Below are 56,100 nucleotides of genomic sequence, written 5' to 3' on the forward strand. Positions count from 1 at the left end.
AAAAATCGACGCGGATCGCTCTCAAAGAGTTTGAGGAACATAAGGTCAATTTCACCTTCACCGATCAGGACGAAGAAGCCGCAGCCTGAACGACGGTCAATTCAATTCATGAAAAAGTCCGCTCGAAGCGGACTTTTTTCGTTACATACCCTTATAGTTCGGCCCGCCGCCGCCTTCAGGCGTTACCCAATTGATTATCTGGTACGGATCGGCGATATCGCACGTTTTGCAGTGGACACAGTTTGAGAAGTTCACCTTCAGCTCTCGCCTTCCGGTCGTTGCACTTTCTTCCATTTCATAAACCGCCGCCGGGCAGAACCGCTCACAGGGATTGCCGTACTCCTCCGCGCATCGCGTCGCACATATCTCTGTATCGAGCACATGCAGGTGCGAGGGCTGATCCTCGTCGTGCGAGACCCCGGCATGGAAAACGTCCGTCACCTTATCGAAGGTCAGCTCCTTGTCAAACTTCAGGTTGGCGTATCGCTGCGGATCGCCGTTGCCGTTCAGTCCGTCGAGCTTTGCCATCCGCTCATGGCCTGCAACGTGATGCTCCTTCGGCATAAAGCCCCAGGCGAGCCCCTTGGTCAAATACTGCAGCCCGGAATTGATCAGTGCCGACCAGCGTCCTTTCTGGAACGATGCGTGGAAATTCCTGACGGGATGAAGTTCGTCATAGAGCCAACTGAGATTTACCTTTTCTTCGTAATGCCGGAGCGAGCGTTCGCTGAAGTCCTCATGCTCAAAGGCACCGACGATCGTCTCAGCGGCAAGCATGCCCGACTTCATCGCGGTGTGGATGCCCTTGATCCGCTGTCCGTTGAGGAACGACGCCGAGTCGCCAACAAGAAGCAGCCCATCGGCGAAAAGCTTCGGCATCGTCCAATAGCCACCCGCGTTGATCGTCTTCGCACCGTACTTGATCATCTTTCCGCCGCTCAGAACCGCTGCGACCGCCGGATGCGTCTTGAACTTTTGGAACTCCGCGTGCGGGTCGATGTTCGGGTCAACGTAGTCCAACCCGGTCACGTAACCGATGCTGACTACGTTGTTCTTCATTCCGTAGATCCAACCGCCGCCATAGGTTTGTGTGTCCGAGGGAAAACCGAGCGTATGAACGACCTTTCCTTCGGCAAAATTGCCGGCCGGCACTTCCCAGAGCTCCTTTACGCCGAGCGAAAACACCTGCGGCTCTTTGTCTTCCATCAGTCCAAGCCGCTGCATCGCCTGCTTTGCCAGCGAGCCTCGCGAACCTTCGCCGAGCACGGTGACCTTTGCCAGCAGTTCGACGCCGGCTTCGAAGTTCGGCTTCTTATGGCCTTCTTTGTCGATTCCCTTATCGCCGGTCCTCACGCCGATGACCCGGTCATTTTCATCGTAAAGCAATTCGGCCGCCGGAAATTCCGGGAAGATATTGATCCCGGCTTCCTCACATTTTTCACCAAGCCATTCGCACATCTTCGAGAGGCTCAGGATGTATTTACCTTTGTTCTTAAGAGGCGGTGGGACGATCGGGGCGTTGATCGTTTTCGTCGGCGTCAGATACCACGCCGCATCTTCAGTAACGGCCGTATCTACCGGACATCCCTGCTCAAGAAAATCCGGCATCAGCTCGCGGATCGCGATCGGGTCCATCACGGCCCCGGAGAGGATATGAGCGCCGACGAACGACCCTTTTTCGACGATCGCTATCTCGATCTTGCCGATCTTGCGGCCATGCTTTATGCCGCGGTCGATTAGTTCGTCATGACGCGTTATCTCGGCCTTCAGGTGCAAGGCCGCCGCAAGGTTTGCGGGCCCGGCTCCGACGAAGACCACATCCATTTCTATTTGTTCCCTTTCGATCATATTTTCTCCGGTGAGACGCTTGAGCAAAAATGAATAGCGATTCAGTTTTACCAAGTATAGCAAAACGAACTTAAAGGTAATAAACGGTTTGCGTCGGTAGTGCTAGAATTTCAGGGTGACGCTCCGACCTATATTTGCTTTCGCCCTACTTTCGCTATTCGTTGCCTGCTCAACCGATCCGGCCGTGCGGCTGCCGCGTGCGTCGGACGCTCCGAAGACGATGCTCTGGGCCTGGGAACGCCGCGAGGACCTGAGATTTATCGACCCCGCGACGACCGGTGTTGCGTTTCTAGCGATGACGCTGACGCTCGAGGGCAATGCCGTCCGCCGCGAGTCGCGCCGCCAGCCGCTCGAGGTGCCGGACGGCACTTACCTGATCGCGGTCATCCGCATTGAAACAAGCAAAGCGACCGACCGCCGGCCCGCTCTCAGAGACTCGCAGATCCATGAAACGGTCGAACTTGTCCGCGAGGCCCTGAGTGGCCCGAACGTCCGCGGCGTCCAGATCGACTTTGACGCAACGCTCTCCGAGCGGCCGTTCTACCGCAAGCTGATGTCTGCACTTCGCTCAGGGCTTCCCGCGGAAACACCGCTGACGATGACGGCACTCGCGTCATGGTGCGTAGGCGACCGATGGCTTCAGGAAATGGATGTGGACGAGGCGGTGCCGATGGCGTTCGTAATGGGAGCCGATGCCGACCGCATCCGGTCGTTCATCCGGGCGGAAAACGACTGGACAGAGCCGCTTTGCCGGGCGAGCTATGGGCTTTCGATAAACGAAGCTCCGCTGACGGGGCTTAAACCCGACCGACGTGTTTTTTATTTTAACGATGAAGCGTGGCGGGCGGGCGACCTTCAAAAACTTTACTACCCATAACGCAATACCCGCGAATCGCTCCGCGGGTATTACGTCCTTGAGAAGACCGGATTTCTGCTTGTTTCGTTGAAAAAGCAGAGCGCGAAGCACACACAAAATTCGCGACCATAAGTCTTTTCTTCTGCTGTCACTTCTTTGCCACACCTACGGGGTTAGCTGACGGGCTAGGAACGAAAGTTATCCCCGCAAACCGTTGATGGCCTGCCTCGCCCCTGAGATCGGACAGGTCCGCTCTCGATGGTTCCCCCGTGTCGGGACTTCCCGACTTCGGTGATCAACTTTTCAACAGAACGATGATAGCACCGAGTCCGCGGATTGAGCAAGAAAAACCTGACGAATCCGGCATTTTTTTCTTTTCTTAGCGAGCCGGGTAGAGATGGTAGAGCATTATATAGACGATCACGCCGGTTACGGAGATATAAAGCCAAACGGGAAATACGAATCGGGCGAGCTTTCTATGTTTCTCAAATCGGCCTTTCAATGCCAAAAAGAGGGCCGCAATTATGAACGGAGCTCCGATTGCAGCGAGGATCGTATGCGAAGTCAAGATCGTGAAATATATGGGTCTCGCGAGCCCTTCGCCGGTGAAACGGGTCGGGCCGATACCGAAATAGTACGTCCTGATCGCGTGGTGGGAAAGGTAGCTGACCAAAAACAAGGTTGAGACGGAGAATGCAGTGAGCATGCAGGCCTTGTGCTTCCCGATCGCCTTTTGCCCGATGAAATAGAACCCAAAGACGAGAAAGACCGCCGAGGTTGCGTTCAAGAACGAATTCAAATGGGGAAAGATGCCGAGAAGTTGTTCCATATCAACAAGTTACTTCCAGAACGCGAGCAAAACCACGATTGCGATCCAAAGCCCGCCCATGAAGTGCCAATACCAACCGACCGAGCGGACTAGCTTACGACGGTATTCGCTCTCGTCATAGATCGACGTGCCCCGCCAGTTCCGCAAGACGACCACTCCCAGAGCGACTATACCGCCGAGAACGTGTATTGCGTGGGCCGCGGTCAGGATATAGAAAAAGCCCGCATACGGGTTCCCTTCAAGATACAGACCAGTTCGCCAAAGTGCGACCCATGCGAGAAGTTGCGACGCAATGAAGACGCCGCCGAATACTGTCGTTGTTACGAAACAATTGCGTGACGCCTGCCAGTTGCTCTTATCGACCGCGAGCTTTCCTGCATGAAATACAAAACTACTTAGAATGATCGTTATCGTGCTCACCCAAACCGGAAGAGGCAGGTCGAAGGGCTTCCATTCGAGCACATTGTTGGTCGCGATGACGATGTATGCCCCGAGCAAACCGCCGAAGGTCATCAGAACAACTAGCAGAACTATCCAGGTGATGACGCTCGCCTTATCCGGCCTTTCCTCGTCCTCGTCGTCAAAAAAGTCGTCCGGTCCGGGGTTAGGATCGCGGTATGAACCGCCCGGCCCGCCGCCACCGGCAAGAATATCCTCGACGGTAGTACCCGGAGCATTGTTTGATGGGGCTTTTACACCTTCACCTATCATTAGCGGCTGTCCAAAACTAACGTCCCGAAAACTATCGGCAGATACAAGACCGAGGCCATCAGAAGCCTACGGGCTGCCTTATCGTCCTTCGCCCGCGACATTCGAAAGGATTCGATCAGGAACCAAAGGCCCGCGACCGTGGCTACCCCGAGGTAAATGAATCCGGCGTGTCCGAAAAAGAACGGAGCCAAGCTGACCGGCAGCGTAAGAAACCCGAAGATCAATATCTGCCGGGCGGTGACCACACCGCTGCGATCGACGACCGGTAGCATCTTTATTCCGGCTCGTTCGTATTGTTCGCGGTAAAGCCAGGCGATGGCTAAAAAATGCGGAAACTGCCAAAGAAAAAGAAGAGCAAAGAGGGCCCAGGCTCCGAGCGAGATCTCATTCGCAGCCGAGGTCCAGCCCATTAGCGGCGGCATAGCTCCCGGGACCGCTCCGACCGCTGTGCAAAGCGTGCTGCGGGTCTTGAGCGGTGTGTACATAAGCACATAGCCGACGATCACCACGACGCCCAAAATTGCAGTTAGCGGGTTAACGAGAAAGTAAAAGACAAGCTGGGCCGCAATCGTAAGAGCCGCTCCGAAAATGAAAGCCTCCGCTGAAGTGACCTTCCCGGCCGGAAGCGGCCTCTTCGCGGTTCGCTCCATAAGCGAATCGGTTGCCCGCTCAAACCATTGGTTCAATGCCGCGACTCCGAGAGCGAGCAGCAAAATGCCCGTCATCGACCAGCCGAAAAGGCCATAGTCGATCGGGGTTGCCGAACCGACGTAATATCCGGCCGCCGCCGTCAGCACCAACATGAACGCTATACGCGGTTTGGTTAAAACAATGTATGCATTCAGGCGGTCTCGAAGGCTTATAGGCTCGACGGCCTCGCCGATCTCTGCAACTGACATGCTCATAGGCTTACTGCTCTGCAATGGTAAAGAATAGCTTTCCCTGCCGGTTTTTCAAAGCTATGTCGGCAAGTTGGAAATGTTCATATTTAGAAGCAGAGCTAATATGCCGGAAGGTGACAATGCTCACATTCTGTTCTAACATCAAATAGTTTAATAATCTAAATGTCTGTCAACGAAGAAAGTATAAAATCTGGTCCGCCGAACGCTCCGGCGAAAGCTGCGTCCGGCTTTAAGTTGATGAGCTATGTTGAATCGGTTCTCAAGTTCATGAGCGCCGTTCGGTTCGGCGTCGTTTTGCTGGTAATTCTCGTAATTCTTTCGATCATCGGGATGCTAGTGATTCAGCAGAACGTCGATGGTTTCGATTCTTACTATGCCTCGCTGACACCGGCTGAAAAAACTGTTTACGGGGCCCTCGGCATCTTCGACATCTACCACGCGTGGTATTACAACCTTCTACTGCTTGTACTCTCGCTCAATATCGTACTTGCATCGATCGAGCGGTTTCCGTCGGCGTGGAGCTATATTCGCTCACCAAAAAAGACCGCGACAGTAGAATGGCTTAAGCAGCAACCGGTCAGTTCGGAATATGTGGTTTCGGGAGCAACCTCGGAAAGCGTCACGGACAAACTCCGTGGGCTTTTTGACCGTGGCGGTTTCGAACCAGCGGTCACCGAGACGGTCACGAAATCATATGCGGTAGATGCGAATGGCAAGAAAGATTTCTCGCGGACAATTGAGAGTAAACAAGCCGTGCTTTTCGGCGAACGCGGAAAATACAATCGGCTCGGGGCATACATTGTCCACGTCACCCTGTTGACGCTCTTCCTCGGTCACGCTCTCGCCTTGATGACCGGCTTCGATGCGGATGTGCGAATGATCCCGGGCGATTCAAGCGACCAGATCGAGATGATCCGTTTCGAACTCGACAAGCGCGAAAGGTTCGCCGTCCAACTTCCCTTCACAGTCACCTGCACCGACGTGCAGCAAAAGCTTATCGACCCGAGTGCGGCAATCGATGTCACCAACACGCTCGACTGGCGAACACAGATCAGGATCGATGACCCTGACTACGGAGCGACCATCGCTGACGTCAGCATGAACAAGCCGTTCCACTACCGCGGCTTCCGCTTTTTCCAGGCACAAACCGTCCCGATCGGAAACGCCCGCGAGATAATGATACAGGCCGTCCCGGTCAACGGCGGCGAGCCCCAATCGGTAAGCATCATGCGACTCGGGAGCACGACCCTTGCCGATGGCACAGTCATCGAATACGACCAGTTTTTGCCGGACTTTACCTTTAATCAGAACGGCGAACCGGACACACGCTCCGGCGACTATAACAATCCCGCGGCAGTTTTGAGCGTAACGCCGCCCGGCGGAGAGCGGCAGCGAGTTTATGCATTCGGCTCGACCGTTCCCGATAACATTCCGATCAGCGCTCCGAAGGCCGGATACAAATGGCGGCTGAATGATTTCGAAAAGGCTCCCTTTGCCCACATACTATCGATCAAGTACGACCCTTATAATGGCGCATTTATCGCCTGGTATTTTGGCGGTATCGGGCTGATGGGAGCTTTGGTCTATGTTTTCTTCTTTTCCCACAGACGCATTTGGGCAAATGTTGAGGAGCAAGCCGATGGCACCGTCAAGGTAGTGCTCGGCGGGCACACGAATCGTAACCACAAGGCATTTGAAGATGTCTTTAATAGATTGGATGCCGAGGTCGCCCGCGACCTTGGCGGAGAGCGGCGGGAAGCAAAAGACCCCGAATAAATTACAGATATGGCACAGGAAATTTACGAAAGAGAGATTGGCACCGGCTGGACCTCATACCTCCCGGCGATCCTTGCGATCGGCGGATCATTTGTGATGCTAGGCCTTCGGATCCAGATCGGCGAATCATTTATGTCTGACGGAGCGCTGATGATGATCGCGCTCGCCTCCTATATCCTTGCGGCGCTGTTCCAATTAACGAACCTTTATGCGCCTTCCGAGATGGCCCGCAAGATATCGCTCTGGACCGCGACGCTCGGCGTTTTCTTCAACCTCTCGAGTTGGCTTGTGCGGTGGGTAACGGCGTACGAGCTCGAGACCGCGATCCTCAAGCAGAGCGGCTATGCAGAAATGCCATGGGTCTTTCGGTATATCCCGTTCGCCAATCTTTACGATCTGAGTATCGCCTTCGCGTTTGGTGCGGGCATAGCAACTCTTATCCTCGTTCGCCGAAGGTCTTATCAGATCCTTACAGCGTTCACGCTGCCGCTCGCCGCGATCATCCTTGTGCTCGCGAGATTCATCGGCGATGAGTTCATCAACCTTCCGCCGGTGCTCGATTCATACTGGCGGCCGATCCACGTTGGCGTCGCTTCGCTGAGCTACGGCGTCGCACTCGTCTGCTTCGCCATCGCCGTCATTTATTTGCTCAAGGATCGCGTCAAGGTCGAGGCAATGGCCATTTGGTCGAGCGTTTTCGCTCTGATGGTCATTGGCACGGTGAGCAAGTTCTCGGTCTTTACCGAGTTCGTGTACCGAACCGGCCTTTTCATGCCGAACACGCAAGGAGGTAAGCCGTTTTCGGCACCTTTCCGCCTTGAGCTGCCGTGGGTTGGCGAGACGCTGGCGATCGCCGGGCTGCTTTATCTTGGCGTGATCATCGCGTTTCTTTTTTACCTTTACGGCAATAGCGAACCCGCGAAAAAGGTCGGCCACGCCCTCTTGAAAATTGCCCTATTGGTGAACATCGTTTCGGTCGGCTTTCTCGTGAATGGCGTTCGCAGCGTTGAGTCTCCATTGCCGCGGCTCGAGCAACAGCTCAAGGAAAATCCTAACCAGTACGTAGTGGCAGGACGTGCCATCGCCGAACGACAGGACCTTACAGCTAAAGAATATGCCGCGTTGACGCCCTTACAGATGGAGCAGATGTCCCGCTCATATCTCCAGACCTACGGGCCGCAGCTTTATTCATCACTCAATACAAATCCGGTCGAGCTTTCGGGCTTGATCACAGCACTCGCGGGCACGTTCTTCGTACTGCTCTTTGCCTTCCGGACGGAGAAGTTGATCGAGCGTCTTCCAAGTCTCGAATCGCTCGACGTTCTGATGTACCAGACCGCCTGCCTTGCCTTTGCGGGGCTCGCGATGCTGCTCATCACGGGGGCAATATGGGCAAATGAGAGTTGGGGCAGGCCTTGGGGCTTTGATTCAAAAGAGACGGGAGCTTTGGTCGCCTGGCTGACCTACGCCGCCTTCTTGCACACGCGCATCTCGCGTGGCTGGACCGGACGCTCGTCGGCCTATTTCGCTATCATCGGATTTCTCTTGGTCATCTTCACTTATCTTGGAGTAAGTTACTTGCTGCCGGGGCTTCACAGTTACGCGTGAGCCCGGTAGGCAAATATTTGTAGTAATGCAGAAAGCGATCGTCTTTGGCCTGTTCGGCCTCTTGTTGGGCCTCGGGCTCGGATTTTGGGGAGCCAACCGGCTCAATAAAGATATTGCGGCAGAGGCTCCGCTTGTCGGCGCGAATATCGATCCGGCTTCGGTCGGCCTCACGGGCCAGAACCCGGCGGATATACAGGAGCTTCTCGATCAGGCGGCCGCCAAACCGCAGGACTTCGTCACCCAGATGAAGACCGGCGACCTCTACGCCCAGATCGGCCGTTTTAACGAAGCGATCGAATACTACAAGCGCGGTGTCGAGCTCAAGCCGAATGATTACCTCGCAAATCTCGTTCTCGCAAACGCCTATTTTGACGGAAAGCAATTCGAGAATGCGGCGAAGCATTATGCAAAGGTCCTCGAGTTGAAAGATGACGATCTGAACGCACGGTCAGATTACGGTGCGACGTTCGTCGAAAGGCCCGAGCCGGATCTCGATAAGGCACTTGCTGAATTTGCAAAGGTACTTGAAAAAGACCCGAACCACACCGCGGCTTTGTATTACTCGGCCGTCGCGAACCACCGGAAAGAGCAGAAAGATAAGGCGTTCGAGTTCCTTGCCAAGCTCGACGGCACGACCGCCGATCCGCAGTTGAAGCAGCGTTTACGGGAAATTCTTGAAGGAAAGGCTACTACTCAATAGCGACGCGGTTAACGGTGGCCATTGAGTATCGCCTAACCGCTCCGCCCTTGGGAACAACGACCAACGTGTCGCCCTCGACCGAAAATCTATTTACTTCGGTCATCGGACGCTCGATCCGCGAGCCGTCCATAAATTCGATAACAAGCTTAAAGATCCTTGCGGGCGGAGTTGCCGGCCTGGCCGTTTCCCTTTCGGCGGTTCGCCGTTGGGCAGCCTCGCTTCTTGGCACGGCAGGAGTTCGGGTTTCAGGAGCGGCCTCGCTTCTTGGCGTTTCCGGCGTCCTGGTCTCGGGAACGGGCGTATCGTCCCTGCCCGAAATTGGACTTTTTTCCTCGGCTCGAGCCACGGTCGCCGAACGCTTTTCGCCGGACGCGACCTCTGTTCGGCTTGGTTCCGGTTCAGCCCTTCGAGTTTGGGGCCGGGCTTCCACTGTCTCGGGCCGAACGGTTCTCGCCGGTTCGGCTCGGGTAATGGTCGGGAGTGCCGGAGCATTCGGAAAATCGGCAGCATTGACCGCAAGAAAGCTGCCTGCAAACTTAATGAGGTAAGTGGCCGGGTCGTCATTCGGCGTCCTTCCTTGCACCCGCAGGAGTATCCGTTCCCGCTTTCGCAAGTAGATCACGCGCCCGGTTTCGTTGTTCTGATAATCGGCGTAGAAAACGATCTTCGAGAGCGGGCTCAAGCCCTCCTGGATAAAGATATCGATATCGCCGGTGAAATTTTCGGCAACGATATTGACGAAGATATCGCCCTGCTCGCCGTCAAAAACGTAATAGTGCTGCGTCAGCCGCGAATCGCCGATCGGCCTCGCTTGGATGCGTCCGCGGATCTCGTTGCGGGTCACCGGCGTCGGAAAGGCCTGGTCGTTCGATTGGGCCGCGGCAATCGCCGGGCTCAGCGCGAACATCGCTGCGGCTAGAGAAATATAAAGCAACGAATTCAAGTAACGCATTCGTAACGGGTGAGGCATCTATAGATCCTTCCGAAAATGGACCAGCCGAGAGGTCTCCTCGTAACCGACCTTTCCATGGGCCTCGATGCCGAGGTCATTGCCGATCTCTGCGTCCGACGCCATCTCGGTGCAGCCGAGGCTTCGGGCCCACTCTTCGGCCGCCCTTACGAGTCCAGCACCGACGCCGCCGTGGCGATAATCGGGCTCCACGTACCAGCCCTCGAGATAACCGACCTGATCGGTCATGCAATCTTCCACGAAGGGCCGAATGCCCGCCTCAACGAACCCGACCAGAATATTCGGCCCGGCCTCGGCAACAAAGACCTGCTGCGACTCCGGGTCGGAAAGGATCTCGAGCATCTCGCTTCGGTGGTCGTCCTCGGAATTTGCGTCCCAGAGCGTCACGCGAAGGCGCATCCATTCGTCGAGGTCAGACTCCGAGATCGGGCGTATCGTGATCGGTCCGTTGTCCATTACCCTGCGATTCTATCAGTCTTACCACTTTGCAACAATCAAAAAATAAAAAAGCCGGGCTCGTGTGTCCCGGCTATCTTACTGCGAATGATCTCGACCGTTTAGCCGGCCTTCGCGGCCTGTGCCTTGTCCTGCAATACCTCGATCGCACGCTTAAGCTGAATGTCCTCGACCGCAGGCTTTGCAGCCGGCTTCGGGGATGCCGTCGGTTGCGGCTGCTGCGGTGCCGGTTCGTCCTGCTGCTCGATCAATTCTTGAACCTCGGCCACCTCAGGCGTCTCGGGCCGTTTGACCTCGATCGAAGGCTTTACGCCCATCGAGTCGCGATCGTCACCAAGGAATGGCACACCATTTGGCGACGCCCATTTCGAAGTTGTAAGAAAAAGCCCGTCGCCGCCACGGAGCGTGAAGAGCTGCTGCTCGGCCCCGGCTCCAAAGCTCCGCTCACCGACCACCTCGCCGCGCTTGCGGTCAAGCACAGCCGCCGCAATGGCTTCGGCCGCACCGGCAGAGCTGAAGTCGATCAGCACCGCGAGCTTGCCGTCAAAAAGATGCTTCGCAGGTTCGGCCGAGAAGGTGCTGATGACCTTATTGTCCCGGCCCATGACCTTTGCGATCTCGCCCTCGCGAATGAAAAGATTCGCGACCGCAACCGCTTCCTGAAGCTTGCCGGCCGCGACACCGCGAAGGTCGAGCACGATCTTCTCAACTCCCTGCTTCTTTAGCGATTCGACCTGGCCGCGGATGTCCTCGGCCTCGCCGTCCTCGAGGCTAAACACTTTGATAACGCCCGTCTTGCCTTCGGCGATCGTCGATTCGGCCTTCGGCACCTGGTAAGTTCCGCGTGCGATCTTGATAACCTGCGGACGCTCACCTGCCCGAAGCACACGCATCGAAACCTCGGTCCCCGGCTCTCCCATTACCATTTGCCTTGCGTCGTAAAGAGAAATATCGCGGGTCGCTTTGTTCTCGATATATTCGATCACATCGCCGGCCTTAAGCCCCGCCTTTTCGGCGTTCGATCCCTTGACGACCGAGATGACGTAAAGATACTGCGAGACCTGCGAAAGTTCCGCTCCGATGCCGACCTTTTTGCCGTTCTGCGGCGAACCGACTTCCTTGACCTGCTCGGGCGTTAGATAAGACGAATAGGGGTCGAGCCCGGCGACCAATCCGCGGAGTGCACCGGCACGAACCTTTGCGAGGTCCGGCTCGTCAACATAGTCGTTCTGAATATGCTGAAGCACTGATTCAAAGATCCTGAGCTGTGCACCGGGGTCGTTGATCGGCTGCTGGGCCTGCGTCTGGAGCATTGTCCCGACGAACGGCAACCCGCCGACCAAAACATACCCCGCAATGACCGATGAGATCAGCAGCGTCCACATTTTTCCGCGAAATGACATATAATTACCTCAAAAATACCCCGGGCGGCCTTATTTAATACGCTCCGAAGGGACGGAAGTTTCTAAAGCCGCAAACTCTGCAATTATCGAATATCAAGACCTTTGACGCAAGACTTATATACAACCAATACTTCCCGCGTTACAGATATCTCCGAACTGCCGCGTCAGGGGCGGCTCGTCGCTCTTGACCCCGGCACGAAGCGCGTCGGCGTCGCGATCTGCGATGAAACGCAAACGGTCGCCCGTCCGCTCGAACGCATCGAACGGAGTTCCTGGAAAAAGCTGCTTGAAAAGGTCCGGGCCATCGTCTCGGAGTTTGATGCCGTCGGGCTGGTCATCGGTTTGCCGCTAGAATCGGACGGCAGCGAAAGCCCGATGTCCGCCCAGGCACGCGAAATGGCCCGCAAATTCTCGCTCTCGCTCCAGATCCCGATCGCGATGGAAGACGAACGCATGACAAGCTATGCCGCCAAGGCACGGCTCTGGGAACGCGGCCTCTCGATAGAAGAAAGCCGCAGCCTCGTCGATAGCGAAGCCGCGGCGATCATTTTATCCGACGTCCTCGAACGCCTCAGGGCTGATAGGCCGTAACCTTTGCAGCCGCTTTTGCCACCGCATCTTTGCTGAAGACAAAGACCGGAGCCTTGCCGCCGCTCCACGCCTCGAACTGATCCTTAAAATGAGGCGAACGCGGGTCGCCGCTTTGGCCGAGCGGTATGACGAACCGTTTCGTGTCCCAGTTGCCGGGGCTGACGATATGCCGCATCGAAACCGCCGAAGCGACGTTTGGCGTCTGGCCGCTGCCGCGGATCGGGATGTTCGGCGTCGCGAACTGCGCTCCTATCAGCGGTGCCGCCGCGAGCGGATGCGGAAAGCGTGCCGCGGCAATTCGGCCCCAGGTCCACTTCGTAGCGTCCGCACCGTAGTCCTTCGCGAATCTAGCCTTCGCTTCGGCATCGCATGCCTTGAACAGGTCGCTGTAGTTCGACACCTCTTTAGGCAGCCAACGCTCCGTCCGTTCGCGGACCGCCCAGAAGAGCACGCGTTCGCGAATCGCCGCCGCCGAAACAGGCTGATTGGAAGCCGCGATCTTGTTTGCGGCACAATTGCGAAGCTCATTTACGAGCAGTGCCGCGTACGAATCCGGCACCATTCGGCCGTCCCATTCTTTCAGGGCCTTGGCATCCGACTCGCCGACCGCACCGAGATCGGTGATATCCTTTGCCAGCATCGCAAGCGGAATGTTGTAGGCATCGAACTGCGCAGCCTCGGACGACTCTAGCGTCGCTTTCGTGTCCTTCGAAAGCAGGTCGTAGAGCCGGCGGGCACGCCACGGCGTCGCGAAGTCGCGGATTATCTGCTGATGCTTGTAGTCGGTTCCGGCGATGCGTTGATTTGCCGTCATTATGAAACCCTCGGGCGGATTGTAGAGGTTCGGAAGCTCGGCAAACGGCACCGTGCCGACCCAGTCGCCGTCGGTTGTTGCACCGTCATATGGCAGCGAGCCGTCGCCCTTTCGGCGGATCGGAATTTTGCTCGCCGCGTACCAACCGATGTTGCCCTTTGTATCGGCAAAGATGAAGTTCTGCATCGCACCGGCGTATTTGCTGAGTGCGAGCTTGAAGCCATTCCAATCCTTTGCTTTGTTGAGTTCAAAAAACGCCGACAGATCGTCGTTCTTCGGGTCAAGAGCGGTCCAGCGGAGCGCGTAGCTCTTGCCACCGCGTTCGACGATGACAGGGCCGTTACGGGTCTCGGTAACTAGAAGTTCCTCGCTCGAAAGCTCGGGATTGAGCGGGCTCGCCCGAAACTTGATCACCTCTTTGCGGACCGTCGGCTCAGCCCAGCCATCGGGCGTGGCGATCTTGCCGTCCCTCATTGTCACGAGATAAAGATCCTGCACATCGGGCCCGACGTTTGTCGCTCCCCAGGCGAAATGCTCATTATGGCCGAGCACCACGCCCGGAACTCCCGGGAACGTAACGCCCGCGACCCGCATTCCCGGTGCCGCGAGATGAACCAGATACCAGATGCCCGGAGCCGCCGGCATCAGGTGCGGATCGTTGGCCAGGATCGGCTTCCCGTCCGCCGTCCGCTTGCCGGAAATGACCCAATTGTTGCTCGCTGCCAGGTCCTCCGCATAAAGCCCAACCCGCTCCAGCGACCTCTGGCGGATCTCAAGATCATCTGCGACCGAGGGCACGGAAAGTTCTGCCACAGAGATCACAGAGGCCACTGAGTTGTTTTTCGCAGCTGAATTTCCCAAGGTCCTCGCATCGCCCAGATCGCCGCGTCCCCGAGTCTCCTTGTCTCCTCTTCTCCTCTTCTCCCCTACTCTGTCCTTCGCGTCGCTCCCAAAAAGGATCACGTCATACGGCGTCGTCTTCCCGTAAAGGTCTCCGTATTTTTGTTTGTCGAAGCCCTGCAAAGCGAGCCGCTGGAGGTCGCCCTGCCATGTATTGCTGAGCGCGTCGGCGAGGATCTTCCCGATCACGATCGTATCCGCGGGCGTCCATTCCCGCGGCTTGTATCGCAGAATGCGGAACTCCATCGGAGTCGTCTCTTCGGTCAGCGAGGCGATGTAGGCATTGACGCCGCGGGCATAATTCTCAAGCGCCGCACGGGCATCGGCCGGCAGGTTCGGCAGCGTCGCCTCGGCGATCGCCGCAAAACCGTATCGACGCCAACGCTTGTCCTCCTCGATGGTCGCCCGGCCAAAGATCTCGGCCGTCTCGCCGCGGGCCACCCGCCGCAGCAGGTCCATCTGCCAGAGCCGGTCGCTCGCCACCGTATAGCCCTGCATGAAATAAAGATCGGCCTCGTTCGCCGCCTCGATATACGGGATCGATCGGCCGTCTCGCGTGACCGTCACCTCTTTCTGCAGGCCCGCAAGCCTCGCCTCGCTCCTCGCCGGCTGCCCAAACGCCGCCACCGCAAACGCCGCCCAAAAAACAAAAAGAACCTCTTCCAAAAAGACCTTCAGCATTCCCAATAGCCATGAATGGTGAATCGCAAATCCTAAATAGTCAATGAAGACGATGCTCAAGCCCGCCACGTCGATAGCCGAACGTGGGAGGGAACCGAACGGTGAAGCTGAGGCTGGGAACCGCACGAAGAAGGGCGGTTCATCAATCGCATGAATGATGAATCTGGAATACGAGATCATCCGCGGTCGTCGTCGTTCGGCGTCAGGCTTATCATCCCGGACTTCGATTCGTACCGCTCTTCCTCCTCTATATCGCGGCCGCGGGCCTTCCGCCAATCAAGCAACCGTCGATTGAGCGGCGTCAGGACCGTGGTTAAAATACCCGCCGCAACAAACGATGCAAGCCCCGTTGTCACAAGTGAAAATCTCGAAAAACTTCCAACCCCGAAAAACTCGGCCATCGCCGGCAAAAAATAAATTGCGGGAAAAACAATTATCCACGCCACTGCCGCCAACGTTCCTTTTCGCATAGTCGTTCTCCTTTTATAGTGGGCTAGTGCTAAACCTATTCGACCTCGCCGATGATCCTTCCGACCGGCGTCCGGCCATTTGCATCGAAATGTTCCGGTTCCGGCTTTGGGTCGAGGTTGTTGCGTGTCAGCCGGCCCTCAAAATGGGCCAGGAATCGTTCGACACTTCTTTTGTTGTTGCCCCAGTCGAATACTTGGAAAAAAAGACATCTGCTCTCGACCAATACGCAACTGGGCTCCAAAAGCGAAACCGTGAATCGTTCGCCCCAAGAATTCAAGCTTATACCAGTCCTGACCACGAAATCACCAGGCGATGTCTCGACATACTCCCAGCCAAGAATATCAAATGCATACGCCGCCGCGTTGCGTACCGCATCTCGTGACGCGCCGGGAAATTCGACGGTCTGTGCTGTATTTTGCCGGAAATCCAAACGCCATGCCGAGCATTATACATGCGTTCGAATGCAACGCGGAGTCGATTTCTCTCGACTCGAACGATCGCCCCGCGAGTGTAATTCTTTTGTGACAGCGCAAGAAAAGTCTTGTCAAAATCCGAGCTACGGCATAAGGTTAAGTATCATGAAAGTTCTGCTTGTGTACCCTGAGTTTCCGGACACCTACTGGAGTTTCCGGCACGCGCTCAAGTTCGAAGGCAAGCAGGCAGCCTTTCCCCCGCTCGGCCTGCTTACGGTTTCCGCTATGCTGCCAAAGGATTGGGAGCGTCGGCTCGTCGATATGAATGTCGAGGAGCTCTGGCCCGATGCGGTCGAATGGGCAGACATCGTTTTCGTCAGCGCGATGATCGTCCAGAACGTCTCGCTCGAGGCGGTCGTTAAGCTCTGCCGCAGCATGGGCAAAAAGGTAGTTGTCGGCGGGCCGTATGTTTCGACCGCGTCCGAGCGGCTGCCGGATGCCGACCATATCTTCATCGGCGAGGCGGAAACGACATTGCCCGAATTCATCAACGACCTCGAACTCGGCATCGCCCGCAAGATCTACGAGGCCGACGAGCGCCCGTCGCTTGCCGCAACGCCCGTGCCCGACCTCTCGCTGCTCGATATGCGGCATTACAGCGCGATGAATCTGCAATATTCCCGCGGCTGCCCGTTCAACTGCGAGTTTTGCGACATCATCGAGATATATGGCCGCGTGCCCCGCACCAAAACCAACGAGCAAATGCTCGCCGAGCTCGACGCTCTAAAGGCGGCCGGTTGGCGCGGCCTGGTCTTTATCGTTGACGACAATTTCATTGGGAACAAGAAGAACGTCCGCCTGCTGATGCCCGACCTGATCGAATGGTCGCGGGCGAACGAGCACCCATTTTCATTCATCACCGAGGCCAGTGTGAACCTCGCCGAGGACGACGCCTTGCTGCAGCAGATGAAAGATGCCGGCTTCCGCCGCGTCTTTCTCGGCATTGAGACGCCGGTCGAAGAAAGCCTAAAGGAAGCTCAGAAGGGCCAGAATACCCGCCGCGACCTGCTCGGCTCGATCCACAAGATCCAGAGCTACGGAATGGAAGTGATGGCGGGCTTCATCGTCGGCTTTGACAGCGACCCCGACGACATCTTTGACCTCCAGGTCAATTTTATCCGCGAGAGCGGCATACCGCTGGCGATGGTCGGCCTGCTCACTGCATTGCCGGACACACAGCTCTGGCGGCGGCTTGAAAAGGAAGGCAGATTGCTCGACGTAAGCACCGGCAACAACACCGACTGCACGATGAATTTCGTCCCAAAGATCGAGATGGCTACGCTAATCGAAGGATATAAAAACATCTTGCGGAACATCTACAGCCCGCGGGAATTCTATCGCCGGTCGCTCGATTGCCTCTCGCGTTTTCACAAGGACCGGATCGAACCGCGGTCTTCCACCATCGGCGAGGACCTTCGCGCCTTTTCAAAGCTAATTCTAACGCTCGGAGTCCGCGACCGCGCCCGGCTCCAGTTCTGGGATTATTTCCTCAAGCTCTTTCTCCACCACCGGTCAAACATCGCCCACGGCCTGACCCTCGCCGCAATGGGCTACCACTTCCGCCAGATCACCGAAAAATACTCCAACCAAACCTGACCGGGTTTTGGAGAAATTCTATAGGCCCTTGTCCGAGATATTTGCAAACCCAGCGGCCAGAGTTTAAACTTCTCCCTGCGTGCACCCGTAGCTCAGCTGGATAGAGTATCTGACTTCGAATCAGAGGGTCGCAAGTTCGAATCTTGCCGGGTGTACCAACATATCTCTCTTAATTACAAATAGTTATCGAGGCGAAGAGACGGTTCGGTTGCCGGTTCTTTTGTAAATAGGACTCAAAGTAGGACTCATGCCGTTCATTTGCTCTGATTATTGTAGAGTTTTTGAAGCGGTTACTGAAAATGAAATTGCGGCACGTGACGACACGAGTTCGGCCGCTTCCCGACGGAGACAACAAGACCGATTTCACCGTTTTCCGCGGCGGAAACTGGTATATTCTGCAAAGCAGCAACGGCGGTTTCACGGCGACCGGTTGGGGTCTTGCGACCGATAAGCCCGTTGTCGGAAAAATCGACGCCGATAACAAATCGGACGTCGCAGTCTTCCGCAACGGAAACTGGTACATTCTCCAGAGCAGCAACGGCGCCTTTTCAGCAGTCGGCTTCGGCACGACGGGCGACAGACCAATCCCGGCGCAATTGCAGTAAGGCGCAGATGAAGTTTACCGCATACTGAGGAGGCATCTTTGCACTCGGTGACTCTCTAAGTATGCACTTGGTTGCTACATTTCTCGCTACACTGTGACTCTAATGGTGTGAATGGCCGTCCTTGCTCACCAATTACGACACGCTTATTCTAATTCGCTACTCTGCTATTCTTCTCGACCTTATGTCTTGTTAAGAAGGATCTTTAGGGTCTATACTCTCTGCAAACCAACATTTCGGGATCAATCAGGTAGGAAACACAACAATGAAAAAGCTAATAATTGCAACAATTTTGATAAACCTATTTGCCGTCTGCTCACTCGCACAGACCACAGAGTTTAGTTATCAGGGAATCCTGAAAACTTCGAGCGCACCGGCAAACGGCAATTTCGATTTCGAATTCCGGCTGTTTGACGCCGCGAGCGGAGGGACTCAGCAAGGCTCGACGGTCATCAAGCCAAATATCGCGGTTGTGAACGGCGTGTACGCTGTCACGCTCGATTTCGGAGCGGCACCGTTAACGGGAGCCAATCGATTCCTCAGTATTGCCGTTCGCAGCGCGGGCGGCGCCGCTTACACAACACTAGAACCGCGACAGGCGATCACGAGTTCGCCGTATGCGGTGCGCAGCCTGAACGCGACAACGGCCGACACGGCGACAAACGCAACGAATGCGACAACGGCGAATAATGCCCTAAACCTGGGCGGAGTCGCGGCGAATCAATATGTCGTCACCACCGACCCGCGAATGACAGACGCACGGACACCTACGGCGGGGAGCGCAAATTACATTCAAAACGGCACATCAACGCAGTCGGCGAGTAATTTCAACATCAGCGGCAACGGTACGGCGAGCGGCACGCTATCGAGCAACATTATCAATGCCACGACCCAATACAACCTAGGCGGCAGCCGAATTTTAAGAAGCCCTGGAACCGGCAACCTTTTTGCAGGATTTTCTGCCGGCGTTGCAACGACCGGACTCTCCAATTCATTTTTTGGAACCTCAGCTGGCCAATCAACCACAACCGGCGAGCAGAATTCTTTTTTTGGTAATGCCACAGGCTTATTGAATGTTACAGGCAGTTTCAACTCATATTTCGGTCGTTCAGCGGGGTTAAATTCAACGGCAAGCAACAATTCGTTTTTCGGGTACAACGCAGGTGCACTAAACACGGGTGGCAACAGCAATTCCTTCTTTGGCCGCTCCGCAGGCGAAGCAAACACAGGCGGCAACAGTAACGCATTCTTCGGAAGAGGCGCGGGCATAGCGAACACCGACGGCAGCCTCAACGCATTCTTTGGGACGTTTGCTGGCTCCTCGAACACAACGGGAAGCAACAATACGGCCATCGGCGACGGCGCCAATTTCTCTGTCGGCAACCTGACATTTGCAACCGCAATCGGCGCTGGTGCCTTAGTCACAGCAAGCAACACCATTGTGCTTGGCCGCCCGGTCCTAGACGATGTTTACGTCGGGGGCTTTCTGTCAGTCGGAAATTCTATCGGAGCGGGTAATAGTGCCGCTTGCTTCGCCCCAACCCCAAACCCGGGGAGCTTTATTGTTATCTGTGCGTCCAGTATCCGTTACAAAACAAACGTGGCTCCGCTGCTCAGCGGCTTGAAGCTGATCCAGAGACTGCGTCCGGTGACGTTTGATTGGAAAGAACGGTTTGAAACTGATCTTGGCCTGATCGCCGAAGAAGTCGCCGAAGTCGAGCCGCTGTTGGTCACCTACACCGAAAAGGGTGAAATCCAAGGTGTTAAATACAAACAAATAGCCGTCGTCCTGATAAACGCCGTCAAAGAACAGCAAGCTCAGATAGAGGTTCAGCAGAAGCTGATCGAGCAGCAGCAAAGGCAGATCGATGCGCTTAAGAAGCTGGTCTGTGCGCAGAACCCAACAGCGGATGTTTGTAAGGAGGAGAAATGAAACGCATGTTAAAACTGAAAACGGAAGATTATTGTTGACGGCTCTCCTAGCCTTTTCCGTTTTCCCCTTTCCGCTTTCCGTTGTCGCGCAGTCAGGCGGCGTGTATCAGATCGAGAAGTCTGCCGCGACGGTTGTAGGCAGACGCATAATCCGGCTTGAGCCTGATGGCCTGGGTGTAATCGGCAATGGCTGAGTTGTAATCGGCTTTATTATAGTGAGCAGTGCCGCGATTAAAATACTCCTCGGCGGTTTGCGGTGTTTGAGCGATTAGGAAGGCCGAAAAAAGCAGTATTAAGATAATGGGGTAAAGGCACTTCATCTTTCCCTCCTTGTGTCGAACACACTCTCAGTCTCTGCATACTCCTTATTCGGTACTGGTGCTGTGACCAAAGTCACTTACTCGCGCGAAGTAAGAGGTTAGGTCGACTCGTCGGCGATGAAGGGAAAGCGAAGCAGGCTAAAGTCTGATGCCGCACATAGGTGCCCATTTTTCACAATATTAAGACTCTTGTTTCGGCGAAGGTTTTTTACGAAGACATCGGTTAAATATCCGGCACCCAGAATGTGCGGCCGGAATCGGTGACCTTCTTGAGCCCGAGCGAGGGGAGTTCGGCTTCTTTTGCGCCGAGGTAGGTGAAGTGCGGCAGGTCGGAGGCGACGGTTTGGAACCAGCCGTTCTCGTTGAGAATGCTGCGGACTTGCGGGTTGTCAAATTCTTTTACGTCAAAGGCCAGCAGCGAAAGGTGCTGCGAGGTTCCGGGCGGGGCCACCGAGTAGATGATCGATTTCGAAAGGTCCTTGGCGAAATAGATGCCCTGCTCTTCGAGGCGGAGTACTTCCTTGACCTGTTCAAATGTCGAAAGCCCTTTAAGCCGGTCGGCGTCCGCCTTTGTCATTCGGCCTTGCTTTACCCAATGAACAAGTGCCGGGTCGACGCGGCTTTTCCAGAGCCCGACCGTTTCGTTATAGGTCCGCTTTGCCGAGTCGGCCCCTCGCGGGCTGATGGTCAGCCCCTTAGCCTTTGCCTGCTCGATGGCGGAGCGGAGCGCGTCCATCGCCGCGGCCTGGAGTGTAAGCTGAAAGCCGCCGATCGAAGCGGTCGAGGTCCGCATTGTTCCCTGAAATGCCGCGACCTCCGGTTCATCGCGGAAGACGACCTTGAGCGGCACGGCGGCCCCGCCGCGGGCAACGAAGACCGAGCCGTATTCGCGAAGCAGCTTTCGCCCTACGTCGTCGGACGGCTGTTCAAAATCGGCCGGCAAGTTTGCTGCAAATCCCTTTTTCTCAACCATTTCGGTGTTACTGTTTGCCGATGGGGTGCGGTTCGCGTTTGCCATGTTCGCCGTGTTCGAGTTTGAAACATTGATCGGCCGATTGTCGCGATTCAGCGGGCCCTCCGGACTCCGAGCGGTCGGGCTTGTCCAGCAACCAACCGCCACCGCGGCCACCGCGACGATACTCAAACGCAAATAGTGCATTGCCATCATCTCTCAAAATTCGGGATCCAGAACTTGAAGCCTTCCTTCTCAGCGGCGATCAACCCGCGCTTCGGAAGTTCGCTTTCATCGAGCCCAAGATATGTGAAATGCGGCGTGTCGTCAATGATGGTCTGGAACCAGCCGTGTTGGTTGAGTATCGCCCGGACGTCTTTATTCGCAAACTCAGCGACATCTAACGCTAGCATCGAAAGATGCTGCGAGGTGCCCGGAGCAGCGACCGATGAGAATATCGAGCGGTTGAAGCCGGTCGAGAACCAGATCGAGTCCTTCTCCCATTCGATCACCTGAGCCACCTGATCGGTCGTTTCCATCTTCGCGGCGAGCTCGGCATCCTCAGGCTTAATCTTGCCGCGGGCGGTCCAGTGCTTAAGTGCCGGGTCGAACCGCGATTTCCAGATCCGGAAGGTGTCCGCATAGCTCCGCTTGGCCGCCGAGGCACCGCGGGGCGTTATCGTAAGCTTGCGCTTTGCGGCTGCGGCCCGGGCCTTGTCGAGTGCATCCATCGCGGCAGACTGTAGCTCGATGGTTCGCCCGCCGATCGTCGCCGTTCTTGAGGCGACCGTTCCCTGAAACGCCGACACTTCTTCTTCACTGGCAAAGACGCAGTTGCTCGGGAACCGCACCTCCGATGCCGCGATGAACATCGCCCCGTAGTCCTTAAAAACACGACGGGCGACAATGCTGGTATCGATCGGGCAGATATTCTCAAGCTTCAGCTTCTTTGCCCCGAGCCGCTTCTCGACCACCGGCCGGAAGTCGATCGGCCCGTTCTTCTGGGCCAAAGCCGAGCCCCAGAGCAGCGAAAAAGCGAACAATGCGATGAGTGATGTTTTCGTAATCTTCATTTCAGATCAATCTTTTGTGCGGGTAATAAATTCGCGAACCACGGCCAGGACCTCGTCCATATGGCCCTTCATATACTCGTCCTTTCGGATGAAAGGCACTCGCCGCCGGATGCCTTCATAGATCTCCCGCGTGCCGTTGCCGAGCCGCTTTTCTTCACCGATCCGTGCCTTGCGGAGGTCAACGCCCTGTGCCGCGCAGAAAAGCTCGATAGAAAGAATGTTCGCCAGATTCTCGGCAACCTGCCGCAATTTCAAAGCCGCCGTCGCTCCCATCGAAACGTGGTCCTCTACGTTCGCCGAGCTCGGTATCGTATCGACGCTCGCCGGATGAGCCAGCACTTTGTTCTCGGTGCAAAGTGCCGCGGCCGTGTATTGCACGATCATAAAGCCCGAATTCAGCCCGCCGTTCTCGGTCAGAAATGCAGGCAACACGTGGGCGTTTGAAGATTCATCCGTCAGCCGCATCACCCGCCGCTCGGAGATATTGCCAAGCTCCGCAAGCGCGATGGTCAGGTAATCGAACGCGAGCGCCAGCGGCTCGCCGTGGAAGTTCCCGCCGCTGATCACCTCTATCGACGCGCCGACGCCCGGACGCGGAGCCGCGGCGAGTTGATCTTCTGTTCCCTCGTCCCCGCGTCCCGCATTCTCCGCGTCGCGAACAAATATCAATGGATTATCCGTCACCGAATTAAGCTCGATCTTGAGCAGCCATTCGGCATAGGCGACAGCATCGCGGCATGCTCCGTGGACTTGCGGGATGCAGCGGAGCGTGTAGGCGTCCTGCACATTCGCCGGGTCAAAATCGCGGACAAACTCGCTTCCCTCCAGATGCTTGCGGAGGCTGCGGGCCGTATCTATCTGCCGCGGATGCGGGCGAAGTGCGTGGATCCGCTCATCAAATGCCGAGACCGTCCCATGCAAAGCCTCAAGGCTCAGGCAGCCCGCGACGTCGGCGAGGTCCGCGAGGCGGATCGCCTTTGCGGTCTCAAGCACGCCGAGGGCGGTCATCACGGTCGTGCCGTTGGTCAGGGCAAGCCCCTCTTTTGCTTTTAGCGAGACCGGCGAAAGCCCGGCTTTGCTCAAAGCCTCGGCACCGGACATCACCTCGCCGCCAAATTCCGCACGCCCCTCGCCGATCAATACGCACGCAAAATGAGCCAGCGGCGCAAGGTCACCGCTCGCACCCAAGCTTCCCTTTTCCGGGATCACCGGATGCACGCCGCGATTGAGGCACTCAAGAATAAGCTCAAGCGTCTCAAGCCGAATGCCCGAAAAACCGCGAGCCAGCGTGTTCGCCCGGATGAGCATTATCGCCCGGACCGTCGGCACGTCAAACGCATCGCCGACGCCGACCGCGTGGCTCAGGACGATATTCCGCTGCAGCTCCTCGACCTGTTCGCGGCCGATGATCTTGTCCTTAAAAGCCCCGAAACCGGTCGTGATACCATATGCAACCTCGCCGCGTTCGAGCAATTCATCGACCGCCGCCGCCGCCCGGTTCACATTCACCTGCGCCCGCTCGTCAAGCACAACACGCGGCTGGCCCGGCCGCCCATAGACAACCGCCAGCACCTGCTCAAAGGTAAGGCTTTCGCCATCGATATAGATCGATTCTCTTATCATTTGAAGACTGCGAGCGTTTCTATTTCGAAGAGGCCTTTCGTGAGATCAGAACCGCCCCTACGACGCCAACTATTACGCCGATCCCCCCTGTTCTCACGGTTGTAGAAAGTCCGAACACTTCTCCCAGCAGTCCCAAAATTAGACCGCTCAACAGGCCCACAACCAAAAGCACGAGAATAATTGACCCCCAACTATTTAGTTTCATCGGTTCCTCCGTCAAATTATCTAATTAGTTCCACAACTTCACCGTCTTTAAGTGCCGTCCTGATCATCTGTCCGCCAAATTCGTACGAAACTAGCCGGTAGTCATTCGAATTGATGATGAGTAGATCTGCACATTTTCCGACCTCTATCGAACCATGCATCTCACCGAGTCCGATGGCGTGGGCGGCGTTTATGGTTGCCGCGTTCAGCGCTTCGGCGGGGAGAAGTTTCTGGTAGCGGCAGGCGATCGCCATCGCCATTGGCTGCGATGGGCACGGTGCCGAGCCGGGGTTGTAGTCGGTCGTCAGGGCCACGGCACAGCCCGCGTCTATCATTTTCCTCGCCGGGGCGAATTGCGTTTTGCCGCCGTTGAAATTCTCTGTCGGGATGACGACACCGACCGTTTCGCTTGCGGTAAGCAAGGCGATCTCGTCATCGGAGATCGCATCGAGGTGATCGATCGAGACCGCGTTGCTCTCGACCCCGAGCCGCGACCCGCCGAGGTTTGTGAACTGATCAACGTGTGCCTTGAGCCGAAAGCCGAGTTTCGCGGCCACAGCAAATATTCGCTGAGCGTGCCCGACATCAAAAGCATTCCGCTCGCAAAAGATATCAGCAAAGAACGGCGTCTCGTCGGCAGCAAAGTGCGAGCCCGCATACCATTCCCACGCCTGCGGCAGCATCTCGCCGCAGATCAGCTCGACATAGCCGTCCGGGTCGTCTTTGAACTCCGGCGGAACCGCATGTGCCGCAAGAAAGGTCGGCACAATTTTGATCGAATGACGCTTGTCGAGGGCTTCTATCACCCGCAGCATCTTCAGCTCCGTCGCAGTGTCGAGCCCGTACCCGGTCTTTATTTCGCAGACGGTCGTGCCGCAAGCGAGCATCTTATCGAGCCGGCCGAGAGCTGCGTCGATCAACTCCTCTTCCGTAGCCGCCCGTGTGTTCCGGACGGTCGAGATTATCCCGCCGCCCGCGGCAAGAATATCGAGATATTCCGCCCCTTTGATCTTCAGTTCAAATTCATTCAGCCGGTCACCGGCATAGACGATATGCGTGTGCGGATCGACAAATCCCGGAACTACCGCCCGGCCTTCGGCGTCGATCAATTCAGCGGCCTTGTATTTTCCAAGGATCTCAGCCGATGTTCCGACGGCAGTAAAAACGCCGTCTTTGATCGCAACGGCACCATCGGCAATTATGCCGACGTCCTGCATCGCGGCCCCGCGTTTCGGCCCGCCCGGCGAGGCACAAGTGACAAGCTGACCGGCGTTGTGGATTATAAGGTCATTGACCATTAAAGCGTTTCGCGGCCGATGCCGAGCGAATCGGCAACGCGGTTAATGTAGTTGAACCACGACGCGATGAGCGTTATTTGCAAGATCGCCGTGTCGTCAAAGCCGACCGCCCGCAGCCGCTCGTGATACTCGGGCGTGATCCGCGTGGCATCTTTCGTCAATTGGACAACGTAGTCGAGCATCACCCGCTCGGCCTCCGTTATCGGCGCGGTCGTGTAATCCTCGCGAAGTGCCTCGATCAACCCCTCTTCTAAAGTGACGCGACGCAGAAACTCTGCGTGAGATTCCACTCAGTAAAAGCAGTCGTTCGTGTGCGAGACCATCGTCGCGATCATCTCGTGCTGCCGCCTTTCGAGCGGAAGCTCCGGCGACATCATCGCCGCAAACGCCATGAACGAATGATGAAGAGCATCCGGTATCAGCGTGTGCGAATCGATGATCGATTCGTTGATGGTGCTTGCCCCTTCGGCGGGCGTCGCATATTCCTGCGGATACGACATCCGCGTCTTCATCAGGATCTCTTGAAGCTTCGGGTCGGCGTCCTCAAATTTTATCGTTTTTATCCAGGCCATGTTTTCTCTTGAAAATGAAATGATAAACGGGAATGCCGAGCGAGACAACAACAAGCCCGATGGCGGTCTGCAGCGGATTACGCATTCCGACAAAAAGCAGGACCACGCCGGTCAGGGCAAGATACGCGATCAGCGGCAATGGAAAGAGCGGCGTGCGGTAGCCTTCGGTCGGCAGGCGATGGACGCGAAACAATCCGGCGACCACGAACCCGATCGCCAAAATCACAACGAAAAAGAAGTAACCGAGGATCTCATTAAAACCGCCCGAGACGATCAAAATGGAAGCAAGCGCCATCTGGATCAGTATCGCCAGGTATGGCGTCCCAAACCGCGGATGCAGCTCGCCGACCTTTCGGAAAAACATGCCGTCATTCGCCATCGCATAATAGACACGCGGCGAGACGAGCAGATAGCCGAAAAGCGTTCCGATCACCGAAACACAAACGACCGCGGCAAACACAAGCCCGCCGACCTCGCCAAACAACGCCTGTCCGGCCAAGGCGGCAAAGGCCTCGTCGTTCGCGACGCTGGACGTCGGTACGAGGTAAGCGAAGACGGCACTCGTAGAGATATAAATGATCGAAAGGCCGAGAATGCCAAGGATCAGCGTTCGCGGCACGTTCCGCTGCGGGTCTTTGATCTCGCCCGAAATTCGCGTGACTTCCCACCAACCGGCGAATGCAAAAAAGGCTCCGACAAACCCGCCGGCCAGTGCGCCGAAAACATCCGGCGGCGTGGAAAAGAACGGCGTTAGGTTTGCCCAATCGCCGCGGCCGCTGCCAAAACCGAAAAGTACGATGAAGAGCAGCGTGCCGACCTTAATGAACGTGAGCGCCTTGAGAAATCCCGCCCCGACGCTGGTGCCGATGATCGTTATCAGGCCGATCGAAAGGACCGTGATGATCGCAACAATGGTTTGCGCCGTCGGCGAAAGCTCAAAGATAAAGCTCGCATATGAAGCAAAGCCGACGCCAAAGATCGCCGTCAGCCCCGGGTCAAGCACGAGCAGAACCATCCAGCCGTAAACGAACGCCGCACCTTTGCCGTAAGCCTCGCGGAGATAAACGTAGCTCCCGCCCGCTTCCGGAAACCGCGAGGCAAGCTCCGCATAGCAGAGCGCTCCGCAGAGCGTCATCAGCCCGACCAATGCCCAAATGCCGAACAGCCACGCCGGCGACCCGACCGACTTCGCCATCCCCGCCGGCACTAGAAAAATGCCGACGCCGATCACCTGCCCGATGATCACCGCAACCGCCGTCCAGACCCCAAATTGTCGTTTTAGATCGTTGCTCAAGCTGATGGCTAAAAGACCAGCCGTCCTCCAAATTGGAATGCGCGAGGGCCGCCCGAGCCGAACACGCCGCCGGCCGTCGTCACCGCACGGCCAAAGCTTGGAGTCCCGAGCACATTCCCAAAGCCTGAGAAATTCGTGTTCGAGGTGCCGAGAATGTTCGTTGTGTTGAAGAGATTGAACACCTCCATTATCGGCTCAAGGCGGACCCTTTCCGTGAACTTGAACGTCTTCGAAACGCGCAGGTCAAGCGAACTTAACGTATCATTGAACCGGGCGTCCGCCGGTGCCAGCGGAAGTTGGTCGGCGGGGCCGCGGGCCGCGTTTCGCGAGGTGATGAAGCTGTTAAGCTCGCCCGCATTCCGGAAAAGCCGGCCGCCGGCATTTCTCTGAAGCTCGGGAATACGCGTTTGTCCGCCGGGCAAAAGGATGTCCATCGGAACGCCTGAAGCGAGCGTCAGGATCGGCGAGAGCTTAAAGCCATAAGGCAGGTCGAGTGTTCCGGCGAAGGTGAAGCGATGCCGCTGGTCGTTCGGTGCCGGGCCGTATTCGGCTTCGAGGTTGTTCGGGTTGACCGGGCCGTTGGAGAAAGGCACCTGATCGTCGTTCGCATAGTTGAATGCCTTCGAAAGCGTGTACGACGCCCGAAAACCGAAGCGGTCCGCAAACCGCCGCTCGACGCTCATCAGCAGCCCGTCGTACTTGGTCTTTACGCTCGATTCGAGGTTCACTACGCGTTCCGGCCGCCGATCACCGGATTATCGACCACGCCGATGTCACGGCCGATGATGAAATGCGTACCGAAGTTATGAAGATAATCGACCTTCAGCACCAGGTCGCGTGCAAACTCCCATTGAAACCCGATCGTCGATTGCTGGACCATCGGATTTTGGAGCGAGTTGTCGATAATGTTTATCCCCGAAGCTCCGGCACCCGGCAAAATAAAGCCGGTGAACGGGTCATTGAACCTCGGAGCAAATGGAAGAAACCGGCCGTCTTGATCCAAAAAGATCGGGACGCCGTTCGGGTCCGTGAGAGCGTTTCCGGCCCTGACCACGACCGGAAGTGCACGGCCATCAAGCCCACGCTCAAGCGTGATCAGCTGCAGAACGACGCGGTCGTAATAAATGCCGTATCCGCCGCGGACGACGAACCGATCCTGAAAACCCGACCATGCAAAGCCGACTCGCGGCCCGAAATTGTTGTAGTCCGCCTTCCGGTCGCCGCTGTAGAACGATGCAACGAGCGGATTTATCGCACCGTAGCCGGAGACGTTCTTGACGTTCGTGTCCGCTTCATATCTGAGCCCGGCGTTGATCATTAGGTTTCGCCGCACCCGCCAATCGTCCTGAATAAAGAACGCAAAATGGGTGTTATCGACGTTGTCTAAAGAAAGCGGACGCTCGGGAAACTGGCTCCGAAGTGTGACGGCAAAAAGCAGGTCGTTATCATCAATGACGCCGTCGCTGTTGCGGTCAAAGTTGGCAAAATCCTGCACAAACTCGATCCGCCCATCGCGAAAAACACCGAGGTCGATACTCGAGGTCACTCGCTGCACTTCCCCGCCAAAGGTGACAGCATGGTTGCCGCTGAGGGCGGTCACCTTACCTGCAAGCTGTACGCGATTCTGATCGGTCGCCTGCGGAACGCGGAAACTCGTTCCGTCCAAAATACTCGGAAAGGTTAATTGCCGGCCCGCTTCGATCGGATCGGTCGTGTTCGCGAAGTTGTTGAAGCTGAGGCTGACATCGGCAACGACGGTCGGCGAGAAGACGCGGCTCCAGCTTCCGATCGCAGAGTGAAAGCGATTCTTCAGCTCCTGAAGATACGACGCCGACCCGATCGCCCGGTCGAGCTTGCTCGCACCGCGGGCATCGGCGTCCTGAAACGAGTAATTGAAGCCGAACTTGTCTTTTTCAGTGGCGTAGATATCGAACCGCGTCGTCAGCAGAAGGTCCTTCAACGGTGACTCGGCAAACCCGCGACGGATCACGCGATTCGGGACATCGCGAATGCCGACCAGCGTCGCTCCATCCTGGTCGCGATATTCGACGGCTCCGAAGCCGAAGAACTTGTCCTTGATGAACGGCCCGCCGAGAGTAAAGGCATATTGCTGGCGGTCAAATGGCGGCGCCTCAAGCGAGCGGTCAAACGTCGCCGGCAGTCCCTGCAGCACCTTGTCGCGAGCGAAAAATGAAGCCGAGCCGCTGACGAGGTTTGTCCCGCCCTTTGTGACAACGTTTATCAGCCCCGAACCCGTCCGGCCATATTGAGCCGAGAACCGGTTCGTCGCGACCTGAAATTCCTGAACCGCATCCTGCGGAATATTTATTAGCGAACCCCCGACAACGTCGTCGTTATTGTCCGCCCCATCAACCGTCACACTACCGCCGCGGCCGGCCTGCCCCGCGGACGAAACAACAACCGTATTCGTCTTCGTCGGATCAAAATTCGGAGCGATCGTATTCCCCGGCGTCAGCAAGGCAAGCTCAAGAAAATTGCGGCCGTTGAGCGGAAGGCTTTCGATCTCACGCGACTCGATGACCCTGTCCACATTTGAATCATTCAGTTGAATTTTTGGCTCGTACGCGATCAAATTTAGGACAACAACAACTCCGCCAACTTCCAGCTGGCCGTTAAGTGTTGCATTCTGTCCAACATTGATCGTCAGAGGTTCAGACGTAACTTTGGTCTTAAAACCTGTCCTCTCGATTCGAACCTCATATTGACCAGGAGCGACGGCCGCGTACCGGTAACTTCCGGAAGCGTCCGTAACTACAGATCGCGACTGCCCGGTTGATAGCAGCTTAATCGTGACGATCGCCCCTGGAATTACCGCTCCTGACTGATCCGTCCGACGCCCGAGAGCGAGCCCGTCGGCTGCTGTGCTGCGGCCGCGAGACAAAAAAAAACAACATCAGCACCGCCGCGGCACACTTCTTTAATACGCAGGTTCATTCGGTAATACTTTAGAGGTTCTGTTTTGCGATCTTTGCGTTGATCTCATTGATCATCATCAATCCGGCCGAGCCGTAGTATTTATGATATTCGGCGTTCATTTCGCCATTGATAATGACCGGATCGGTCTCGGTCAGCTTCTTTGCTTCCTCGATCGAATCAACGGCAAAATGAAAAGCCCACGCCAGCCGTCAACCCCGTCGAGCGGCCCCGCGAGTGCGAGCTTACCTTCCGTCGCCAGTCGCGTCATATTCGCAAAATGGCAGGCAAACATAGCTTTACGTTCCGCTCCCTCTGGCATTTTCTTCGGCCCGGTCTTTAGGATGACAAGTACATACGGCCGCATCCCGCGTTCGTCCGCCCCAAGCTTCTTCGCCAGCTCCGCGTCGTATTTCGTACCCGCCGGCGTCGCCTTTGCCTCAGGCTGTTGGGCAACTGCGGTCAACGAAACTGCAGCCACCGCTATTGAAACAGAAAGTAAATTCCTCAAAGTTTTCATATCGTGCTTTGCTTCCTTCTAGATAATTACGATAAAACTTAGCATAATTATGACACGAATCGTGAAGGCCCCGCGGGGCACTGAGCTTACCTGTAAGAACTGGCTAATCGAAGCTGCCTATCGGATGATCCAGAACAATCTAGACGCCGAGGTCGCTTTCGACCCGGAGAATCTGATCGTTTACGGCGGCCGCGGGAAGGCGGCCAGAAACTGGGCAAGCTTCGACGCCCTATTGAAATGCCTGCGTGAATTGAATGAGGACGAGACTCTGCTCGTCCAATCGGGCAAGCCGGTCAGGCGTTTTCAAGAGCCACACGGACGCACCGCGTGTCCTGATCGCAAATTCCAATATCGTGCCGCACTGGGCGACGCAGGAGCAGTTCGACCAATACGAACGCGACGGCCTGATGATGTACGGCCAGATGACGGCCGGTTCGTGGATCTACATCGGCACCCAGGGGATCCTCCAAGGGACCTACGAAACCTTCGGCTCGCTCGCTCGGCAGCACGGCTGGGGAACGCTCGCCGGCAAGCTCGTGCTGACCGCTTCGGCCTCGGCGAGATGGGCGGGAGCTCAGGCTCAGGCAATCACTTTCAACGGTGGTGTGGGTTTGCTGGTCGAAGTGGACCCGTGGCGGATCGAGCGTCGGCTGCAGCTAAACCAGGTCGATGTCGCGGCGAAAGACCTTGACAACGCCATCGCCATCGCAAACGAGGCCCTGGCGTCCAAAGAAGCGAAGTCCATCGCCTTACTCGGCAACGCCGCTGAGATACATTGGGAACTGCTCGAACGCGGCATCGCGCCGGACGTCGTCACCGACCAAACCTCGGCCCACGATGTGCTCTATGGTTACATTCCCGTCGGATACACGGTCGAAGAGCGGCCGAATTCCGAAAGAAGGATCAGAAGCTTACGAACGCCGTGCGATGGACTCAATGGCCCGACATGTCGAGGCAATGCTCGAATTCCAGCGTCGAGGTTCGGTCGTTTTCGATTACGGGAACAACCTCCGCCAACGTGCAAAGGACAACGGCGTCGCGAACGCGTTCGATTATCCCGGCTTCGTGCCGGCTTACATCCGCCCGCTCTTTTGCGAGGGTAAAGGCCCGTTCCGCTGGGTCGCGCTTTCGGGCGATAAGGAAGACATCTACAAGACCGACGAGGCGATAATGAACCTCTTCCCGAGGACGACCATCTCGCCCGCTGGCTGACGATGGCGCAGGAGCAGGTCGAATTTCGGGCCTGCCCGCACGCATCTGCTGGCTCGGTTACGGGCTCGTGCCAAGGCGGGCTTGAAGCTAAACGAAATGGTCGCCTCCGGCGAACTGAAAGCCCGATCGTCATCGGCCGCGACCACCTCGATTGCGGCAGCGTCGCGTCGCCAAACCGCGAGACCGAATCGATGAAAGACGGCTCCGACGCCATTGCCGACTGGGTCTACCTCAACGCGATGATCAACGTGGCGGGCGGTGCGACTTGGGTCCGCTCCACCACGGCGGCGGCGTCGGCATCGGATATTCCTCTCCACGCCGGACAGGTCATCGTCGCCGACGGCACGCCCGGAAGCCGCCCGCCGCATCGAACGCGTCCTAACCACCGACCCCGGCATGGGCGTCATCCGCCACGCCGACGCCCGGCTACGAAGAAGCTATCAGGTTGCCGAGAAAATGATGTAAAGATTCGATGATGATTATTCCGAGGTTAGGCCGCCGAAAATGATCGCGATAATATCCTTCGTAAATTTTTACTATTAATTCAGCACAGCTCGCGTTTGCCAACTGTGCCGAAGACAACCAACGGCCGGGTCACCCGATGAACCCACCACACCGGTAGGCGTTGCCGAGAAGACTATCCGTCCGGCCTGCCACCGCAACCGACATGTCCAGATGAGAAGCGGGTTGTGGTTCACTCAAAATTCGCTCAGGTCAGGAGGTGATGCGTCAAATGGGTATACTTGGCACCCGCCGCTTTCAACGAGAAGAATTTACGTATTCTGTTCGAATGGCCTTGAGCAAAGAGAATCCGGAACCCAGAGCATTTGATCGTGTCCTTGAGACCGACTGGTCGCGGGTACTTTTATTCTGACGGGCGGCGGGGCACGAGGCTTCAGGAAGATGGGAGACCCTCACGAGAACGACTTTCTCCAGGGCAATTTATTTTCGTCGGCCGGGCAAAGGCGACCGAAACAGAAAGGAATACTTTCGCTACAGTCCTCGCATCCACCTAGATCAATTCCGCTTCAATACCGTCATTCTAAAGAAATAGTATTGTGAGAAATCAGGAGAGCTACCCAAACGATGCCAGATGGGAGAAGCAATAGATTTCACTGAGAAGGAATCGATATTCGACTGCCGATGAAATCGTGGCCGCCCGAGTGTTTGAATCCAAAGGAAGCGGGTTAGTAGGAGAGCGATTTATATCGCTGGTCGATGGTTAGGAGCATCGCGCTTTCCAAGTTCTGTGAGAGGGATCGCCGGAAGGTTTCCGTCTCGAAGGGGACTTCCAACGGTTTTTCAGTAGATATGTTCCCAGTTTTTTAATATGAGAGCAATTTAAATGGTTCCGCTTCAAGCCTGTATAGCTGTCGTAAAGAAAATCGCCATCCTTTGAAATCACGATACGGCTTTCCGCGATCGACAATTCGTTGATCTCAGTGTCGGCCTTCGTATCGTTTTCCATTCGGAGTTGTTTTTGTATGAACGGCGTCAAAACCCTTTCCTTTAGGAATTTCGAGCGGGCGGGAGTTGGGCTGTCGACCAGAAACTTTCATCTTGCCAATTCGCTTATCAGACCAACGTTGGCGGAGGACGAGCCGCGAATATGAATAACGACATCGAGGTCTGCTTTTCCCGAGATCGTCGCAGAGTCAGCGGGGATCCGTCGGTGGTCATTCCGGAAGCCATCAATTTCAAGCTTTGTCTCGACCGGATATCGCTTATTTCTGATGGTCGGTTTCCCATGACAAATGTCGGGATTTATCGTTATTCGCTCAAGAATTTTCTTGTTGCATAGCTGAGCAGTTTATCACAATCGAATCGTTATGCCATGACTTACCTCGCCAGATCCTTCCCTCGATTTACTCAATCCGAAAAGCAAATTGATGGCGAGGATTATTAGGAACGCCAACCGAATCAGGCTGTAGGGATTCCCAAGGTTTGGAAGCGTTGGGTTAGGATTGGGGATCGATGGTTGGGAATGAGGCCGGACCGAGGTTATGGCCATCGGTTCGGGACAGACCCAAACGCTGTCGTGATCGCCAGCACGGCCGAGTAGCCGGCGATGGTCGCGATAATGTTTATCCCCGAAGCTCCGGCACCTGGCAAATAAAGCCGGTGAACAGGTCATTGAACCTCGGAGCAAATGGAAGAAACCGGCCGTCTTGATCCAAAAAAGATCGGGACGCCGTTCGGGTCCGTGAGAGCGTTTCCGGCCCTGACCACGACCGGAAGTGCACGGCCATCAAGCCCACGCTCAAGCGTGATCAGCTGCAGAACAACGCGGTCATAATAAATGCCGTATCCGCCGCGGACGACGAACCGATCCTGAAAACCCGACCATGCAAAGCCGACTCGCGGCCCGAAATTGTTGTAGTCCGCCTTCCGGTCGCCGCTGTAGAACGATGCAACGAGCGGATTTATCGCACCGTAGCCGGAGACGTTCTTGACGTTCGTGTCCGCTTCATATCTGAGCCCGGCGTTGATCGTTAGGTTTCGCCGCACCCGCCAATCGTCCTGAATAAAAAAGGCGAAATGCGTGTTGTCAACATTATCCAGCGAGAGCGGCCGCTCGGGAAACTGGCTCCGGAGCGTTACGGCAAAAAGCAGGTCATTATCATCAATGACGCCGTCGTTGTTGCGGTCAAAGTCTGCAAAATCCTGGACGAACTCGATCCGCCCATCGCGAAAAACACCGAGGTCGATACTCGAGGTCACTCGCTGCACTTCCCCGCCAAAGGTGACAGCATGGTTGCCGCTGAGGGCGGTCACCTTACCTGCAAGCTGTACGCGATTCTGATCGGTCGCCTGCGGAACGCGGAAACTCGTTCCGTCCAAAATACTCGGAAAGGTTAATTGCCGGCCCGCCTCGATCGGATCGGTCGTGTTCGCGAAGTTATTGAAGCTAAGGCTGACATCGGCAACGACGGTCGGCGAAAAGACGCGGCTCCAGCTTCCGATCGCAGAATGGAAACGATTCTTCAGCTCCTGAAGATACGACGCCGACCCGATCGCCCGGTCGAGCTTGCTCCACCGCGGGCATCGGCGTCCTGAAACGAGTAATTGAAGCCGAACTTGTCTTTTTCGGTGGCGTAGATATCGAACCGCGTCGTCAGCAGAGGTCCTTCAGCGGTGACTCGGCAAACCCGCGACGGATCGCGCGATTCGGGACGTCGCGGATGCCGACCAGCGTCGCTCCATCCTGATCGCGATATTCGACCGCACCAAAGCCGAAGAACTTGTCCTTAATGAACGGCCCGCCGAGCGTGAACGCATATTGCTGGCGGTCAAATGGCGGTGCCACGAGCGAGCGATCAAACGTCGCCGGCAGTCCCTGAAGCACCTTATCGCGGGCAAAAAATGAGGCCGAGCCGCTAATGATATTTGTCCCGCCCTTTGGCGACAACGTTTATCAGCCCCGAACCCGTCCGGCCATATTGAGCCGAGAACCGGTTCGTCGCGACCTGAAATTCCTGAGCCGCATCCTGCGGAATTTTTATTAGCGAGCCGCCGACAACGTCATCATTATTATCCGCCCCATCAACCGTCACGCTCCCGCCGCGGCCGACCTGCCCGGCGGAGGAAATGACGACCGTATTCGTCTTCGTCGGGTCAAAATTCGGAGCGATCGTATTCCCAGGCGTCAGCAAAGCAAGCTCGAGAAAATTGCGGCCGTTGAGCGGAAGGCTTTCGATCTCACGCGACTCGATGACCCTGTCCACATTTGAATCATTCAGTTGAATTTTTGGCTCGTACGCGATCAAATTTAGGACGACAACAACTCCGCCAACTTCCAGCTGGCCGTTAAGTGTTGCATTCTGTCCAACATTGATCGTCAGAGGGTTCAGACGTAACTTTGGTCTTAAAACCTGTCCTCTCGAGGTTCGACCACCTCATATTGACCAGGAGGGACGGCCGCGTACCGGTAACTTCCGGAAGCGTCCGTAACTACAGATCGCGACTGCCCGGTTGATAGCGGCTTAATCGTGACGATCGCCCCTGGAATTACCGCTCCTGGCTGATCCGTCACGACGCCCGAGAGCGAGCCCGTCGGCTGCTGTGCTGCGGCCGCGAGACAAAAAAACAACATCAGCACCGCCGCGCGGCACACTTCTTTAATACGCAGGTTCATTCGGTAATACTTTAGAGGTTCTGTTTTGCGATCTTTGCGTTGATCTCATTGATCATCATCAATCCGGCCGAGCCGTAGTATTTATGATATTCGGCGATCATTTCGCCATTGATAATGACCGGATCGGTCTCGGTCAGCTTCTTTGCTTCCTCGATCGAATCAACGGCAAAAATGAAAAGCCCACGCCAGCCGTCAACCCGGTCGAGTGGCCCCGCGAGCACGAGCTTGCCTTCCGTCGCCAGTCGCGTCATATTCGCAAAATGGCGAGCAAACATAGCTTTGCGTTCCGCTCCTCTGGCATTTTCTTCGGCCCGGTCTTTAGGATGACAAGTACATACGGCCGCATCCCGCGTTCGTCCGCCCCAGCTTCTTCGCAAGCTCCGCGTCATATTTCGTACCCGCCGGCGTCGCCTTTGCCTCAGGCTGTTGGGCAACTGCGGTCAACGAAACTGCAGCCACCGCTATTGAAACAGAAAGTAAATTCCTCAAAGTTTTCATATCGTGCTTTGCTTCCTTCTAGATAATTACGATAAAACTTAGCATAATTATGACACGAATCATGAAGGCCCGCGGAAGCACTGAGCTTACCTGTAAGAACTGGCTAATCGAAGCTGCCTATCGGATGATCCAGAACAATCTAGACGCCGAGGTCGCTTTCGACCGGAGAATCTGATCGTTTACGGCGGCCGCGGGGAAGGCGGCTTCAGAAACTGGAAAGCTTCGACGCCATATTGAAATGCCTGCGTGAATTGAATGAGGACGAGACTCTGCTTGTCCAATCCGGCAAGCCGGTAGGCGTTTTCAAAAGCCACACGGACGCTCCGCGAGTGCTGCTCGCCAATTCGAACATCGTTCCGCATTGGGCGACGCAGGAGCAGTTTGACCAATACGAAGGCGACGGCCTAATGATGTACGGCCAGATGACGGCAGGTTCGTGGATCTACATCGGCACGCAAGGCATCCTCCAAGGCACCTACGAAACCTTCGGCTCGCTCGCACGGCAACACGGTTGGGGAACGCTCGCCGGCAAACTCGTGCTGACCGCCGGCCTCGGCGAGATGGGCGGGGCTCAGGCTCAGGCAATCACTTTCAATGGTGGTGTGGGTTTGCTGGTCGAAGTGGACCCGTGGCGCATCGAGCGTCGGCTGCAGCTAAAGCAGGTCGATGTCGCGGCGAAAGACCTTGACAACGCCATCGCCATCGCAAACGAAGGCCGTGGCGTCCAAAGAAGCGAAGTCCATCGCCTTACTCGGCAACGCCGCTGAGATACATTGGGAACTGCTCGAACGCGGCATCGCGCCGGACGTCGTCACCGACCAAACCTCGGCCCACGATGTGCTCTATGGTTACATTCCCGTCGGATACACGGTCGAAGAGGCTACTGAATTCCGAAAGAAGGATCAGGAAGCTTACGAACGCCGTGCGATGGACTCAATGGCCCGACATGTCGAGGCAATGCTCGAATTCCAGCGTCGAGGTTCGGTCGTTTTCGATTACGGGAACAACCTCCGCCAACGTGCAAAGGACAACGGCGTCGCGAACGCCGTTCGATTATCGGCTTCGTGCCGGCTTACATCCGCCCGCTCTTTTGCGAGGGTAAAGGCCCGTTTCGCTGGGTCGCTCTTTCGGGCGATAAGGAAGACATCTACAAGACCGACGAGGCGATAATGAACCTCTTCCCCGAGGACGACCATCTCGCCCGCTGGCTGACGATGGCGCAGGAGCAGGTCGAATTTCAGGGCCTGCCCGCACGCATCTGCTGGCTCGGTTACGGTGCTCGTGCCAAGGCGGGTTTGAAGCTAAACGAAATGGTCGCGTCCGGCGAACTGAAAGCTCCGATCGTCATCGGCCGCGATCATCTCGACTGCGGCAGCGTCGCCTCGCCAAACCGCGAGACCGAAGCGATGAAGGACGGCAGCGACGCCATCGCCGACTGGGTCTATCTGAACGCGATGATCAACGTCGCGGGCGGTGCGACGTGGGTCTCGCTCCACCACGGCGGCGGCGTCGGCATCGGGTATTCTCTCCACGCCGGACAGGTCATCGTCGCCGACGGCACGCCCGAAGCCGCCCGCCGCATCGAACGCGTCCTAACCACCGACCCCGGCATGGGCGTCATCCGCCACGCTGACGCCCGCTACGAAGAAGCTATAGAATTCGCCGAAAAGAACGAGGTTAAATTGCCGATGCAGTCAAAGTAAACCACGTTTCCCGTTTCCTTACTCTTTCAAGATCAAACAAGGAGTCAGGTCCCTTTTTAATGAAAAACTTTACAGTCTTAACCCTCACGATATTTTTTGCATTCGCGTTTGCCGCGTCTGCAGTGGCCCAAGCCCCGGCCGGCGGACGCATCGCCGTTATTGACACCCAAGCTTTCGAAAAAGACGGCACCGGCATCACAAAATATGTGAACGCAATTAAAACGGTCGAAATAGAGTTTGCACCGGTCAAGCGAGAGCTCGAAACGATCGCCGCCCGCATCCAGACGCTCGACAAAGAAATTAAGGATGCACGCAATAATCCCTCGGGCGTCGATCAACAAGCGGCCCAGCGAAAGGTCGATGAATACGAAAAGCTGGTGCGTGATTATCGCTTTAAGGAAGAAGATGCCAAGACCCACATCAACCGCCGCTTCACCCAGGTGACAACTCCTTTGAATCAGGCCATCGGCACCGCGCTCAACGAATACGGAAAACAAAAGGGCTACGCGATAATTCTCGATATCTCTCGCGACACCGCCGGCCTCATCGTCGCCATCCCCGACGAAAAGATCGACATCACAAAAGACTTCATCGCCTTCTACAACGCAAAGCCCTAACAGGCGGAACACGGAATTCCAATGCAGAAACCCGACCTGTAGGGAGGGTGTGCTCTCCCGAATTCGGAATGATGAAGTGGAATCGCGCACCGTGTCCGAGGCCCGACCGTAAGGAAGGGCTCCAATGCCGAAGCCCGCGCGTCAGCAAGGGCGTTTCATCCAATGCGGGATTCCAAGGCGGAAACCCGACCTGTAGGGAGGGTGTGCTCACCTAAATGCGAAATGAAGGATCCGGAATCTGAGATCCGGAATTTTTCCGACCGTGTCTTCTGTGCTCCGCGTTCTGTGCCTTCCGTGGTCCGTTCGATTCCGCTTCACCGCCCGTTTTTTTTACAGTTGACACCCTTCCTACCGGTCGGGTTTCGGCCTGTGTGAGGCCACCCATTCTGGGGTTCGACTACCCCTCTTGACACAAATGCTAGAATCGCTCCGTGAGGCAGGTAATCAAACAATGGAAGTTGTGTCTCCGGCATCCGGCGTTGGCGGTGGTAGCGAGTTGTTTGTTCGCGACCGGCTGTGGGAATGGCATCGAAATGACAGAAACTTCCGAGTTTCGAACTGCACGCCCGTCGAATACTCCTGTGCAACTCAAGGCAACAAAGGAGAACGGAGGCAAGCGGTGTGAGGCAAAGCGATATGATCACGGCAACCTTCCTGAGGAGAACACGCCGGAGTATAAACGTTGCCTAAATTTGCAAAAACAATTGGGCGAAGCCGTTCGGTCCGGGGATAACTCGGATCTTGCGATATTGCTTGAAGCAGGAGCCAACGTAAACGGAGCCTACTACAATGAATATGTTCCATTGGGTGTGGCGGTCATGGCGGGTCGCGCTGAAGCCGTAAGATTTCTGATTGAGAACGGGGCCGAAGTGAATCCGAAGTATAAATGGGATGCAACGCCTTTGCATCAAGCTGCTATTTACAATTTCGTCGACATCGCGAGAATCCTGATCGAGAATGGAGCAAACGTCTGTGCGAGGATGATCGACGACGTTGCGGGTAGGGGAAGCGAAGAACTCGTCCTTGTAACTCCCCTCGAAGTCGCGAACGCGATGGGTCACCGAGAAATGACCAAGCTCCTGCATGAAGCAGGCTCGAGCGGATGTCCCTAAAGTCGCTTTGCCCCACCGACGCGCCCTTTACGCTACTACTAAAGTCGCAATGCTACGAGGACGGTGAATGATTTCGCGAAAGCTTCTATTCGTCTATCTGTTTCTTATCTGCGGTTGTTCTCTTTCCGGGCATCCGTCGGATAATGAACTGATGCAGCGGTTTTCGATGCACAAAGCTGACTTTGTTCGTCTTTCTGTAATGCTTGAGGAAGACAATGACATCGTTAGAATGACCAACGGTGAAATATTCTTTTCAGGCGAATCAAGACAAATCCCCAGTGAGAGGCGATCTGAATATCGAAGTTTGATCGAGAAACTTGAACTCGATACTGGAATTCATCGTGACAACGTTAAATCAGTTCGCCTGATCGCCTCATCGAAAGGGTTCTCGACAGCTACCTCGGAGAAAAGTTTTCTACATTCGACCGAGGATGTCGGGCCTTTAGCAGACTCTCTGGATAACCTAGGGTCGAAAGGCAAGCAGCCGTCTGTTTACAAGAAACTTGACGATCATTGGTACATCGTTTTCGAAAGTTGGTAAATTTCCAAGGTCATTTCCCAAAAACGAAAAGACCGCCTTCGTCGTTGCAAGTACCATCAGGCCTTCGATTCGGGCAAAGGTGTTTTGGATGCGTGTGGTGCGGGCCTGTGGGATATACAGCATCGATTGGGGGATCAATATGCTTGTTCGGTTTCTTGGGGTTTTAGGTCTATCGATATTGCTTCTGAGTTGTTCGAATGAGCGGCAAATAAATGCTTCGGAAGTGCTTCGTAACGATTCGTTGAATCAAGAAACTCGGCCGGAAGTAGAGAACAAGACCGATTCGCCAGTAACGGCGTTTGGCGTTTTTTCCAATATTGACGGAAACGGGGTACATGAATCGGGGTATGCGGTCGAGCTTTGGAGTTACGAAGGAGATCTTGTCGGTTTTCTTATAGGGTCGGCCGGCACAAGGCTTGTCGGTGATCCGCCAACCGGGATACTAAGGGATGTAATGTATAACTCCGATACCGGACTCATCTCGTTTCGGGCAAGGATCGGGGATGTTGATCATGAATTTGACGGGAACCTTGCAGAGAAGAGACTCAGCGGAAGGCTTTTCGACATGAGCGGACGCCTTCAAAGCCAACGATGCGATGAAGCCGTGAAAATCGTCCTGCCAAGATCGCAGAAACAAACCGATGAACTGGAAGAATATCCATCGTACGAGAAATGGAAAGAGGATATGAACGAAATTCTCAAATTTCGCGGCTTCAAGGAGACTGCTGAATAAGGCTGAGAACTTCGAGTTTCGGTTTCTTCTTTTTCTTTTTTCGTGGTTAAAAACTCCCCGTATGACTTAGAGTACTGATTTCCGGATTCACAAAATGAAATTGAGATTAATACTCTACCGCTTGCTGTTCTTCGGCTTGCCATATTTTGCGTTCGGTGCGGGCTACTTTTGGAATACACGTTTGTTCGCCATGGACCCGTTTGAGGCTATCGTCGTCTCGGCGATAATCGCGATTGGTCTCTCGAATCTGCAAACCTACTCTGCATTGAAGAACTAGGCCAAAATTGCGAGCCTGCGAAACCAGCTGCTAACACCGGCGCTCATAACTCCGCCATCCATTTCATCCAGATCATCCATATCTTCCATATCGCAAGAATCGTGATTCCCATTCGGTTTGAGAGCAAAGAAAATGGATAGCAGAGGGGAGGACCGTTGACATCTGTCGGTCGTCAATCGCCAGCCGTCGGAAAATGGGAATGACCAACGCCTCCTCAATTACCAATTAAAAATTAGCCAATTAACAATTAACAATGGAGAAAAATGCGGAGATCGGACGAACACATGGACCTGAGACGCAATGTGTCAACTTTTTTAGGACGACACACCCGGACTCAAAACTCCAAGGCGTTTCAGGCGTTTCAGATGTTTCAGGTGGTTCATTTCTTTCATTCGTTTCAACCGTTTCAGAAACGCGCGGTCTGCTTTTAGAAATGAAACACCGGGGATCACGGATTCTCATTTATGAACTTCTCAAATTTAACTTTATCAGGATGATCGGGGACCTTCGCGAGAAACTTTTTGTATTCGGCGGCGGCGAGGGCCGGGGCCTTCGCGAGTTGATAGAGGTGGGCGAGTTGAAGATGGAGTTCGGCCATCCCGACGGGGTCGAGCTCGATGGCTTTATTCAACGCCTCGGCGCCGAGCGTTCCCTGCTTTGCAAGAAGATAGGCCTCTCCGAGCAGTTGATAGACGCGGGCATTCTCGGGCTCAAGCGTTGCCGCATGTTTGAAGATCTCGATAGCCGCGGGATGTTGCTTTTGGGCCGTGCGGATCCGGCCGGCGGTCACCCAGGCCGGAGCATATTCGACCTTGAGCTCAAGCGATCGCCGGACCGCGGCATCCGCCTCGGCGAGCATCTTCCGCTCAAGCAAAACACCCGCGAGCAATCCCCAACCGACGAAGTCCTTGGCGTCCTCAGCGACAACGGCCTGCAATGCCTTTGTCGCAGTCGCAAGGTCCTTCGCCGCCTCGGCGTCGGCCGCCTGCTTGTACAACCCGACAGTTCGCTCGGTTCGCGGATAGTAATACTTCGAGGAAACAACGCCGGTCCGCTCGGCAGTAGTACTCTCACCGAGCGACACCTCAAAGTCTTCACGAACTTGCGGCGGACCAAAGGAAGCAACCTGCCGACGGGCAACCTCAACACCGTCAACATCCACAAGCAATGTCCCATCGCTGCGATTCGTAAGCCTGAAGCAATAGTTCCCAGTTCGTCCAAGTGTGATCCGCTCGGGCGACTGGCTCCGGTTCGAGTACGTCACGGCGATCCTCGGCAGCTTGCCGCCGCTGGGAGCGTTGATGACCCGAACACGGCCGTAAACATAAGGAGCGGTAAGCCGTGGAGCATCAAGCGTGGCCATGAATCCAAACTCACCGCAGATATCATCCACCTGCCCGAACGACGCCGCAGCCGCAGCGAGAATGAAACCCACGGAAATACAAGCCCCGCGGGCGACGCCGATCATCTTTTCTACTATCACTTCAATGGCCATTTCGGGCATTATACATCCGTTACCGTCGCCGCAAAACGGAAATTCCCATTGCGGCCCGATCAAGGAGCACCAACGCATATGAACGAGAACATTTCAGTGGTCTTTAACGGCTTTCTAAATCTTCCGAACCTCGAGAAACTCGAGCTTGTGAACGCGATCAACGAGTATTTCGATTCGAACGACCGCGAGGCGATCCGCACAGCGGCAGACGAACGTTATGCCGCCATCGACCGCACATCGACGGAATTTCGGTGCAAATGCTGCGGCTCGGGGAGTTGACACCTCCGGCGTTTCAGAAAATACTTGGAGGCACAATGGCTGACATTTTCAGATTGACCGAGCGTCCCGACCCGGACGTTTTCTATTCACGCGGCGACCGCAACGACCCCCGGCTTGGCGATGCGGCCAGCCGCGAAGAAAAGGACTTTGACCAGGCCGATATCGTCATTCTAGGCTGCCCGCAGGACGAAGGCGTCCGGCGAAGCGGCGGCCGCGAAGGCTCAGCTCGTGCCCCCGAGGCGATCAGGCGAGAGTTCTACAAGCTGACGACCTTCAACATCAACGCTCGCGTCTTCGACCTAGGCGACGTGCGGATCGGCGACACGCTAGAGGAAACCCATGCGACCCATTGCGAAGTCGTGAAAACCGTTCTTGAAGCAAACAAGCGGATCATAGTTCTCGGCGGCGGCGGTGACATTTCCTATCCGGACGGTACAGCGATGGCCGAGGCGTTTGGAGCGGAGAACTGGATCGCGGTCAACGTAGATTCGCACATCGACGTGCGGGCGGACGAGCAGCGAAACAGCGGCACGCAGTTCAGGCAGCTTCTTGATGAGCGGCACCTTGACCCGAACTACTTTTACCAGGTCGGCTTCCAGACCCACTTCTGCTCGCCGGTCTATTACGACTACATTCGAAAGCTCGGCGTGCACCGGATAAGCCTTGAGTTGTTGAGATCGCGGGCCGGTGCAGATACTGAGATCAAGGAGCAGATTCGGCTCAACTTCATTAACCACAGCTCCAGCCTCTCGGCCTTTTTTGGCTTTGATCTTTCTGCGGTCCGAGCGGCCGACGCGCCCGGAGCTTCGTCGCCATCGCCGCTTGGGTTGCGGGCCGGTGAGTTCATTCAGCTCGTCAAGTACGCCGCGTCGCTTGCAAACACAAAGCTGATCGAGTTTACGGAGGTCAACCCAAACTTTGACCACGACGACCGGACCACAAAACTGGTCGCGATCGGTATGCACCGATTCTGTTCCGGAATTTCGCTATAGATATGGAAACGTCGGTTTTATATGAGGTCACAGTAACGGTCGAGAGTTCGCTCGCCGAGGCCTTTGCTCAGTACATGACAGGGCGGCACATCCCAGAGGTCATCGCTACCGGATGTTTTCTCCATGCAAGTTTTGTTACAGACAGAGCCGGGACATTTCGGACGACATACCACGCCGCTGACCGCTCGGACCTCGATCGCTATCTCAATGAATTTGCAGAGGGCTTACGCGATGATTTTGCGGCTCACTTCCCTGATGGCGTGGCTGTAAAGCGGCAAGAGTGGCAGAGCGTTGCGGAGTTCGGCGGCACAGGTGTCGACAAAACTCGTTAGATCTTTGACATTTCAAGCATACAAAGTGCTCAACTCCTTGACAGAAAAACATCGGTTTGGCATTCTTTACGTTCGCTTTCGTTTAGGCGAAGTGTAGGCACTTAGCTCAGTGGTAGAGCACTACCTTGACACGGTAGGGGTCAGCAGTTCAACTCTGCTAGTGCCTACCATTTTTATTTTGGTTCCGGCGAATCTCTTCCTAACCTCGATCCAGCTGCTAATTCATCTTTTTGAACTTACCGCGATACAAAAGCGTACTATTGGTATTCGGAGGTTTGAAAAATGATCGAAATCCTGGAATCATCAAAACATCTCGTAGCAATGAAGATATCCGGCAGCATCACGGCTGAAGATATCGAGCGAGCATATAAGGCGACGGAGGACGCACTTAAAGAAAACCAGCGAGTTTCGTTCTTCACGGAGATAGAAGATTCGATGTCGCTCACGCTTGAGGGCCTGCTCAAAGACCTCTGGGAAGCAGTCGGCCAGATCGGTAAGATATCGCGCTACTACCGCGCGGCCGTCGTTACGGATAAGGGCTGGATAGGTGCTGCCGCGCGGATCGAAGGTCTGGTTTTTTCAAATGTGGACGTCCGCGTTTTTCCACCGGCTGAAAGGGGAAAGGCACTCGACTGGGCTTCTGGGCCGCCGCCAGCGGTGACCGAGCCCGAACCGCCAAAACCCTCGATCCATATTTTGCATACAAACAGCCCGAACGTGATCGCTTGGGAAGTCGACGGGCGAATTCGTGATCAGGACATCAAAACGGCCGTCGAGCATATGAAGCCGCTCTTCGAGAAAGAAGGCAACATAAATGTACTGGCACGGATGAAGAATTATGGCGGTTTCGATCTTCTCGCGGTTCTCGATGACGACCTCATCAAGCTGAAGTTCAAAGCCGCGTCAAAGATCGAGAAATACGCGGTGGTCGGCGGAGCACCGTGGATGCGGAACTTCCTTGAGTTGATGAATGCCGTGATCTCAACGGACATCAAGGTCTTCGACTCTAACGAAGAGGAAAGGGCCTGGGAATGGGTCGGCGCTCAGCAGGCTGCATTGCCAGAATAGTCCGGTTTTGACTTGCTTTTACGCCTGCACAGGCTTATAATTTCAGGTTTTGGTAGATAGCGGCTAGGTTCTTGCTTGGTCGCCACAATTTTTCGGTAAGATGCTTTCGAAGAACTTTGCAGTTTTAACAACTACTACGACCCGCCTCTAATGGCGGGACATTCGCGGTCTCTATTTGAGTTCGCAAGGCAAAGTCGCTCTTATCGGATCTGATCATAGTTAAGTAGTAGGGTTGTAGGAGTGACGCATAGCGGTTCGGGGGCTTCCTGGTTCTAATGCTGATTCCTACAAGAAATGAGTGAACTGAACATCCAATTTGGTGATGCCGTCCGGACGATTCCCTCGCCGGCGACCGTCGCGGATGCCATCAAGGCGTTTGACCGCGATGTGCTTAAACGCGCTCTCGCGGCGAAGGTCAATGGAGAGGAAGTTGACCTCAACCGCGAGCTTCTCGCTGATAATGGGGTCATCGCGATCGAGCCGGTAACGGTCGATTCACGCGATGGGCTTGAGGTCATCCGCCATTCGACGGCACATTTACTTGCCGCTGCGGTCCTTGACCTTTTCCCGGGCACAAAGCTCGGTGTTGGTCCGGCACTGATGGAGGACCCGCGTTACGGCTACTATTACGACCTGATCGCTCCGCGGATGCTGACCGATGAAGATCTGCCGGTGATCGAAAAGCGAATGCGCGAGTTGGCAAAGCGCAATCTGCCCTATCGACGCGAGGACGTTGAGAAATCCCGGATACTTGATATCTTTGCGGAACGTGATGAGCCGCTCAAATGCGAACTGATCGACGAAAAGGTCGACGGCACCGCGAGCATTTATTACATCGATAACTCGCCGTTCATCGATTTTTGCCTTGGCCCGCACGTCCCGCACACCGGCAAGCTGAAGGCTTTCAAGCTTCTGGCCATTTCGGGTGCCTACTGGAAGGGCGATTCGGAACGCGAGCAGATGCAGCGCATCTACGGCACGGCGTTCGCAAAGCAGGAAGAGCTCGACGCCTGGGTCAAGCAGCGTGAAGAGGCCGAGAAACGTGATCATCGTAAGCTCGGACGTGAGCTTGACCTCTTCTCGATCCAGGAAGAATACGGCCAGGGTCTTATCTTCTTTCATCCCAAGGGCGGCATCGTCCGGAAAGAGATGGAAGATTATCTCCGTGACGAGCTTGTGAAACGAGGTTACGGAATGGTCTACACGCCGCACATCGCTAAGCGGCAACTCTGGCAGACCTCGGGTCACGAGGAGAATTACGCCGACAACCTGTTCGAGCCGATCGGTTTACCGGAATGGTTTGGCGAAGAAACGGAGTTCCGGCTGAAGCCGATGAATTGCCCGTTCCACATCGGAATTTATAAGTCGCACAAGCGTTCGTATCGGGAACTTCCGCTTCGTTATGCGGAACTGGGAACGGTTTACCGGGCCGAACTTTCCGGCACGCTCCACGGCCTGATGCGCGTCCGCGGCTTTACTCAGGACGATGCACACATCTTTTGTATGCCGTCGCAGATTGTGGACGAGATCGGCGACTGCGTCGATTTTGCATACGACGTGTTTCGGACCTTTGGGTTTGAGAAATTCAAGATCGAGCTTTCCGTTCGCGGCGGCGCGTACAATAAAGGCTACCTAGGCTCCGACAAAGATTGGATAGATGCCGAAGAAGCTCTCGTGAAGGCACTCGAGGCCCGCTCGATCGCCTATGAAAGGATCGAAGGCGAAGCGGCCTTCTACGGGCCGAAGATCGACATTAAGGTAGAGGATTCGATCGGCCGCATGTGGCAATTGACTACGGTTCAATTCGACTTCAATCTGCCGGAACGGTTTGAGCTTGATTACATTGGTGAAGATAATCTTCCGCATCGCCCCGTAATGGTGCACCGTGCCCTTTTCGGCTCGGTTGAACGCTTCTTCGGAGTCTTGGTCGAGCATTTCGCGGGCGCATTTCCGCTTTGGCTCGCCCCGGTGCAGGTAGCTGTGCTTCCGATCACCGACCGGATCAACTACTACGCTTCGGAGATAGCCGAGAGCTTGCGGGCAGAAGGCTTCAGGGTTGAGGCGAATCTCCGGTCCGACAAGATCGGTGCAAAGATACGCGACGCCCAGTTACAAAAGGTACCGTTCATGCTTGTCCTCGGCGACAAAGAGGTGGAAGATAATAAGATCGCGGTTCGCGAACGCAAGCAGGGAGATATCGGACAGATGTCTCTGGAAGAGTTCAAAGAGATGATCACGCTGCAACGAGCAATGCGTGCCCTCTAAGGAACGAGTTAGACCATTAGGAGGCTTATATCGCAAGGAGATTTGGTGGACGTAATTTCAGGCCGCGGCAGCGCGAACCGCTTCATCGTACAAACGAGCGGATCAGGGTGCCGTCGGTGCGTGTCGTTACCGATGACGGTGAAACGCTCGGGGTAATGGATACGCGAGATGCGATCGTTGAGGCGAGAAATCGCGGGGTAGATCTCGTCGAGATCGCCGCAAACGCGAAACCGCCGGTTTGCAAACTTATCGACTACGGGAAGTTTCTCTACGAGCAGAAGAAGCGAGCCCACGAAGCGAAAAAGAAGCAGGTCACGGTACAGGTCAAGGAGATCAAGTTTCGTCCCGGTACCGATGATCACGATTACGGCTATCGGATGGAACATGCCCGCGAATGGCTTGACGACGGCGACAAAGTGCGGGCCGCGATCGCCTTCCGCGGACGCGAAATGGCTCACCGCGAACTCGGAGCCAAGATACTCGCGAAGCTTACTGTGGACCTTGCTGACGTCGGAGATGTTGAGGTAGCGCCGAAGATGGAAGGCTATCAGATGTTTACGATCTTTTCGCCAAAGAAGTCTAAGACGGCCGAGAAGAAAGCGAAAGCAGAGGGGGCCGAAACCGCGAAGGAAGCAAAGAAGGATGACGAATAGATTGCATAAATTTAGAGTGTTACTTGCCGCCGCAGTAGTTTTTTGTGGTGCGTCGGTTGCTCTCGCCCAGTCTCCTTACACGTATTCGGCGGAAACGTATTCGACCATCGTAAAGTCCATCATCGCCGGTGTGGACGGCCGCGAACGTGGCGAGGCAATCAGAACCGAACTGCGAAAACACAACGTCAGGGTTTCGACACAGGGCTTTTCACAAAAGTCGAGAAGCGGTGCGAAGGTCGAGGGGTTGAATTTCTTGGCTGAGTACCCGAATCCGAACGCGAAGGTTGTAATTTTGCTCGGCGCCCATCTTGACCGCGCGGCAGTCGGCGAAGGGGCAATCGACAACGCCTCCGGTTCGGCCGCGGTGATCGAATTGTTCAAAGCGTTTCGGATCAACCCGCCGAAGAACATTCTAGTGAAAGCTGCTTTTTGGGATCAGGAAGAGGTCGGGCTTGTGGGGTCGCGTAATTACGTAGAGAACAACAAGGAACGATTGCCCGCGATTTATATCAACTTTGATGTGTTCGGTGCCGGCGATACCATCTGGCTTACCGCCGAAAGCGATGAGCTTGACCTTGCAAAGTCTTTCACGGCTTCTGCTCAAAAAGCCAAGATGAACTATCTGGTAAGCCGCGAGTATCCACCGAGCGATCACCTGAGTTTCCGAGTACCGGGTGTTCAGTCATTCTCATTCAGCCTCGGGCCGGATGGCGAAGCAAAGCGGATCATTAAACTACTCGGAGGCGAAGCACCTGCGAAGGGCGAGATGCCCGAGGTACTGACGGTGATACACACCGCCAACGACAATTTTTCAAAGATAGATGCAATGGCCGTAACGAAGGCGTTGCCGGTCATCGAGGCCGCGATCAGGAGTTTGGACAAATAGGTTAGGAGAAGAACGATAATGCCAAAATTAAAAACACACAAGGGTGCGGCAAAGCGTTTTCGCTCGACAGGGTCGGGCAAATTCAAACGCGGACATTCGCACGCTCGTCATATTTTGACCAAGAAAACGAGTAAGCGAAAACGTAATCTCGATATCGATACGATAGTTTCTGAGGGCGACCAAAAGCGGGTCGAGAAGATGCTGCCCTACGGAAGAGATTAATTGGTTTTGAGTCCCGCCTTCAGGCGGCCTCAGCTGGGAAGAGGGCCGGCTAAAGCCGGTACTCAAAACGAGAAAGGAGTGAAGAAATGCCAAGAGCAAAACGTGGTAACAAGCGTCTTGAGAAACGCAAAAAAATATTGGCCTTAGCCAAAGGCTATCGTGGAACAAAGTCGAAGCTGTACCGTTCGGCAAAGGAATCGGTTGAGCGTGCGCTTAACTTTGCCTACACCGGCCGCAAGCTGAAGAAACGTGATTTTCGCAGGCTTTGGATCGTCCGCATCAACGCGGCTTGCCGACTCAACGACATCAAGTATTCGCAGTTCGTGCACGGCTTGAATCTCGCCGGCATCGAGCTTGACCGAAAAGCACTCGCCGACATTGCCGTGAAACAACCGGAGGCATTTGCGGCGATCGCGGTCAAGGCAAAGGACGCCATCAGTAGCAATACTCAGGCAGCAGCCTAGGCTCATTTCGATTGAAAATTGGCGCTTCGGTTCAAGCCGAAGCGCCTTTTCCTATTCCCAGTTCCTCTTTCGCCTCGGCAAATTTTTCGACAGCAAAGGCGAGATCCTCTTTCGAGTGGGCGGCCGAGACTTGCGTCCTGATCCTTGCCTTTCCTTTGGGTACGACCGGGAATGAGAACGGGATGACGTAAACGCCTTTCTCCAACAGCGCCTCCGCCATTTTCACGGCTGGCCCGGCCTCACCAAACATTACTGGGACTATCGGATGCTCGCCGGGCAGAACTTCTAGGCCGACTTCCTGGATCTTTTCGCGGAAATACCGCGTGTTGTCCATCAGCTTATCGCGAAGCTCGGTTGATTGGTTGAGCAGATCGATCGCGGCGATGGATGCAGCGACGATCGGCGGTGCGACTGAATTCGAAAAAAGATACGGCCGCGACCGTTGCCTTAGCAGGTCGATCATTTCTTTCTTGCCGCTGGTGTATCCGCCGCTGGCACCGCCGAGTGCTTTGCCGAGTGTTCCGGTGATGACGTCGACGCGATCCATTACGTTGTGGTGTTCATGGACGCCGCGGCCGGTTTTGCCCATGAAACCTACGGCATGCGAATCGTCGACCATCACAAGTGCGTCATGCTTTTCGGCCAAGTCGCAGATCTCATCGAGCTTTGCGATGTAGCCGTCCATCGAGAACACGCCGTCGGTTGCGATCATCTTGTACCTAGCGGACTGCGCTTCTTCAAGCTTCGCCTCCAGGTCGGCCATGTCGCTGTTCTTGTAGCGAAATCGCTGAGCTTTACATAAACGCACGCCGTCGATGATGCTGGCGTGGTTGAGTTCGTCGGAGATGATCGCGTCCTCTTCGCCGAGCAGGGTTTCGAACAGCCCGCCGTTTGCATCGAAACAGCTTGTGTAAAGAATGGTGTCCTCGGTGCCGAGGAATTCGCTGATCTTTCGCTCAAGCTCTTTGTGGATCGCCTGCGTTCCACAGATAAACCGCACGCTCGAAAGCCCGTAGCCCCATTCATCAAGCGATCGCCTCGCCGCATCAACTATCGCCGGATGATCGCTCAGCCCGAGATAGTTATTAGCACACATGTTCAGGACCTCACGCCCGTTCACTTCAATATGAGCATCCTGCGGCCCCTCGATCACCCGCTCGTTCTTAAAAAGCCCCGCCTCGCGGATCTCACCAATCGTCTTCTCTAAATGTTGTTTGAAATCGCCGTACATATTTCTCTCGTCTCCGGAGGCACATTTTCGAGAAGCCGGACCCGCCAACGTCCTTTGCCCGGCAAAAATCGCCTCTGCTTCGTAGCATACCAAAAAGCCCGATTTTTCCCGACAGACGGTGCCCAAATCCAGATCTGCCGACTGCTGCCTTCGCCGGCCCGTCTTGTTTCATTTCTAAAAGCAGACCGCGCGTTTCTGAAACGGCTGAAACGAATGAAAGAAATGAAATGCCTGAAAGAGTTGAAACACTTGAAACGCCCGGGAGTTTTGAGTCCCGGCTTTCGAGAATTCCAAATTCCAAATTCCAGATTCGATGATCTGGAATTTGGAATATGGAATCTGGAATTAGAAAGTCCTGCCGTTTTGTTTCTAATAGGGCATCGCGCGTTCGCGAAAACATCGCGAACATCGCGAACAACGGAAACGCCTCGAACATCGCGAACATCGCGAACAACGTGTGTCGTCCTGAAAAAAGTTGACACATTTTGGTGGTAAACCTGGTATAGGTTTCCTGTTTTGTGTTGGTCCTGAATAAGGTTTACGTGCATCTCCTTATATTGGTTTTGAGTTTCACTCTCAGGCCGCGGCCTGAGAGTGAAAAGTTTTGGCCGGATAGTATTTCTTCCAGCGCTTCTTGAGCTCGCCGGTCCTGGCATGGGCCTCGGCCGGGGTGAGCATATCGATCGACAGATGCGGCCTCAGGTGGTTGTAGGTATTGACCGCCTGATCGATCTGCCGGGCCGCCTCGGAGAAGCTTTTGAAGCTTGTCCGGAGCAGTTCCTGTTTGAGAATGCCGTTGACGCGTTCGGCAATGGCGTTCTCCAGCGGGTCGCTCTTTTCGCTCATCGAGACCCGGATCTGTTTCCCGATCAGCTTCATGTACCGCGAGCTGTAGTATTGCAGCCCACGGTCCGAGTGGTGTATCAGCCCGTCGCGCTCCGGATTGTCCCTGAGTGCCATCCGCAGTGCCGCCGCCGGCCCTCTGGCCGTCAGGTCCTCGCTGAGGCAGTAGCCGACTATCTTTCGCGAGTAGGCGTCCGTGATCAGGCTCAGATAAGCAAACCCTTCCCGGACCCTGATATAAGTGATATCGCTGACCCACAATTGATTGCAGCGGGTCGGCTCGAAGCCCTTGCAAGATTCGGGAAGCTCTTCATCCAGAGGCCCGAAAACGTTGTCCTCGGACTTCGCCTCCTTCTCTTTCGGACCAGCATCGAATGCTCCCGCAAGAGGTCGTACAAAGCGTCGTGGCCGATCTCTACCGAGTGCTCGCGGGCAAACCCGCTCATCATGTGATGCAGCTTTCTTACACCGATCCGCTTTTGCTCCTTTCTCAGCCTTCCTACCTCCTGCAGCACGATCTCGGCTTCGAACGCCCTCTTCTCCACTCGCCGTTTCCCCTTGTAATATGCCTGTCTCGTATAGCCAAGCAGCCGGCAGGCCTCTCCCAGGCTTCTTCCCCTGCCGCTCTCTACCACTTTCCTCACCGCTTGGCCCCAGGTTTTTTTCTGATCGGTACCTCAAATCGATCTTCCGCGATGTCGATCATCGCATTCAGCAACTCGTTGTATAGCCGGGCCTCCTCAAGCTCCTTCCGCAGCCGCCTCACCTCCGCCGACCCGCCCCTAACCGCCGACCCAGAAGACCCCGATCCTCGGACCCTCTCTCCCCCATAACCTCCTTCCTCACTCGGCTCCCGGCCCCTTATCCATCTGTGTACCGTCGACGCCGAAACCCGGTATATCCTTGCCAACTCCCGCATCGATATCCCACCTCTCCGATACCTCTCAACTGCCTCTCTTATCATCTCTTCTTCTTGTTTCATCTGTTCCCTTTTACCTGTAAACCTATTTCAGGACAAGACAACGGAAACGACCCGATTGATATTGGTCTTTGGACTTCGGTCTTTGGGCTTTGATCTCCGGCTGCCAGCTACCTGCTGATCGCTGATCGATTTGCCCAACCGACCGTCGGCTATCGTCGACTTCCCTCCGACATTTGACCTCCGGGCACAGAGCTCCAGGTAACCTGGGCTGAGATCGCCTTTCCCGCAAAGATGAAAAGGCTCAAAGGGACCGCAAAGGCCGTTCTCCCGAAAATTGTCTGCTGTCCACTGTCCGTTATCCATCGCCAGATACCAGTCTCCATTTTCCGCATTGGCAAGCCCGCGGTAAATGGTGACCCGTGCGATCTGGAAGATATGGATGAAATGGAAGAAATGGAAAAAATGGAGGGAATAGACGGACGGTCGCTTAATACTATGTAATCATTCGCTCGCCTATTGAGAAACACAGGGCCTTCAAGTCACTATGTGCATCCTGCGGGACCTTAATTCACCCGCTTAGGCTTATAAAGCCCTGCCTTGCGGATGTCGATAAAATTGTTCGCTAAGCGCTGATCAAAACATCCGTACACCTATTATTCACGTTTTCAGTGATGCCGGATCCTGTCTGTTGGAGAAGAACGAAAGGACTTCAATTATTTGTTCGTCGTAATTGACTCGATAATACAGAGTGTTGAAACGCAAAACGACTGCTCGGCGGATTCCGCCTGCTTGGGCAGTCTCCGGATACATTAACGGATTTCGGGTGATGTGACTAAGCGTTGACTCGACCGCGTTGGCCAAGCGTGCGATCTCAGCGTCGGTAAAGTTCAATTGCAGATATTCGACTGCCTTTTCAAGTTCTTCGAGGGCGTGGTCGGTCCAGAGAATCCTATAACCACTTCTCATATTTCGCTCTCGCCTCGGAATGCGGTCTTAAACGTCCTGAATCCGCATCTTTGACACCAAGTGCGATCGATTCTTTTTCGGCCACGGATATTTCGTTCCACCAATCGCTAACGCTGTCGTCCCGAAGTTTCGATACCTTTTCTATCAGCGAAGGGTCATCGATCACCGATAGCCACTGAATCAGCTCGATCTTTCGTTCTTGTAAGTTTGTCGTCGCCATAGAGAAATCGTATCACACCTTGGCATCCTGCGGGCTGTCTATTACACGCTCCGATTTATAAAGCCCCGCCTCACGAATTCCGTCGATCATGCTCTGTAAATGTTGTTTGAAATTTGAATATATATTCTTTATGACCATGTCAGCCTGCCTCAAGCGTCACGAAAAAGACTTCGTCACCGGCATTAGTCGCACTTTTGCATAGTTCGCCAAACTCCAGCAAAAATCCGGCCAGGTCCATCCTGTTTATTTCCGTATCCTGCCATGCCCCTTCATCCCATGGTGCCGACGCATCTAGCAACGACTCATGTTCCCCTTTCCCGATACATTCTTTTAACTCCGAATTGACTTGAAAAAACTCCGATCCATCAGTAAGTCTGTGGCCTGTCGGAATGGACTCAAACTCTTCACTAAGGAATATCGTTGATAGAAAGTCTATGCGCTCGCGACTAGAGAGTCCCCCAACCACCGGCTTACCTTCTTCAAAACGGTCGAGTATGTCTGCTTCACTTCTCATCGCGATCAACTCGCCCGGCGAAGCGGTGAAAAAGTAGGTAAACATTTCTACGCTGTTGTTGTCGATTTCTTCGGGGTTTCTTTGATGTGGGACGCGTTTGTCCAGGCGGCGGTTTTGCCGGTGTTGGATATATAGACGTTGCGGACGATGCCATCACGGGGAAAGAGCCAAATGAGATTAACCCCAAACGTTTGTGTTGTCATAACGTTACTCCAGTTGCATTATACGCCAAAAAACCCAGTCGCTATCGCTCCCGGTTCTGACTTTAGATCTCCTCAAAATCAAGGACGACCTTGCCGCAGTTTCCTTCTTTGATGGCGGCGAAGCCTTTTTCGAAGTCTTTGTAGGAGTAGCGGTGGGTGATGACGGGAGAGATATCGACGCCGGCGTCGAGGAGGTTCGACATTTGGTACCAGGTCTCGTACATCTGGCGGCCGTATATGCCTTTGATGGTGATCATATTGAAGATAACGGTCTTCCAGTCAATGGCGAACTGTTCGGCCGGGATGCCGAGGAAGGCGATCTTGCCGCCGTGGAACATGTTGGCGAGCATGTCCTTAAAGGCGACGGGGACGCCGGACATCTCCATCCCAACGTCGAAGCCTTCTTTCATCCCAAGCTCTTTCTGGACGTCCTTGATCGATGTCTTGCTGACATCGACGGCACGCGTAACGTGGCCCATATTCTCGGCAAGCTGAAGCCGGAAGGGGTTTACGTCTGTGATAACGATGTTGCGGGCGCCGGCGTGTTTTGCGACCGCGGCGGCCATTATGCCGATCGGGCCGGCACCGGTGATGAGGACGTCTTCACCAAAAACTTCGAACTCAAGCGCGGTATGAACGGCGTTGCCGAAGGGGTCAAAGATCGCCGCTACGTCCAGATCGACGCCGGGCTTGTGCTTCCAGATGTTGGTGTGCGGAACAGCGATAAACTCGGCAAAGCCGCCGTCCATATTAACCCCGACTCCGCGCGTATTGGCGCACAAAGCCCGCCGCCCGGCCATGCAATGGC

The 56,100-nt window shown here is 55.3% G+C and carries 62 protein-coding genes, 2 tRNA genes and 3 pseudogenes (2 of these 67 running past the window's edge); 28 read left to right on the plus strand and 39 right to left on the minus strand.

Going from position 1 to position 56,100, the window contains the following annotated elements; translation table 11 throughout:
* A protein-coding gene (gene rpoZ / locus IPM21_17760; GenBank protein ID MBK9165719.1) for a DNA-directed RNA polymerase subunit omega crosses the window boundary here: on the plus strand, positions 1-89 show its 3' portion. Its footprint begins 160 nt before the window's first position; the window shows 89 of its 249 coding nt (coding positions 161-249); its start codon lies beyond the left edge, outside the window; its stop codon occupies positions 87-89.
* Between the two features lie 52 nt (positions 90-141).
* Here rpoZ and IPM21_17765 read toward each other — a convergent pair whose 3' ends face one another.
* The gene (locus tag IPM21_17765) at positions 142-1,848 is read right to left on the minus strand and encodes an electron transfer flavoprotein-ubiquinone oxidoreductase (protein ID MBK9165720.1); all 1,707 of its coding nucleotides are present in this window, start codon (positions 1,846-1,848) and stop codon (positions 142-144) included.
* A gap of 115 nt (positions 1,849-1,963) precedes the next feature.
* Between IPM21_17765 and IPM21_17770 the strand changes: the two genes are divergently transcribed.
* Positions 1,964-2,725 carry a DUF3142 domain-containing protein gene (locus IPM21_17770; protein ID MBK9165721.1) on the plus strand — a complete coding sequence of 254 codons (762 nt, stop codon included), beginning with the start codon at positions 1,964-1,966 and terminating at the stop codon, positions 2,723-2,725.
* A 358-nt stretch (positions 2,726-3,083) separates the two neighbouring features.
* Here IPM21_17770 and IPM21_17775 read toward each other — a convergent pair whose 3' ends face one another.
* Genes IPM21_17775 through cyoE form a run of 3 tightly spaced genes read right to left on the minus strand, consistent with a single transcriptional unit; the run spans position 3,084 to position 5,149 of the window.
* Entirely contained in the window at positions 3,084-3,533 is a 450-nt protein-coding gene (locus tag IPM21_17775; GenBank protein MBK9165722.1) for a DUF420 domain-containing protein, read from the minus strand.
* 9 nt (positions 3,534-3,542) lie between these two features.
* Entirely contained in the window at positions 3,543-4,244 is a 702-nt protein-coding gene (locus IPM21_17780; GenBank protein ID MBK9165723.1) for a cytochrome c oxidase subunit 3, read from the minus strand.
* Positions 4,244-5,149, minus strand: coding sequence for a protoheme IX farnesyltransferase (gene cyoE, locus IPM21_17785; GenBank protein ID MBK9165724.1), 906 nt, complete (start codon positions 5,147-5,149; stop codon positions 4,244-4,246). The genes IPM21_17780 and cyoE overlap by 1 nt, the downstream gene beginning before the upstream one ends.
* 159 nt (positions 5,150-5,308) lie before the next feature.
* On the opposite strand from cyoE, the gene IPM21_17790 reads away from it, so the two are divergent.
* Genes IPM21_17790 through IPM21_17800 form a run of 3 tightly spaced genes read left to right on the plus strand, consistent with a single transcriptional unit; the run spans position 5,309 to position 9,230 of the window.
* Entirely contained in the window at positions 5,309-6,922 is a 1,614-nt protein-coding gene (locus tag IPM21_17790; GenBank protein MBK9165725.1) for a cytochrome c biogenesis protein ResB, read from the plus strand.
* Between the two features lie 9 nt (positions 6,923-6,931).
* Positions 6,932-8,530: a cytochrome c biogenesis protein CcsA gene (gene ccsA / locus IPM21_17795; GenBank protein ID MBK9165726.1), complete on the plus strand. Its 1,599-nt coding sequence runs from the start codon at positions 6,932-6,934 to the stop codon at positions 8,528-8,530.
* A gap of 25 nt (positions 8,531-8,555) precedes the next feature.
* Positions 8,556-9,230 (plus strand): tetratricopeptide repeat protein, encoded by a 675-nt coding sequence (locus IPM21_17800; GenBank protein ID MBK9165727.1) that lies wholly within the window; start codon positions 8,556-8,558, stop codon positions 9,228-9,230.
* On the opposite strand, the gene IPM21_17805 is transcribed toward IPM21_17800, so the two are convergent.
* The 3 genes from IPM21_17805 to IPM21_17815 all read right to left on the minus strand — a co-directional run bounded on the left by IPM21_17805 (position 9,220) and on the right by IPM21_17815 (position 12,059).
* Positions 9,220-10,200 carry a hypothetical protein gene (locus tag IPM21_17805; protein MBK9165728.1) on the minus strand — a complete coding sequence of 327 codons (981 nt, stop codon included), beginning with the start codon at positions 10,198-10,200 and terminating at the stop codon, positions 9,220-9,222. The genes IPM21_17800 and IPM21_17805 overlap by 11 nt on opposite strands.
* On the minus strand, positions 10,201-10,656 hold the full coding sequence (locus IPM21_17810) for a GNAT family N-acetyltransferase (protein MBK9165729.1): 456 nt from the start codon (positions 10,654-10,656) through the stop codon (positions 10,201-10,203).
* 101 nt (positions 10,657-10,757) lie between these two features.
* On the minus strand, positions 10,758-12,059 hold the full coding sequence (locus tag IPM21_17815) for a PDZ domain-containing protein (GenBank protein MBK9165730.1): 1,302 nt from the start codon (positions 12,057-12,059) through the stop codon (positions 10,758-10,760).
* Between the two features lie 102 nt (positions 12,060-12,161).
* On the opposite strand from IPM21_17815, the gene ruvX reads away from it, so the two are divergent.
* Positions 12,162-12,650 carry a Holliday junction resolvase RuvX gene (ruvX, locus tag IPM21_17820; GenBank protein MBK9165731.1) on the plus strand — a complete coding sequence of 163 codons (489 nt, stop codon included), beginning with the start codon at positions 12,162-12,164 and terminating at the stop codon, positions 12,648-12,650.
* Here the strand turns inward: ruvX and IPM21_17825 are convergent.
* The 3 genes from IPM21_17825 to IPM21_17835 form a co-directional block, all read right to left on the minus strand.
* On the minus strand, positions 12,631-15,045 hold the full coding sequence (locus IPM21_17825; protein ID MBK9165732.1) for a penicillin acylase family protein: 2,415 nt from the start codon (positions 15,043-15,045) through the stop codon (positions 12,631-12,633). The genes ruvX and IPM21_17825 overlap by 20 nt on opposite strands.
* 176 nt (positions 15,046-15,221) lie before the next feature.
* A complete protein-coding gene (locus IPM21_17830) occupies positions 15,222-15,515 on the minus strand; it encodes a hypothetical protein (protein ID MBK9165733.1) in 294 nt (97 codons plus the stop codon).
* Between the two features lie 35 nt (positions 15,516-15,550).
* A complete protein-coding gene (locus IPM21_17835; protein ID MBK9165734.1) occupies positions 15,551-15,739 on the minus strand; it encodes a hypothetical protein in 189 nt (62 codons plus the stop codon).
* A gap of 355 nt (positions 15,740-16,094) precedes the next feature.
* On the opposite strand from IPM21_17835, the gene IPM21_17840 reads away from it, so the two are divergent.
* From IPM21_17840 to IPM21_17855, 4 genes are all read left to right on the plus strand, one after another.
* Positions 16,095-17,585 carry a B12-binding domain-containing radical SAM protein gene (locus IPM21_17840; protein MBK9165735.1) on the plus strand — a complete coding sequence of 497 codons (1,491 nt, stop codon included), beginning with the start codon at positions 16,095-16,097 and terminating at the stop codon, positions 17,583-17,585.
* An 81-nt stretch (positions 17,586-17,666) separates the two neighbouring features.
* Positions 17,667-17,743: transfer RNA gene (locus IPM21_17845), tRNA-Arg, on the plus strand.
* 141 nt (positions 17,744-17,884) lie between these two features.
* Positions 17,885-18,190 carry a hypothetical protein gene (locus IPM21_17850; protein MBK9165736.1) on the plus strand — a complete coding sequence of 102 codons (306 nt, stop codon included), beginning with the start codon at positions 17,885-17,887 and terminating at the stop codon, positions 18,188-18,190.
* Positions 18,191-18,452: 262 nt separating this feature from the next.
* Entirely contained in the window at positions 18,453-20,120 is a 1,668-nt protein-coding gene (locus tag IPM21_17855; GenBank protein ID MBK9165737.1) for a tail fiber domain-containing protein, read from the plus strand.
* 91 nt (positions 20,121-20,211) lie between these two features.
* Here the strand turns inward: IPM21_17855 and IPM21_17860 are convergent, their stop codons facing one another.
* From IPM21_17860 to IPM21_17910, 11 genes are all read right to left on the minus strand, one after another.
* On the minus strand, positions 20,212-20,439 hold the full coding sequence (locus tag IPM21_17860; GenBank protein ID MBK9165738.1) for a tetratricopeptide repeat protein: 228 nt from the start codon (positions 20,437-20,439) through the stop codon (positions 20,212-20,214).
* Between the two features lie 223 nt (positions 20,440-20,662).
* A complete protein-coding gene (locus IPM21_17865) occupies positions 20,663-21,598 on the minus strand; it encodes a hypothetical protein (protein MBK9165739.1) in 936 nt (311 codons plus the stop codon).
* Between the two features lie 5 nt (positions 21,599-21,603).
* Entirely contained in the window at positions 21,604-22,464 is an 861-nt protein-coding gene (locus IPM21_17870; GenBank protein ID MBK9165740.1) for a hypothetical protein, read from the minus strand.
* Positions 22,465-22,470: 6 nt separating this feature from the next.
* Entirely contained in the window at positions 22,471-24,087 is a 1,617-nt protein-coding gene (hutH, locus tag IPM21_17875) for a histidine ammonia-lyase (GenBank protein MBK9165741.1), read from the minus strand.
* Between the two features lie 221 nt (positions 24,088-24,308).
* Positions 24,309-25,589, minus strand: coding sequence for an imidazolonepropionase (locus tag IPM21_17880; protein MBK9165742.1), 1,281 nt, complete (start codon positions 25,587-25,589; stop codon positions 24,309-24,311).
* Positions 25,589-25,879 carry a peroxidase gene (locus IPM21_17885; protein ID MBK9165743.1) on the minus strand — a complete coding sequence of 97 codons (291 nt, stop codon included), beginning with the start codon at positions 25,877-25,879 and terminating at the stop codon, positions 25,589-25,591. Before IPM21_17885 ends, IPM21_17880 begins: the two co-directional genes overlap by 1 nt.
* Positions 25,880-26,161 carry a hypothetical protein gene (locus tag IPM21_17890; protein MBK9165744.1) on the minus strand — a complete coding sequence of 94 codons (282 nt, stop codon included), beginning with the start codon at positions 26,159-26,161 and terminating at the stop codon, positions 25,880-25,882.
* Complete coding sequence (locus tag IPM21_17895) at positions 26,133-27,455, minus strand: amino acid permease (protein MBK9165745.1); 1,323 nt, start codon at positions 27,453-27,455, stop codon at positions 26,133-26,135. The genes IPM21_17890 and IPM21_17895 overlap by 29 nt, the downstream gene beginning before the upstream one ends.
* 8 nt (positions 27,456-27,463) lie before the next feature.
* On the minus strand, positions 27,464-28,183 hold the full coding sequence (locus IPM21_17900) for a hypothetical protein (protein ID MBK9165746.1): 720 nt from the start codon (positions 28,181-28,183) through the stop codon (positions 27,464-27,466).
* Positions 28,183-30,357 carry a TonB-dependent receptor gene (locus tag IPM21_17905; GenBank protein MBK9165747.1) on the minus strand — a complete coding sequence of 725 codons (2,175 nt, stop codon included), beginning with the start codon at positions 30,355-30,357 and terminating at the stop codon, positions 28,183-28,185. Before IPM21_17905 ends, IPM21_17900 begins: the two co-directional genes overlap by 1 nt.
* Positions 30,358-30,543: 186 nt before the next feature.
* Complete coding sequence (locus IPM21_17910; protein MBK9165748.1) at positions 30,544-30,909, minus strand: hypothetical protein; 366 nt, start codon at positions 30,907-30,909, stop codon at positions 30,544-30,546.
* A gap of 49 nt (positions 30,910-30,958) precedes the next feature.
* Between IPM21_17910 and hutU (IPM21_17915) the strand changes: the two are divergent.
* Positions 30,959-32,586: pseudogene (gene hutU, locus IPM21_17915) on the plus strand (urocanate hydratase).
* Positions 32,587-33,696: 1,110 nt separating this feature from the next.
* Here hutU (IPM21_17915) and IPM21_17920 read toward each other — a convergent pair.
* From IPM21_17920 to IPM21_17950, 7 genes and pseudogenes are all read right to left on the minus strand, one after another.
* Positions 33,697-33,907: pseudogene (locus IPM21_17920) on the minus strand (DUF433 domain-containing protein).
* Positions 33,908-34,251: 344 nt separating this feature from the next.
* The gene (locus IPM21_17925) at positions 34,252-34,962 is read right to left on the minus strand and encodes a TonB-dependent receptor (GenBank protein ID MBK9165749.1); all 711 of its coding nucleotides are present in this window, start codon (positions 34,960-34,962) and stop codon (positions 34,252-34,254) included.
* 274 nt (positions 34,963-35,236) lie between these two features.
* Positions 35,237-35,530, minus strand: a complete 294-nt coding sequence (locus tag IPM21_17930; protein MBK9165750.1) for a hypothetical protein — start codon at positions 35,528-35,530, stop codon at positions 35,237-35,239.
* Positions 35,499-35,846: a hypothetical protein gene (locus tag IPM21_17935; GenBank protein MBK9165751.1), complete on the minus strand. Its 348-nt coding sequence runs from the start codon at positions 35,844-35,846 to the stop codon at positions 35,499-35,501. Before IPM21_17935 ends, IPM21_17930 begins: the two co-directional genes overlap by 32 nt.
* A gap of 140 nt (positions 35,847-35,986) precedes the next feature.
* Positions 35,987-36,214, minus strand: coding sequence for a carboxypeptidase regulatory-like domain-containing protein (locus IPM21_17940; GenBank protein MBK9165752.1), 228 nt, complete (start codon positions 36,212-36,214; stop codon positions 35,987-35,989).
* A gap of 53 nt (positions 36,215-36,267) precedes the next feature.
* The gene (locus IPM21_17945; GenBank protein ID MBK9165753.1) at positions 36,268-36,645 is read right to left on the minus strand and encodes a hypothetical protein; all 378 of its coding nucleotides are present in this window, start codon (positions 36,643-36,645) and stop codon (positions 36,268-36,270) included.
* Positions 36,575-36,754, minus strand: coding sequence for a hypothetical protein (locus tag IPM21_17950; GenBank protein MBK9165754.1), 180 nt, complete (start codon positions 36,752-36,754; stop codon positions 36,575-36,577). Before IPM21_17950 ends, IPM21_17945 begins: the two co-directional genes overlap by 71 nt.
* A gap of 49 nt (positions 36,755-36,803) precedes the next feature.
* Between IPM21_17950 and hutU (IPM21_17955) the strand changes: the two are divergent.
* The 6 genes and pseudogenes from hutU (IPM21_17955) (at position 36,804) to IPM21_17980 (ending at position 41,737) form a co-directional block, all read left to right on the plus strand.
* Positions 36,804-38,457, plus strand: a pseudogene (gene hutU, locus IPM21_17955) (urocanate hydratase).
* A gap of 59 nt (positions 38,458-38,516) precedes the next feature.
* Complete coding sequence (locus tag IPM21_17960) at positions 38,517-39,074, plus strand: OmpH family outer membrane protein (GenBank protein ID MBK9165755.1); 558 nt, start codon at positions 38,517-38,519, stop codon at positions 39,072-39,074.
* Between the two features lie 581 nt (positions 39,075-39,655).
* Entirely contained in the window at positions 39,656-40,186 is a 531-nt protein-coding gene (locus IPM21_17965; GenBank protein ID MBK9165756.1) for an ankyrin repeat domain-containing protein, read from the plus strand.
* Between the two features lie 67 nt (positions 40,187-40,253).
* On the plus strand, positions 40,254-40,727 hold the full coding sequence (locus IPM21_17970) for a hypothetical protein (GenBank protein ID MBK9165757.1): 474 nt from the start codon (positions 40,254-40,256) through the stop codon (positions 40,725-40,727).
* Positions 40,728-40,968: 241 nt separating this feature from the next.
* Complete coding sequence (locus IPM21_17975; protein ID MBK9165758.1) at positions 40,969-41,460, plus strand: hypothetical protein; 492 nt, start codon at positions 40,969-40,971, stop codon at positions 41,458-41,460.
* 94 nt (positions 41,461-41,554) lie between these two features.
* Positions 41,555-41,737 carry a hypothetical protein gene (locus IPM21_17980; protein ID MBK9165759.1) on the plus strand — a complete coding sequence of 61 codons (183 nt, stop codon included), beginning with the start codon at positions 41,555-41,557 and terminating at the stop codon, positions 41,735-41,737.
* A 448-nt stretch (positions 41,738-42,185) separates the two neighbouring features.
* On the opposite strand, the gene IPM21_17985 is transcribed toward IPM21_17980, so the two are convergent.
* Positions 42,186-43,310, minus strand: a complete 1,125-nt coding sequence (locus tag IPM21_17985; protein MBK9165760.1) for a hypothetical protein — start codon at positions 43,308-43,310, stop codon at positions 42,186-42,188.
* Between IPM21_17985 and IPM21_17990 the strand changes: the two genes are divergently transcribed.
* From IPM21_17990 to rplT, 10 genes are all read left to right on the plus strand, one after another.
* Positions 43,311-43,511 carry a hypothetical protein gene (locus tag IPM21_17990; protein ID MBK9165761.1) on the plus strand — a complete coding sequence of 67 codons (201 nt, stop codon included), beginning with the start codon at positions 43,311-43,313 and terminating at the stop codon, positions 43,509-43,511.
* A 35-nt stretch (positions 43,512-43,546) separates the two neighbouring features.
* Positions 43,547-44,503, plus strand: a complete 957-nt coding sequence (locus IPM21_17995; protein MBK9165762.1) for a formimidoylglutamase — start codon at positions 43,547-43,549, stop codon at positions 44,501-44,503.
* A gap of 2 nt (positions 44,504-44,505) precedes the next feature.
* Positions 44,506-44,835, plus strand: coding sequence for a DUF4286 family protein (locus IPM21_18000; GenBank protein ID MBK9165763.1), 330 nt, complete (start codon positions 44,506-44,508; stop codon positions 44,833-44,835).
* A 95-nt stretch (positions 44,836-44,930) separates the two neighbouring features.
* Positions 44,931-45,005, plus strand: a tRNA-Val gene (locus IPM21_18005).
* Between the two features lie 112 nt (positions 45,006-45,117).
* Positions 45,118-45,903 carry an STAS/SEC14 domain-containing protein gene (locus tag IPM21_18010; protein ID MBK9165764.1) on the plus strand — a complete coding sequence of 262 codons (786 nt, stop codon included), beginning with the start codon at positions 45,118-45,120 and terminating at the stop codon, positions 45,901-45,903.
* Positions 45,904-46,197: 294 nt separating this feature from the next.
* Positions 46,198-48,168: a threonine--tRNA ligase gene (gene thrS, locus IPM21_18015; protein ID MBK9165765.1), complete on the plus strand. Its 1,971-nt coding sequence runs from the start codon at positions 46,198-46,200 to the stop codon at positions 48,166-48,168.
* Positions 48,169-48,197: 29 nt separating this feature from the next.
* A complete protein-coding gene (locus IPM21_18020) occupies positions 48,198-48,821 on the plus strand; it encodes a translation initiation factor IF-3 (protein MBK9165766.1) in 624 nt (207 codons plus the stop codon).
* The gene (locus IPM21_18025) at positions 48,811-49,707 is read left to right on the plus strand and encodes a M28 family peptidase (GenBank protein ID MBK9165767.1); all 897 of its coding nucleotides are present in this window, start codon (positions 48,811-48,813) and stop codon (positions 49,705-49,707) included. Before IPM21_18020 ends, IPM21_18025 begins: the two co-directional genes overlap by 11 nt.
* 18 nt (positions 49,708-49,725) lie before the next feature.
* Positions 49,726-49,929 (plus strand): 50S ribosomal protein L35, encoded by a 204-nt coding sequence (rpmI, locus tag IPM21_18030; GenBank protein MBK9165768.1) that lies wholly within the window; start codon positions 49,726-49,728, stop codon positions 49,927-49,929.
* A gap of 86 nt (positions 49,930-50,015) precedes the next feature.
* The gene (gene rplT, locus IPM21_18035) at positions 50,016-50,393 is read left to right on the plus strand and encodes a 50S ribosomal protein L20 (protein ID MBK9165769.1); all 378 of its coding nucleotides are present in this window, start codon (positions 50,016-50,018) and stop codon (positions 50,391-50,393) included.
* A gap of 31 nt (positions 50,394-50,424) precedes the next feature.
* Here rplT and IPM21_18040 read toward each other — a convergent pair whose 3' ends face one another.
* The 5 genes from IPM21_18040 to IPM21_18060 form a co-directional block, all read right to left on the minus strand.
* Positions 50,425-51,624 (minus strand): glycine C-acetyltransferase, encoded by a 1,200-nt coding sequence (locus tag IPM21_18040; GenBank protein ID MBK9165770.1) that lies wholly within the window; start codon positions 51,622-51,624, stop codon positions 50,425-50,427.
* The gene (locus IPM21_18045) at positions 51,581-52,069 is read right to left on the minus strand and encodes a hypothetical protein (protein ID MBK9165771.1); all 489 of its coding nucleotides are present in this window, start codon (positions 52,067-52,069) and stop codon (positions 51,581-51,583) included. Before IPM21_18045 ends, IPM21_18040 begins: the two co-directional genes overlap by 44 nt.
* A 131-nt stretch (positions 52,070-52,200) precedes the next feature.
* Positions 52,201-52,728 (minus strand): IS3 family transposase, encoded by a 528-nt coding sequence (locus IPM21_18050; GenBank protein ID MBK9165772.1) that lies wholly within the window; start codon positions 52,726-52,728, stop codon positions 52,201-52,203.
* Positions 52,674-53,111, minus strand: coding sequence for a hypothetical protein (locus IPM21_18055; GenBank protein MBK9165773.1), 438 nt, complete (start codon positions 53,109-53,111; stop codon positions 52,674-52,676). The genes IPM21_18050 and IPM21_18055 overlap by 55 nt, the downstream gene beginning before the upstream one ends.
* Positions 53,108-53,449, minus strand: coding sequence for a helix-turn-helix domain-containing protein (locus IPM21_18060; protein MBK9165774.1), 342 nt, complete (start codon positions 53,447-53,449; stop codon positions 53,108-53,110). The genes IPM21_18055 and IPM21_18060 overlap by 4 nt, the downstream gene beginning before the upstream one ends.
* Positions 53,450-53,680: 231 nt before the next feature.
* Here IPM21_18060 and IPM21_18065 point away from each other — a divergent pair, with 231 nt between their 5' ends.
* The gene (locus IPM21_18065) at positions 53,681-53,890 is read left to right on the plus strand and encodes a hypothetical protein (protein ID MBK9165775.1); all 210 of its coding nucleotides are present in this window, start codon (positions 53,681-53,683) and stop codon (positions 53,888-53,890) included.
* Positions 53,891-54,046: 156 nt separating this feature from the next.
* Here the strand turns inward: IPM21_18065 and IPM21_18070 are convergent, their stop codons facing one another.
* From IPM21_18070 to tdh, 5 genes are all read right to left on the minus strand, one after another.
* Positions 54,047-54,355 (minus strand): type II toxin-antitoxin system RelE/ParE family toxin, encoded by a 309-nt coding sequence (locus IPM21_18070; protein ID MBK9165776.1) that lies wholly within the window; start codon positions 54,353-54,355, stop codon positions 54,047-54,049.
* Positions 54,339-54,575, minus strand: a complete 237-nt coding sequence (locus IPM21_18075; protein ID MBK9165777.1) for a hypothetical protein — start codon at positions 54,573-54,575, stop codon at positions 54,339-54,341. Before IPM21_18075 ends, IPM21_18070 begins: the two co-directional genes overlap by 17 nt.
* Positions 54,576-54,714: 139 nt before the next feature.
* Complete coding sequence (locus tag IPM21_18080; protein ID MBK9165778.1) at positions 54,715-55,134, minus strand: hypothetical protein; 420 nt, start codon at positions 55,132-55,134, stop codon at positions 54,715-54,717.
* 2 nt (positions 55,135-55,136) lie between these two features.
* The gene (locus tag IPM21_18085) at positions 55,137-55,292 is read right to left on the minus strand and encodes a hypothetical protein (GenBank protein ID MBK9165779.1); all 156 of its coding nucleotides are present in this window, start codon (positions 55,290-55,292) and stop codon (positions 55,137-55,139) included.
* Between the two features lie 62 nt (positions 55,293-55,354).
* On the minus strand, positions 55,355-56,100 hold the 3' portion of the coding sequence (gene tdh, locus IPM21_18090) for an L-threonine 3-dehydrogenase (GenBank protein MBK9165780.1). 289 nt of this gene lie beyond the right edge of the window; 746 of the gene's 1,035 nt are visible here — the last part of the coding sequence; its start codon lies off the right edge, out of view — the gene reads right to left on this strand; its stop codon occupies positions 55,355-55,357.

The sequence above is a fragment of the Acidobacteriota bacterium genome, from assembly GCA_016716435.1.
Classification (GTDB): Bacteria; Acidobacteriota; Blastocatellia; order Pyrinomonadales; family Pyrinomonadaceae; genus OLB17.

Coding starts and splice junctions, on each gene's coding strand:
- IPM21_17765 (MBK9165720.1), bottom strand. CDS start 1,848: ATGATCGAAAGGGAACAAATAGAAATGGATGTGGTCTTCGTCGGAGCC.
- IPM21_17775 (MBK9165722.1), bottom strand. CDS start 3,533: ATGGAACAACTTCTCGGCATCTTTCCCCATTTGAATTCGTTCTTGAAC.
- IPM21_17780 (MBK9165723.1), bottom strand. CDS start 4,244: ATGATAGGTGAAGGTGTAAAAGCCCCATCAAACAATGCTCCGGGTACT.
- cyoE (MBK9165724.1), bottom strand. CDS start 5,149: ATGAGCATGTCAGTTGCAGAGATCGGCGAGGCCGTCGAGCCTATAAGC.
- IPM21_17790 (MBK9165725.1), top strand. CDS start 5,309: ATGTCTGTCAACGAAGAAAGTATAAAATCTGGTCCGCCGAACGCTCCG.
- ccsA (MBK9165726.1), top strand. CDS start 6,932: ATGGCACAGGAAATTTACGAAAGAGAGATTGGCACCGGCTGGACCTCA.
- IPM21_17800 (MBK9165727.1), top strand. CDS start 8,556: ATGCAGAAAGCGATCGTCTTTGGCCTGTTCGGCCTCTTGTTGGGCCTC.
- IPM21_17805 (MBK9165728.1), bottom strand. CDS start 10,200: ATGCCTCACCCGTTACGAATGCGTTACTTGAATTCGTTGCTTTATATT.
- IPM21_17810 (MBK9165729.1), bottom strand. CDS start 10,656: ATGGACAACGGACCGATCACGATACGCCCGATCTCGGAGTCTGACCTC.
- IPM21_17815 (MBK9165730.1), bottom strand. CDS start 12,059: ATGTCATTTCGCGGAAAAATGTGGACGCTGCTGATCTCATCGGTCATT.
- IPM21_17825 (MBK9165732.1), bottom strand. CDS start 15,045: ATGCTGAAGGTCTTTTTGGAAGAGGTTCTTTTTGTTTTTTGGGCGGCG.
- IPM21_17830 (MBK9165733.1), bottom strand. CDS start 15,515: ATGCGAAAAGGAACGTTGGCGGCAGTGGCGTGGATAATTGTTTTTCCC.
- IPM21_17840 (MBK9165735.1), top strand. CDS start 16,095: ATGAAAGTTCTGCTTGTGTACCCTGAGTTTCCGGACACCTACTGGAGT.
- IPM21_17850 (MBK9165736.1), top strand. CDS start 17,885: ATGAAATTGCGGCACGTGACGACACGAGTTCGGCCGCTTCCCGACGGA.
- IPM21_17855 (MBK9165737.1), top strand. CDS start 18,453: ATGAAAAAGCTAATAATTGCAACAATTTTGATAAACCTATTTGCCGTC.
- IPM21_17860 (MBK9165738.1), bottom strand. CDS start 20,439: ATGAAGTGCCTTTACCCCATTATCTTAATACTGCTTTTTTCGGCCTTC.
- IPM21_17865 (MBK9165739.1), bottom strand. CDS start 21,598: ATGCACTATTTGCGTTTGAGTATCGTCGCGGTGGCCGCGGTGGCGGTT.
- IPM21_17870 (MBK9165740.1), bottom strand. CDS start 22,464: ATGAAGATTACGAAAACATCACTCATCGCATTGTTCGCTTTTTCGCTG.
- hutH (MBK9165741.1), bottom strand. CDS start 24,087: ATGATAAGAGAATCGATCTATATCGATGGCGAAAGCCTTACCTTTGAG.
- IPM21_17880 (MBK9165742.1), bottom strand. CDS start 25,589: ATGGTCAATGACCTTATAATCCACAACGCCGGTCAGCTTGTCACTTGT.
- IPM21_17890 (MBK9165744.1), bottom strand. CDS start 26,161: ATGGCCTGGATAAAAACGATAAAATTTGAGGACGCCGACCCGAAGCTT.
- IPM21_17910 (MBK9165748.1), bottom strand. CDS start 30,909: ATGAAAACTTTGAGGAATTTACTTTCTGTTTCAATAGCGGTGGCTGCA.
- IPM21_17940 (MBK9165752.1), bottom strand. CDS start 36,214: ATGTTGTTTTTTTGTCTCGCGGCCGCAGCACAGCAGCCGACGGGCTCG.
- IPM21_17945 (MBK9165753.1), bottom strand. CDS start 36,645: ATGACGCGGAGCTTGCGAAGAAGCTGGGGCGGACGAACGCGGGATGCG.
- IPM21_17950 (MBK9165754.1), bottom strand. CDS start 36,754: ATGAAAACTTTGAGGAATTTACTTTCTGTTTCAATAGCGGTGGCTGCA.
- IPM21_17960 (MBK9165755.1), top strand. CDS start 38,517: ATGAAAAACTTTACAGTCTTAACCCTCACGATATTTTTTGCATTCGCG.
- IPM21_17970 (MBK9165757.1), top strand. CDS start 40,254: ATGATTTCGCGAAAGCTTCTATTCGTCTATCTGTTTCTTATCTGCGGT.
- IPM21_17980 (MBK9165759.1), top strand. CDS start 41,555: ATGAAATTGAGATTAATACTCTACCGCTTGCTGTTCTTCGGCTTGCCA.
- IPM21_17985 (MBK9165760.1), bottom strand. CDS start 43,310: ATGCGTTGGTGCTCCTTGATCGGGCCGCAATGGGAATTTCCGTTTTGC.
- IPM21_17990 (MBK9165761.1), top strand. CDS start 43,311: ATGAACGAGAACATTTCAGTGGTCTTTAACGGCTTTCTAAATCTTCCG.
- IPM21_17995 (MBK9165762.1), top strand. CDS start 43,547: ATGGCTGACATTTTCAGATTGACCGAGCGTCCCGACCCGGACGTTTTC.
- IPM21_18000 (MBK9165763.1), top strand. CDS start 44,506: ATGGAAACGTCGGTTTTATATGAGGTCACAGTAACGGTCGAGAGTTCG.
- IPM21_18010 (MBK9165764.1), top strand. CDS start 45,118: ATGATCGAAATCCTGGAATCATCAAAACATCTCGTAGCAATGAAGATA.
- thrS (MBK9165765.1), top strand. CDS start 46,198: ATGAGTGAACTGAACATCCAATTTGGTGATGCCGTCCGGACGATTCCC.
- IPM21_18025 (MBK9165767.1), top strand. CDS start 48,811: ATGACGAATAGATTGCATAAATTTAGAGTGTTACTTGCCGCCGCAGTA.
- rpmI (MBK9165768.1), top strand. CDS start 49,726: ATGCCAAAATTAAAAACACACAAGGGTGCGGCAAAGCGTTTTCGCTCG.
- rplT (MBK9165769.1), top strand. CDS start 50,016: ATGCCAAGAGCAAAACGTGGTAACAAGCGTCTTGAGAAACGCAAAAAA.
- IPM21_18040 (MBK9165770.1), bottom strand. CDS start 51,624: ATGTACGGCGATTTCAAACAACATTTAGAGAAGACGATTGGTGAGATC.
- IPM21_18045 (MBK9165771.1), bottom strand. CDS start 52,069: ATGTTCGCGATGTTCGAGGCGTTTCCGTTGTTCGCGATGTTCGCGATG.
- IPM21_18060 (MBK9165774.1), bottom strand. CDS start 53,449: ATGAAACAAGAAGAAGAGATGATAAGAGAGGCAGTTGAGAGGTATCGG.
- IPM21_18065 (MBK9165775.1), top strand. CDS start 53,681: ATGAAAAGGCTCAAAGGGACCGCAAAGGCCGTTCTCCCGAAAATTGTC.
- IPM21_18070 (MBK9165776.1), bottom strand. CDS start 54,355: ATGAGAAGTGGTTATAGGATTCTCTGGACCGACCACGCCCTCGAAGAA.
- IPM21_18075 (MBK9165777.1), bottom strand. CDS start 54,575: ATGGCGACGACAAACTTACAAGAACGAAAGATCGAGCTGATTCAGTGG.
- IPM21_18080 (MBK9165778.1), bottom strand. CDS start 55,134: ATGTTTACCTACTTTTTCACCGCTTCGCCGGGCGAGTTGATCGCGATG.
- IPM21_18085 (MBK9165779.1), bottom strand. CDS start 55,292: ATGACAACACAAACGTTTGGGGTTAATCTCATTTGGCTCTTTCCCCGT.